At 57.3% G+C, this 56,417-nt stretch carries 55 protein-coding genes, 1 pseudogene and 1 riboswitch (2 of these 57 only partly in view); of the genes and pseudogenes, 22 read left to right on the forward strand and 34 right to left on the reverse strand.

What is annotated here, in order from left to right; translation table 11 throughout:
* The 7 genes from AC3CHX_RS21005 to kdpF form a co-directional block, all read right to left on the reverse strand.
* Nucleotides 1-463 carry the 5' portion of an alpha/beta hydrolase gene (locus AC3CHX_RS21005; protein WP_488629938.1) on the reverse strand. The gene continues 302 nt to the left of window position 1, outside the view, so the window shows 463 of its 765 coding nt (coding positions 1-463); its start codon is at nt 461-463; its stop codon lies off the left edge, out of view.
* Nucleotides 460-1,158 carry a two-component system response regulator KdpE gene (gene kdpE / locus AC3CHX_RS21010; RefSeq protein ID WP_488629939.1) on the reverse strand — a complete coding sequence of 233 codons (699 nt, stop codon included), beginning with the start codon at nt 1,156-1,158 and terminating at the stop codon, nt 460-462. The genes AC3CHX_RS21005 and kdpE overlap by 4 nt, the downstream gene beginning before the upstream one ends.
* Nucleotides 1,159-1,168: 10 nt before the next feature.
* Entirely contained in the window at nt 1,169-3,934 is a 2,766-nt protein-coding gene (kdpD, locus tag AC3CHX_RS21015; RefSeq protein WP_488629940.1) for a two-component system sensor histidine kinase KdpD, read from the reverse strand.
* Nucleotides 3,935-4,010: 76 nt separating this feature from the next.
* A complete protein-coding gene (gene kdpC, locus AC3CHX_RS21020) occupies nt 4,011-4,607 on the reverse strand; it encodes a potassium-transporting ATPase subunit KdpC (RefSeq protein ID WP_488629941.1) in 597 nt (198 codons plus the stop codon).
* A 10-nt stretch (nt 4,608-4,617) separates the two neighbouring features.
* Entirely contained in the window at nt 4,618-6,762 is a 2,145-nt protein-coding gene (gene kdpB, locus AC3CHX_RS21025; RefSeq protein WP_488629942.1) for a potassium-transporting ATPase subunit KdpB, read from the reverse strand.
* A 14-nt stretch (nt 6,763-6,776) separates the two neighbouring features.
* Nucleotides 6,777-8,597, reverse strand: a complete 1,821-nt coding sequence (kdpA, locus tag AC3CHX_RS21030) for a potassium-transporting ATPase subunit KdpA (protein ID WP_488629943.1) — start codon at nt 8,595-8,597, stop codon at nt 6,777-6,779.
* Nucleotides 8,597-8,686 carry a K(+)-transporting ATPase subunit F gene (gene kdpF / locus AC3CHX_RS21035; protein WP_488629944.1) on the reverse strand — a complete coding sequence of 30 codons (90 nt, stop codon included), beginning with the start codon at nt 8,684-8,686 and terminating at the stop codon, nt 8,597-8,599. The genes kdpA and kdpF overlap by 1 nt, the downstream gene beginning before the upstream one ends.
* 321 nt (nt 8,687-9,007) lie before the next feature.
* On the opposite strand from kdpF, the gene AC3CHX_RS21040 reads away from it, so the two are divergent.
* Nucleotides 9,008-11,176: an FUSC family membrane protein gene (locus AC3CHX_RS21040; protein ID WP_488629945.1), complete on the forward strand. Its 2,169-nt coding sequence runs from the start codon at nt 9,008-9,010 to the stop codon at nt 11,174-11,176.
* 30 nt (nt 11,177-11,206) lie between these two features.
* On the opposite strand, the gene AC3CHX_RS21045 is transcribed toward AC3CHX_RS21040, so the two are convergent.
* Nucleotides 11,207-12,160, reverse strand: a complete 954-nt coding sequence (locus AC3CHX_RS21045) for an SMP-30/gluconolactonase/LRE family protein (RefSeq protein WP_488629946.1) — start codon at nt 12,158-12,160, stop codon at nt 11,207-11,209.
* A gap of 233 nt (nt 12,161-12,393) precedes the next feature.
* Here AC3CHX_RS21045 and AC3CHX_RS21050 point away from each other — a divergent pair, with 233 nt between their 5' ends.
* Nucleotides 12,394-13,335, forward strand: a complete 942-nt coding sequence (locus tag AC3CHX_RS21050) for a LysR family transcriptional regulator (protein WP_488629947.1) — start codon at nt 12,394-12,396, stop codon at nt 13,333-13,335.
* Nucleotides 13,336-13,350: 15 nt separating this feature from the next.
* Here the strand turns inward: AC3CHX_RS21050 and AC3CHX_RS21055 are convergent, their stop codons facing one another.
* Nucleotides 13,351-14,274 carry a GlxA family transcriptional regulator gene (locus AC3CHX_RS21055; RefSeq protein WP_488629948.1) on the reverse strand — a complete coding sequence of 308 codons (924 nt, stop codon included), beginning with the start codon at nt 14,272-14,274 and terminating at the stop codon, nt 13,351-13,353.
* Nucleotides 14,275-14,414: 140 nt separating this feature from the next.
* Between AC3CHX_RS21055 and AC3CHX_RS21060 the strand changes: the two genes are divergently transcribed.
* The gene (locus AC3CHX_RS21060) at nt 14,415-15,197 is read left to right on the forward strand and encodes an MBL fold metallo-hydrolase (RefSeq protein WP_488629949.1); all 783 of its coding nucleotides are present in this window, start codon (nt 14,415-14,417) and stop codon (nt 15,195-15,197) included.
* A gap of 98 nt (nt 15,198-15,295) precedes the next feature.
* On the opposite strand, the gene AC3CHX_RS21065 is transcribed toward AC3CHX_RS21060, so the two are convergent.
* Nucleotides 15,296-16,213: a LysR family transcriptional regulator gene (locus AC3CHX_RS21065; RefSeq protein WP_488629950.1), complete on the reverse strand. Its 918-nt coding sequence runs from the start codon at nt 16,211-16,213 to the stop codon at nt 15,296-15,298.
* Nucleotides 16,214-16,387: 174 nt separating this feature from the next.
* On the opposite strand from AC3CHX_RS21065, the gene AC3CHX_RS21070 reads away from it, so the two are divergent.
* The 6 genes and pseudogenes from AC3CHX_RS21070 (at nt 16,388) to AC3CHX_RS21095 (ending at nt 19,550) form a co-directional block, all read left to right on the forward strand.
* Nucleotides 16,388-17,134, forward strand: coding sequence for an SDR family NAD(P)-dependent oxidoreductase (locus tag AC3CHX_RS21070; RefSeq protein WP_488629951.1), 747 nt, complete (start codon nt 16,388-16,390; stop codon nt 17,132-17,134).
* 164 nt (nt 17,135-17,298) lie between these two features.
* Nucleotides 17,299-17,631, forward strand: a pseudogene (locus AC3CHX_RS21075) (SDR family NAD(P)-dependent oxidoreductase); the annotation flags it as partial.
* Between the two features lie 8 nt (nt 17,632-17,639).
* On the forward strand, nt 17,640-18,023 hold the full coding sequence (locus tag AC3CHX_RS21080; protein ID WP_488629952.1) for a DUF427 domain-containing protein: 384 nt from the start codon (nt 17,640-17,642) through the stop codon (nt 18,021-18,023).
* A 398-nt stretch (nt 18,024-18,421) separates the two neighbouring features.
* The gene (locus tag AC3CHX_RS21085) at nt 18,422-18,622 is read left to right on the forward strand and encodes a hypothetical protein (protein ID WP_488629953.1); all 201 of its coding nucleotides are present in this window, start codon (nt 18,422-18,424) and stop codon (nt 18,620-18,622) included.
* A gap of 106 nt (nt 18,623-18,728) precedes the next feature.
* Nucleotides 18,729-18,899: a hypothetical protein gene (locus tag AC3CHX_RS21090; protein WP_488629954.1), complete on the forward strand. Its 171-nt coding sequence runs from the start codon at nt 18,729-18,731 to the stop codon at nt 18,897-18,899.
* 12 nt (nt 18,900-18,911) lie between these two features.
* Complete coding sequence (locus AC3CHX_RS21095; protein ID WP_488629955.1) at nt 18,912-19,550, forward strand: LysE family translocator; 639 nt, start codon at nt 18,912-18,914, stop codon at nt 19,548-19,550.
* A gap of 88 nt (nt 19,551-19,638) precedes the next feature.
* Here the strand turns inward: AC3CHX_RS21095 and AC3CHX_RS21100 are convergent, their stop codons facing one another.
* From AC3CHX_RS21100 to AC3CHX_RS21110, 3 genes are all read right to left on the reverse strand, one after another.
* A complete protein-coding gene (locus AC3CHX_RS21100) occupies nt 19,639-20,055 on the reverse strand; it encodes a hypothetical protein (RefSeq protein ID WP_488629956.1) in 417 nt (138 codons plus the stop codon).
* Nucleotides 20,056-20,334: 279 nt separating this feature from the next.
* A complete protein-coding gene (locus AC3CHX_RS21105) occupies nt 20,335-20,736 on the reverse strand; it encodes a DUF1801 domain-containing protein (protein WP_488629957.1) in 402 nt (133 codons plus the stop codon).
* A 135-nt stretch (nt 20,737-20,871) separates the two neighbouring features.
* Complete coding sequence (locus AC3CHX_RS21110; protein ID WP_488629958.1) at nt 20,872-21,333, reverse strand: cupin domain-containing protein; 462 nt, start codon at nt 21,331-21,333, stop codon at nt 20,872-20,874.
* Nucleotides 21,334-21,388: 55 nt separating this feature from the next.
* On the opposite strand from AC3CHX_RS21110, the gene AC3CHX_RS21115 reads away from it, so the two are divergent.
* Together AC3CHX_RS21115 and AC3CHX_RS21120 are read left to right on the forward strand one after the other, a co-directional pair.
* The gene (locus tag AC3CHX_RS21115) at nt 21,389-21,859 is read left to right on the forward strand and encodes a MarR family winged helix-turn-helix transcriptional regulator (RefSeq protein WP_488629959.1); all 471 of its coding nucleotides are present in this window, start codon (nt 21,389-21,391) and stop codon (nt 21,857-21,859) included.
* Between the two features lie 152 nt (nt 21,860-22,011).
* Nucleotides 22,012-22,821 carry a ParB N-terminal domain-containing protein gene (locus AC3CHX_RS21120; protein WP_488629960.1) on the forward strand — a complete coding sequence of 270 codons (810 nt, stop codon included), beginning with the start codon at nt 22,012-22,014 and terminating at the stop codon, nt 22,819-22,821.
* Between the two features lie 119 nt (nt 22,822-22,940).
* Here the strand turns inward: AC3CHX_RS21120 and AC3CHX_RS21125 are convergent, their stop codons facing one another.
* Entirely contained in the window at nt 22,941-23,357 is a 417-nt protein-coding gene (locus AC3CHX_RS21125; RefSeq protein WP_488629961.1) for a PaaI family thioesterase, read from the reverse strand.
* 328 nt (nt 23,358-23,685) lie between these two features.
* Between AC3CHX_RS21125 and panB the strand changes: the two genes are divergently transcribed.
* Nucleotides 23,686-24,516, forward strand: a complete 831-nt coding sequence (panB, locus tag AC3CHX_RS21130; RefSeq protein ID WP_488629962.1) for a 3-methyl-2-oxobutanoate hydroxymethyltransferase — start codon at nt 23,686-23,688, stop codon at nt 24,514-24,516.
* Nucleotides 24,517-24,887: 371 nt separating this feature from the next.
* Here panB and AC3CHX_RS21135 read toward each other — a convergent pair whose 3' ends face one another.
* The 3 genes from AC3CHX_RS21135 to AC3CHX_RS21145 all read right to left on the reverse strand — a co-directional run bounded on the left by AC3CHX_RS21135 (nt 24,888) and on the right by AC3CHX_RS21145 (nt 27,432).
* Nucleotides 24,888-25,319, reverse strand: a complete 432-nt coding sequence (locus AC3CHX_RS21135; protein WP_488629963.1) for an MAPEG family protein — start codon at nt 25,317-25,319, stop codon at nt 24,888-24,890.
* A 232-nt stretch (nt 25,320-25,551) separates the two neighbouring features.
* Entirely contained in the window at nt 25,552-26,382 is an 831-nt protein-coding gene (locus AC3CHX_RS21140; RefSeq protein WP_488629964.1) for a class I SAM-dependent methyltransferase, read from the reverse strand.
* A 90-nt stretch (nt 26,383-26,472) separates the two neighbouring features.
* Nucleotides 26,473-27,432: a hypothetical protein gene (locus AC3CHX_RS21145; RefSeq protein WP_488629965.1), complete on the reverse strand. Its 960-nt coding sequence runs from the start codon at nt 27,430-27,432 to the stop codon at nt 26,473-26,475.
* 133 nt (nt 27,433-27,565) lie between these two features.
* Between AC3CHX_RS21145 and AC3CHX_RS21150 the strand changes: the two genes are divergently transcribed.
* Nucleotides 27,566-28,534 carry an AraC family transcriptional regulator gene (locus AC3CHX_RS21150; RefSeq protein WP_488629966.1) on the forward strand — a complete coding sequence of 323 codons (969 nt, stop codon included), beginning with the start codon at nt 27,566-27,568 and terminating at the stop codon, nt 28,532-28,534.
* A gap of 12 nt (nt 28,535-28,546) precedes the next feature.
* Here AC3CHX_RS21150 and AC3CHX_RS21155 read toward each other — a convergent pair whose 3' ends face one another.
* The 11 genes from AC3CHX_RS21155 to AC3CHX_RS21205 all read right to left on the reverse strand — a co-directional run bounded on the left by AC3CHX_RS21155 (nt 28,547) and on the right by AC3CHX_RS21205 (nt 41,172).
* Nucleotides 28,547-28,705: a hypothetical protein gene (locus tag AC3CHX_RS21155; protein ID WP_488629967.1), complete on the reverse strand. Its 159-nt coding sequence runs from the start codon at nt 28,703-28,705 to the stop codon at nt 28,547-28,549.
* A 192-nt stretch (nt 28,706-28,897) separates the two neighbouring features.
* Nucleotides 28,898-30,496: a L,D-transpeptidase family protein gene (locus tag AC3CHX_RS21160; RefSeq protein WP_488629968.1), complete on the reverse strand. Its 1,599-nt coding sequence runs from the start codon at nt 30,494-30,496 to the stop codon at nt 28,898-28,900.
* A gap of 179 nt (nt 30,497-30,675) precedes the next feature.
* Entirely contained in the window at nt 30,676-31,263 is a 588-nt protein-coding gene (gene mepK / locus AC3CHX_RS21165; protein WP_488629969.1) for a peptidoglycan L,D-endopeptidase MepK, read from the reverse strand.
* A 142-nt stretch (nt 31,264-31,405) separates the two neighbouring features.
* A complete protein-coding gene (locus AC3CHX_RS21170) occupies nt 31,406-32,194 on the reverse strand; it encodes an SDR family NAD(P)-dependent oxidoreductase (protein ID WP_488629970.1) in 789 nt (262 codons plus the stop codon).
* 15 nt (nt 32,195-32,209) lie between these two features.
* On the reverse strand, nt 32,210-33,955 hold the full coding sequence (locus AC3CHX_RS21175) for an IlvD/Edd family dehydratase (RefSeq protein WP_488629971.1): 1,746 nt from the start codon (nt 33,953-33,955) through the stop codon (nt 32,210-32,212).
* 90 nt (nt 33,956-34,045) lie between these two features.
* Nucleotides 34,046-35,257 (reverse strand): multiple monosaccharide ABC transporter permease, encoded by a 1,212-nt coding sequence (gene mmsB, locus AC3CHX_RS21180; protein ID WP_488629972.1) that lies wholly within the window; start codon nt 35,255-35,257, stop codon nt 34,046-34,048.
* A 1-nt stretch (nt 35,258) separates the two neighbouring features.
* Entirely contained in the window at nt 35,259-36,797 is a 1,539-nt protein-coding gene (mmsA, locus tag AC3CHX_RS21185; RefSeq protein ID WP_488629973.1) for a multiple monosaccharide ABC transporter ATP-binding protein, read from the reverse strand.
* 109 nt (nt 36,798-36,906) lie between these two features.
* Nucleotides 36,907-37,968, reverse strand: coding sequence for a multiple monosaccharide ABC transporter substrate-binding protein (gene chvE, locus AC3CHX_RS21190; protein WP_488644892.1), 1,062 nt, complete (start codon nt 37,966-37,968; stop codon nt 36,907-36,909).
* 453 nt (nt 37,969-38,421) lie between these two features.
* Nucleotides 38,422-40,476, reverse strand: a complete 2,055-nt coding sequence (ppk1, locus tag AC3CHX_RS21195; protein ID WP_488629974.1) for a polyphosphate kinase 1 — start codon at nt 40,474-40,476, stop codon at nt 38,422-38,424.
* A gap of 149 nt (nt 40,477-40,625) precedes the next feature.
* Nucleotides 40,626-40,760, reverse strand: coding sequence for a hypothetical protein (locus tag AC3CHX_RS21200; RefSeq protein ID WP_488629975.1), 135 nt, complete (start codon nt 40,758-40,760; stop codon nt 40,626-40,628).
* A gap of 1 nt (nt 40,761) precedes the next feature.
* The gene (locus AC3CHX_RS21205; RefSeq protein WP_488629976.1) at nt 40,762-41,172 is read right to left on the reverse strand and encodes a VOC family protein; all 411 of its coding nucleotides are present in this window, start codon (nt 41,170-41,172) and stop codon (nt 40,762-40,764) included.
* Between the two features lie 301 nt (nt 41,173-41,473).
* Here AC3CHX_RS21205 and AC3CHX_RS21210 point away from each other — a divergent pair, with 301 nt between their 5' ends.
* The 3 genes from AC3CHX_RS21210 (at nt 41,474) to AC3CHX_RS21220 (ending at nt 45,327) form a co-directional block, all read left to right on the forward strand.
* Nucleotides 41,474-42,871, forward strand: a complete 1,398-nt coding sequence (locus AC3CHX_RS21210) for an MFS transporter (protein ID WP_488629977.1) — start codon at nt 41,474-41,476, stop codon at nt 42,869-42,871.
* A 70-nt stretch (nt 42,872-42,941) separates the two neighbouring features.
* Nucleotides 42,942-43,922: a LysR family transcriptional regulator gene (locus tag AC3CHX_RS21215; protein WP_488629978.1), complete on the forward strand. Its 981-nt coding sequence runs from the start codon at nt 42,942-42,944 to the stop codon at nt 43,920-43,922.
* The gene (locus AC3CHX_RS21220) at nt 43,915-45,327 is read left to right on the forward strand and encodes an aspartate ammonia-lyase (RefSeq protein WP_488629979.1); all 1,413 of its coding nucleotides are present in this window, start codon (nt 43,915-43,917) and stop codon (nt 45,325-45,327) included. The genes AC3CHX_RS21215 and AC3CHX_RS21220 overlap by 8 nt, the downstream gene beginning before the upstream one ends.
* Nucleotides 45,328-45,381: 54 nt before the next feature.
* Here the strand turns inward: AC3CHX_RS21220 and AC3CHX_RS21225 are convergent, their stop codons facing one another.
* Together AC3CHX_RS21225 and AC3CHX_RS21230 are read right to left on the reverse strand one after the other, a co-directional pair.
* A complete protein-coding gene (locus AC3CHX_RS21225) occupies nt 45,382-45,927 on the reverse strand; it encodes a GNAT family N-acetyltransferase (protein WP_488629980.1) in 546 nt (181 codons plus the stop codon).
* Nucleotides 45,928-46,071: 144 nt separating this feature from the next.
* Nucleotides 46,072-47,076 carry a sodium:calcium antiporter gene (locus AC3CHX_RS21230; RefSeq protein WP_488629981.1) on the reverse strand — a complete coding sequence of 335 codons (1,005 nt, stop codon included), beginning with the start codon at nt 47,074-47,076 and terminating at the stop codon, nt 46,072-46,074.
* A gap of 108 nt (nt 47,077-47,184) precedes the next feature.
* A riboswitch (yybP-ykoY riboswitch) is annotated at nt 47,185-47,357 on the reverse strand.
* A gap of 274 nt (nt 47,358-47,631) precedes the next feature.
* Here AC3CHX_RS21230 and lpxO point away from each other — a divergent pair.
* The gene (gene lpxO, locus AC3CHX_RS21235; protein ID WP_488629982.1) at nt 47,632-48,534 is read left to right on the forward strand and encodes a lipid A hydroxylase LpxO; all 903 of its coding nucleotides are present in this window, start codon (nt 47,632-47,634) and stop codon (nt 48,532-48,534) included.
* A gap of 48 nt (nt 48,535-48,582) precedes the next feature.
* On the opposite strand, the gene fahA is transcribed toward lpxO, so the two are convergent.
* Nucleotides 48,583-49,848 carry a fumarylacetoacetase gene (fahA, locus tag AC3CHX_RS21240; RefSeq protein WP_488629983.1) on the reverse strand — a complete coding sequence of 422 codons (1,266 nt, stop codon included), beginning with the start codon at nt 49,846-49,848 and terminating at the stop codon, nt 48,583-48,585.
* Nucleotides 49,849-49,906: 58 nt separating this feature from the next.
* Nucleotides 49,907-51,232 (reverse strand): homogentisate 1,2-dioxygenase, encoded by a 1,326-nt coding sequence (gene hmgA / locus AC3CHX_RS21245; protein ID WP_488629984.1) that lies wholly within the window; start codon nt 51,230-51,232, stop codon nt 49,907-49,909.
* Between the two features lie 185 nt (nt 51,233-51,417).
* On the opposite strand from hmgA, the gene AC3CHX_RS21250 reads away from it, so the two are divergent.
* Together AC3CHX_RS21250 and AC3CHX_RS21255 are read left to right on the forward strand one after the other, a co-directional pair.
* Nucleotides 51,418-52,320: a LysR family transcriptional regulator gene (locus AC3CHX_RS21250; RefSeq protein WP_488629985.1), complete on the forward strand. Its 903-nt coding sequence runs from the start codon at nt 51,418-51,420 to the stop codon at nt 52,318-52,320.
* A gap of 188 nt (nt 52,321-52,508) precedes the next feature.
* Nucleotides 52,509-52,838 carry a DMT family transporter gene (locus AC3CHX_RS21255; protein ID WP_488629986.1) on the forward strand — a complete coding sequence of 110 codons (330 nt, stop codon included), beginning with the start codon at nt 52,509-52,511 and terminating at the stop codon, nt 52,836-52,838.
* A 9-nt stretch (nt 52,839-52,847) separates the two neighbouring features.
* Here AC3CHX_RS21255 and AC3CHX_RS21260 read toward each other — a convergent pair whose 3' ends face one another.
* Complete coding sequence (locus AC3CHX_RS21260; protein ID WP_488629987.1) at nt 52,848-53,840, reverse strand: serine/threonine protein kinase; 993 nt, start codon at nt 53,838-53,840, stop codon at nt 52,848-52,850.
* A 132-nt stretch (nt 53,841-53,972) separates the two neighbouring features.
* On the opposite strand from AC3CHX_RS21260, the gene AC3CHX_RS21265 reads away from it, so the two are divergent.
* Nucleotides 53,973-54,359 carry a VOC family protein gene (locus tag AC3CHX_RS21265; RefSeq protein ID WP_488629988.1) on the forward strand — a complete coding sequence of 129 codons (387 nt, stop codon included), beginning with the start codon at nt 53,973-53,975 and terminating at the stop codon, nt 54,357-54,359.
* A 219-nt stretch (nt 54,360-54,578) separates the two neighbouring features.
* On the forward strand, nt 54,579-55,277 hold the full coding sequence (locus tag AC3CHX_RS21270; protein ID WP_488629989.1) for a UPF0149 family protein: 699 nt from the start codon (nt 54,579-54,581) through the stop codon (nt 55,275-55,277).
* A gap of 83 nt (nt 55,278-55,360) precedes the next feature.
* Here AC3CHX_RS21270 and orn read toward each other — a convergent pair whose 3' ends face one another.
* Complete coding sequence (orn, locus tag AC3CHX_RS21275) at nt 55,361-55,957, reverse strand: oligoribonuclease (RefSeq protein WP_488629990.1); 597 nt, start codon at nt 55,955-55,957, stop codon at nt 55,361-55,363.
* A 66-nt stretch (nt 55,958-56,023) separates the two neighbouring features.
* Between orn and AC3CHX_RS21280 the strand changes: the two genes are divergently transcribed.
* Nucleotides 56,024-56,417, forward strand: partial view of a M48 family metallopeptidase gene (locus AC3CHX_RS21280; protein WP_488629991.1) — the 5' end (the start) only. 893 nt of this gene lie beyond the right edge of the window; the window shows 394 of its 1,287 coding nt (coding positions 1-394); the start codon lies at nt 56,024-56,026; its stop codon lies off the right edge, out of view.

Below are 56,417 nucleotides of genomic sequence, written 5' to 3' on the forward strand. Positions count from 1 at the left end.
ACGGCAGTTCGAACGCATCGCGGTCATACACGGCGCCGACCAGCAAAACCAAATGATCAATCCCGCTGGCTGGATCAGCCGCAATCCTGATCGCAATTTCACCGCTCATGCTAATTCCAACCAGAATGCGCCGCTTGGCTTGCGCATGCAGCTCCGCAGCCGGCGACAGATAAACCAGCGCGCTGCGCGCCTGCTCGAAACGCTTGCGCAGGGAGCTCGCCGAATTCGCACTGCTGTCACCATGACCGGAAAAATCAAACGCAGCACTGCCGCAGCCGCTCAATGCCAGTTGCTCTCGCAATGCGCGCACCCGCAGACGTGTGCTCTGTCCCGCGCCATGCAGAAACAGGCAACTGACTTGACCGTCTCGGGTCAGCGTATCGCCACGCAGCAGCTCGTCGCCGACGGCCATTTCAAATGCGGTGTCGAGCAGGCCCGCGCTTGTATCGTTATCGCTGCTCATGGCGACAGCATGATCCGGTAGCCAACGGCGGTTTCCGTCAGCAAATACTTCGGCTGGGCCGGATCGTCCTCCAGTTTCTGGCGCAAGTGGCCCATATAAATCCGCAGATAGTGGCCGCTTTCGGAATGCGATGGCCCCCATACTTCGCGCAACAATTGCGGGTTGGTCACCACCCGTCCGGCATTCGCCACCAGCACCGTCAGCAAGCGATATTCGGTCGGCGTCAGATGCACCTGCTGCTGTGCCTTGGTGACTTGGCGGGCCTGCTGATCCAGCGTCACATCGCCAAAACGGATCAAGCCATCGGCATCGACCAGGGGCTGATGCTGACGGCGTAGCGTTGCCCTCACCCGCGCCAGCAATTCGCCAACGCCAAACGGCTTGCTCAGATAATCGTCGGCACCGGCATCCAGCGCCTTGATTTTGTCGGTTTCGCTGACACGTGCCGACAAGACGATAATCGGCACCTTCGACCACGTTCTGACATCGAGAATGAAATCGATACCGTCGCCGTCCGGCAAGCCCAGGTCAAGAATGATCAGATCCGGCTTGCGGGTGCCGGTGTCGATCAGCCCTCTATGCATACTGTCGGCTTCATGGATTTGCCAGCCCTCGTCTTCCAGCGCCGCGCGGACGAAGCGGCGGATTTGCGGCTCGTCTTCGACCAGAATCGCTACCGGTTGTGATTGGCTCATGATGGCTGCTTTATAAGGATGGCTCTTCTTCCGGCTCAGGCATGCTGGGCGGCACCCCCAGCGGAATGGTAAAGGTAAATTCGGCGCCGCCTTGTGCGCCGCATTTGGCACGGATGGTGCCGCCATGGGCTTCGACTATCGCCCGGCAAATCGCCAATCCCAGGCCGACACCCGGCTTGGCCGACTCGCGCTCGCCACGCGTAAACTTGTCGAATATCGCCTCTTCCATACCGGCCGGAAGTCCGGGGCCGTGATCCAGCACGGTGACCGACAAAAAGCACCCTGTGACGGCTGCCGACAACACGATATTCGATGCCGGCGGCGGCGCGTATTTGGCGGCATTCTCCAGCAAATTGCACAGCACGCGTTCAATCAGCGCCGCATCGAAACGTACCAGCGGCAGATCGTGGGCGACATGCGTTTCGACAGTATGCGCTCCCAGTTGCGAAGCGCTGGCGCGCAAGGCGCTGCCGACTACCTCTTCGAACGGCTGCCATTGCAGATTCAGTTTGACTTCACCGCTTTGGATCCGCGCCATGTCCAGCAGATTCGTCACCAATGCACTCATGCGCAAGGTCTCGTCATGCAACGCCGTGGCGAGCGCCTGCTGCGCGCTGTGCAACGGCGGCTTGGCCAGCACCAGCGACTCCGACAAACCGATCAGTGCCGTCAAAGGCGTACGTAAGTCGTGCGACAACGCCGACAATAATGAATTACGCAAGCGCTCGGACTCCATCTTGATCAGTGCATCCTGCGCCACCTCGACGTAATGCACGCGCTCCAGCGCAATCGCCGCCAGCGCGGCAAACGTGTACAGCTGCTGTTGCTGTTCCGGGATCAAAATCCAGCGCCGGCTATGCGGCAGGATCGCCAGCACGCCGCGCGTGCGCATCGGCGCCACCAACGGCAAATACAGATAATTGCTGGCCGGCAGCGTATCGGTGCCAATGCCCGCGCTCTTGGCATTATCAAAGGCCCATTGCGCGATCCCGATATCCAGCGACTGATGGCTGCTATCGGCAGCTTCCTGCAGTCCGGCCAGTTGCAGGCGCCCTTCCATGTCCGGCACCAGCAACAGCGTCTGCGCATTGAAAGTGCGTTGTAGAAATTTGCGGCTGGTGTCGAATACCTGCTCGGTCTGCAACGCGCCGGACAGTTCGCGGGCGAATTCAAACAGCGCCCGCGAGCGCGTTTCGCGATACGAGGCAACCCGCGCCTGATAGCGCAAGCCGCTGGTCAAATGGGTGATGATCAGACCGACCGCCAGCATCACGCTGAACGTCAATAAATACTGAAAATCGCTGACCGCAAACGAAAACCGCGGCGGCACAAAAAAGAAATCGAATGAAGCAATACTCAGGAACGCCACCAGTATCGCCGGCCCCCGGCCGAAGCGAATCGCGATCAACACTTCGGCCAGCAAATACAGCATGATGATATTCGCCAGATCAAAGTAGCGCGCTATCGGTGTCGCCAGCGCCGTCACCAGTATGCAGACTCCAATCGCCCAGCCGTAGCCCCACGGACTGGAACCGCCCAATCGCTTGAACGGCTTCGGTGAGGAGCGCGTGGTTGGCGATGCGTCCTTGTCGACCGCACGGATCGACGGCTGGCCGATCTCGATCAGGTCGATATCCTTGGCATGCGCGGCGAGTCTGACCGCAAGATTGCCCTGCGCCGGCCAGAATGCCTGCCAGCGCCATGCTGCATAACGCTGACTGCGGCCGACGATGATTTTGGAAATGTTGTGGTTACGCGCAAAATCCGTAATTACCTGGGCGACATCCGCGCCCGCCAGCACCGCTGTGGTTGCCCCCAGATTCTGGGCCAGCTTGAGCGTTTCCAGGATTGCTTCGCGCCGCGCCGACGGCAGACGCTGCAGGCGCGGCGTCTCGACATAGACCGCGCGCCACTCGGTATTCAATTGCGTCGCCAGGCGTGCCGTGCTGCGAATCACGTGCTCGGCATCCGCTGTCGGACCGACGCAGGCCAGCAATGCAGCGTCGGTCTGCCACACCGTGCCGATGGATTTTTCTATCCGATACGCCTGGACGTCGCCCTGCAGCCGATCGGCGGTACGGCGCAACGCCAATTCACGCAACGCAATCAGATTGCCTTTGCGGAAAAAATTGCGTGACGCCCGTTCGGCTTGCGGCAGCTGATAGACTTTGCCAAGGCGCAAGCGCGCCAGCAGCTCGTCGGCGGGCACATCGACCTGCACCACTTCGTCGGCCGCATCAAACACGGTGTCGGGCAAGGTTTCGGCGACCCGAATACCGGTGATGCCACCGACCACATCATTGAGGCTCTCCAGATGCTGGACATTCAGCGTCGTAAACACGTCTATGCCAGCGCTTAATAATTCTTCGACGTCCTGCCAGCGCTTCGGATGACGTGAACCGGGCGCATTCGAGTGCGCCAGTTCATCCACCAATATCAACGACGGCTTGCGCTCCAGCGCGGCGTCGAGATCGAATTCGGGGAGTTGCTTGTCCCGATAAGCCACCTGTTTCAGCGGCAACACGGTTAAGCCGGTCAACAGCGCCGCGGTCTCGGCCCGGCCATGACTTTCAATGACACCGGCCAATACGTCGTGCCCTTCGGCATGCAGCTTGCGGGCTGCAAGCAGCATCGCATAGGTCTTGCCGACCCCGGCCGAGGCGCCGAAGTAAATCCGCAGCTTCCCGCGCGCAGCCAGATTCTGCTCGGTCTGCATGCGCGCCAGCAGTACATCCGGATCAGGACGTTGATCGCTATTGGGATAGTTGGAGGACATTATTGGAGGAAATGGCTATTCCGGGATAAGAGTTATCAATTGTAGAGGCAATCTGCAACGCCATGCAGCTAGCAGATTAGCGCTTGCTATCCAGCGCCAGATTGAGTTCCAGCACGTTGACCCGCGGCTCGCCGAAGAAGCCCATGCTGCGCGTCAACTGCTGCGCGTCTATCATGCCGCGCACCGCCTCGACCCGCAGTTTGCGTTCACGCGCAACCCGCTCAGCCTGGTAATAGGCGGCGGCCAGACTGATCTCGGGATCGAGACCACTGCCGGAGGCCGTCACCAGATCGACCGGGATCGGCAACGGATTGGATGGATCGGCTGCTTTCAGGGCTGCGATACGGCCTTTGACCGCATCGATCAAGGCCGGATTGCTCGGTCCCAGATTGGAGCCGCCGGACGAGGTCGCGTTGTATGGCATCGGGCTGGTGGCAGACAAACGTCCCCAGAAATATTTAGGCGCCGAAAACTCCTGCCCGATCAGGCGCGAGCCAAGCACTTTGCCATCCTGAACGATTAAGCTGCCGGCTGTCTTGTCGGCAAAAGCCAGCTTGCCGATACCGGTGACCACGAGCGGATACAACATCCCGCAAACCAGGGTCAGGCAGGCAAACAGCACCAGCGCCGGACGCAACAGAGGGGTAGACACAGTTGTAGATGGTGATGTCATTTCAAATCTCCTAAACCAGGTTGACGGCCGACAACAGCATGTCGATCAGTTTGATACCGACGAACGGCACGAGAATCCCGCCCAGGCCATAGATCAACAAGTTGCGGCGTAACAATGCGGCCGCGCCGACGGCGCGATACCTGACACCTTTCAGCGCCAGCGGAATCAGCGCCACGATGATTAATGCGTTAAAGATCACCGCGGACATGATGGCCGACGACGGGCTGGCCAGATGCATCACGTTCAGCGCAGCCAGCTGCGGATAGGTGGTGATGAAGGCGGCCGGAATGATGGCGAAATACTTGGCAATATCGTTCGAAATCGAGAACGTGGACAATGCACCGCGTGTCATCAGCATCTGCTTGCCGATCTCCACGATCTCCAGCAGCTTGGTCGGATTCGAATCCAGATCGACCATGTTGCCGGCTTCCTTGGCGGCCTGGGTGCCGCTATTCATCGCCACCGCAACGTCGGCTTGTGCCAGCGCCGGTGCATCATTGGTGCCGTCACCGGTCATCGCCACCAGGCGGCCTTCGGACTGATACGAACGAATCAGTTTGAGTTTATCTTCCGGTGTCGCTTCGGCCAGGAAGTCGTCGACGCCGGCCTCAGCGGCAATGGCTGCCGCGGTCAGGCGATTGTCGCCGGTGATCATCACGGTCTTGATGCCCATCCGGCGCAACTCGGCAAAGCGCTCTTTGATGCCGCCTTTCACGATGTCCTTGAGTTCCACCACGCCCATCACCACGCCGCCATCCACCACCACCAGCGGCGTGCTGCCGCGCCGGGCGACGTCATCGACGCTGCGCGCGACTTCTGGAGGAAACGGCTGGCCGAGTAACTCGACATATTGCTTCAATGCCTCTGAAGAACCCTTGCGGATCGCGCGCTCGCCGATGTCCACGCCGCTCATCCGGGTTTGTGCCGTGAACGGTACGAACACGGGATGCAGCGTACTCATCACGCGTTCCCGGATGTTGAAGCGCTGCTTCGCCAACACCACGATGCTGCGGCCTTCCGGTGTTTCGTCCGCCAGCGATGCCAATTGGGCGACGTCGGCCAGATGCTGCTCGCTGACTCCGGGTGCCGGAATGAAGGTGGAAGCCTGGCGATTCCCCAGCGTGATGGTGCCAGTCTTGTCCAGCAACAGCACGTCGACGTCACCGGCGGCTTCTACCGCACGGCCCGATGTGGCAATCACATTGGCCTGCATCATGCGGCTCATGCCGGCGACACCGATGGCTGACAGCAAACCGCCGATCGTCGTCGGGATCAGACACACCAGCAATGCGACCAGTACCGTAATCGTGATCGGCGTGCCGACTTTAGCCGCAGACACACTGAACAACGAGAACGGCAACAGCGTCACGGTGACCAGCAGGAACACGATGGTCAGCGCCACCAGCAGAATCGTCAGCGCGATTTCGTTGGGTGTCTTTTGCCGTTTCGCGCTCTCGACCATGGCGATCATGCGATCCAGGAACGCTTCGCCCGGATTCACGGAAACACGTACCACCAGCCAGTCGGACAAGACCCGGGTACCGCCGGTGACGGCAGAAAAGTCACCGCCGGATTCACGAATCACCGGCGCAGACTCGCCGGTAATCGCGCTTTCATCGACCGATGCCACGCCTTCGATGACTTCGCCATCGACCGGCACCACATCGCCGGCTTCGATCAGCACGACGTCGCCCTTGCGCAAGTCACTGCCGGACACCGCTATCCACTTGCTGTCGGCGCCGTTTTTACTGGTCGCGCTATTCAGCTTTTTAGCCGTAACGGTTTGCTTCAGCGCCCGTAACGACTCGGCCTGCGCCTTGCTGCGGCCTTCTGCCAGGGCCTCGGCAAAATTGGCGAACAGGACGGTGAACCAGAGCCAGATCGAGATACCCAGAATGAAACCGGGACTGGCTTCACCCTTGCCGAACCAGGCTTGAAAAAACAGCAGCGTGGTCAGAATACTGCCGACATACACCACGAACATGACAGGGTTGCGCAACTGTGTGCGCGGCGTCAGTTTCTGGAACGATGCGACGATCGCCGGACCAAGCAGCGCCGAATCGAACAGCGTCAGTTTGCTACGAGCGCTGCTGGAAGACAGGGTGTTCCCCTCTTCAAGCAACGGCAATTTGGTGCTAGAACTGTTGGAAGACATGATGTTCCTTGTTATCAGTTTGCCAGCGCTGGTGCGGCAAGAATTTGCAGATGTTCGACCACCGGACCCAAGGCCAGCGACGGCACGTAGTTGAGGACCCCGACCAGTACAACGACACCGATCAGCAGCACGACAAACAAGGGACCGTGGGTCGGCATGGTGCCGGCATTCGGTTCCAGTCGTTTCTTGCCTGCCAGCGAACCGGCCATGGCGAGAATCGCGACGATGATCACATAGCGACCAAACCACATGGCAATGGCCAGCGCGACGTTGTAGAACGGTGTGTTGGCCGAGAGACCGGCGAACGCACTACCGTTATTGTTGGCGGCGGAGCTGAACGCGTACAGGATCTCGGAAAAGCCATGCGCGCCGGGGTTGGCAATCCCCGCGACACCGGCCGTGGCCATCACCGCGACGGCGGTCCCTCCGAGCACCAGCAATGGCACGGCAAGGATCGCAATCGCTGTCATCTTCATTTCAAACGACTGGATTTTCTTGCCCAGATATTCCGGTGTGCGGCCTATCATCAGACCGGCGATAAACACCGCCATGACGGCAAACACCAGCATGCCGTACAGGCCGGAGCCGACCCCGCCGAATACCACTTCGCCCATTTGGATCAAGGCCAGCGGCACCATGCCGCCAAGTGCGGTAAACGAATCGTGCATGGCATTCACCGCGCCGCACGAGGCCGCGGTCGTAATGGCGGCAAACAAGGCTGAAGCACTGATGCCGAAACGCGCTTCCTTGCCTTCCATATTCCCGCCGGGCTGCAACAGGCTGTGGGCCTGATCGATACCCAGCGCACTCATCCCGGGATGACCCTGCTGTTCGGCTACCATCACGACGACGGCCGCCACCACGAAGATAAGCGTCATCGCCGCCAGCACCGCCCAGCCCTGGCGGATGTCGCCGACCATGCGGCCGAATACGAAGCACAGTGCTGCCGGGATCAGGAAAATCGCCAGCATCTGCATGAAGTTCGACAACGGTGTCGGATTTTCGTACGGGTGGGCCGAGTTGGCATTGAAGAAGCCGCCGCCATTGGTACCGATCATCTTGATCGCCTCTTGCGACGCGACGGGTCCCATCGCCAGGGTTTGGGTCGGTGTAGTCAGTGTCTCCAGCACCGGCATGCCCTTGGCATCTTTGATCGGCTGACCATCGGCGCCGGCCTTCGGCTGCTGGTAGGTCAGGGATTGCAGCAGCGAGACGTCCTTGTAGGCGTCAAAATTCTGGATCACGCCCTGCCCCATCAACAGCACCGAAAACACCAGCGACAACGGCAGCAACAGATAGATGGTGGAGCGCGTCAGATCGCGCCAGAAGTTACCCAGCGATTGCGACGAGTGGCGCGAAAACCCGCGAATCAGTGCAAACGCCACGGCAATCGCGGTCGCCGCCGAAAAGAAGTTCTGCACCGCCAGCACCAGCATCTGGGTCAGATAGCTCATGCTGCTTTCGCCGGTGTAGCCCTGCCAGTTGGTATTGGTGATAAAACTGACAGCAGTATTGAAAGACGAATCTGTCGAGACATTCGGGAAATGCTGCGGATTCAGCGGCAGCCAGGCTTGCAGCCGCTGCAGCGCATACGTTGCGAGCCCACCGATCGTGTTAAAAACCAGCAAGGCCAGCGCATAACTCTTCCAGCCCATTTCGGCCTTGGGCGCGATGCCTGCCGAACGATACAGACCTTGCTCAAAGCGACCGAGCCAGCCCAGGCCGGGCACCGCATCGTCGCCGGCGACCCGGACAATAAATTTGGCGAGCGGATAACTCAGCGCCAGCAGGACGATCAAAAACGCCCCCAGCAGCAGCATCGATTGGGAAGTCATCAGAAATCCTCCGCGTTCAACAACGCCAATACCAGATACACCAGCAGCGCTATCGTGACGACCGCACCGAGTACATAAAACGGATTCATTGCCGTTCCTCCAGCTTTTTACAGCCCACCGCCAGGGCCCAGGTCACGGCAAAAAATGCCATGATCGCAGCGACAAACACACCGTCCATCAGCAAATCCATCATTACCCTCATGCAGGTTGTTTCGACAATGACAGGCTATCGGGAACATCCTAAAAATGGTGTAAAGACTATGGCGGCGGGTGTAAACAAAGTGTAAAAATGCTGTAAAAACATCGGGGAAATGCGCCTGCAGCATGGGTGTTTTGCCACAAGCCGAGTAACCGGCGCGATCAAACGCGGTACACTTTCAGCCTTGCCGTCATTGCCATAGAAACTACTCATGCACTACGCCCTGGATCTGCGCACGTTTATTTTCAGTCACTATTTCTATACGGGGTTGCGGATTGCTACCGGGGTCGTCGGACTGACCATGCTGGTGTTGCCGTTCACCGATCTGCCGACCGCGATGACGATTAGCATCGGCGCACTGTCGACCAGCCTGATGGACTTGCCGAGCCCATTGCGGCACAAGGTCAACGAGATGCTGTCGAGCGTCCTGCTGTGCTCGGCGGTGACGCTGATTATCAGCCTGTGCGCGCCATTTCAATGGCTGCTGAGCGGGATGCTGGTGCTGGTGACATTCCTGGCCTGCATGATGGTCGTGTACGGCAAGAAAGCCATGCCATTGCAGTTCGCCGCATTGTTCGCGATGACGCTGTCGATGGGCAACACGGCGTCCATCGCGGGAGCATTTCTGCACACCGGCGTGTTCCTGACCGGCGGCCTGGTGTACCTGGCCTACTCGATGGTGGTGTCGTGGTTCCTGCGGCACCGTATCAAACAGCAAATCCTGGCAGAGGCCTTGTTCGAACTGGCACGCTACCTCGACATCAAGGCCGATTTCTACGACATGCACGTCGACCTCGGGAACCAGTTCAATCGGCTGGTGCGACAGCAAATTGTGCTGGCCGACAAACAGCAGGCCTCGCGCGACCTGATTCTGCGCGGTCCGAAAAGCCAGCAGAATGCGATTCTGGTACAGGTCCATTTCGGCATGTTCGATCTGTACGAACACATCCTTTCCACGCACACCGACTACACCGAACTGCGCCACCATTTTGCCGATGCCGAGATCCTGACGTATTTGCGCGACCTGATCAACAAGGCCGCCAAGGATATCGAAACCATCGCCTATGCCATCACCCGCAAGCGCGCCTCTTTCCCGACCATCAGCTACAAGGCCGAATTGCGCGCGGTTGAAGTCGAATTGCAGCAGCTGCAGCAAGATAGCCTGGCTGGAAAAATGCCGGAACAAGCGATGGACCTGTTGCGCGCCACCTACAACAAGATCCGCGACACCGTCGACATGATAGGTGAATTGCACCGCGCCACGCAGAGCCCGAAAGGCGAACTGCCGGAAATGCTGGGAGCGGACATGACGCCGTTCCTGACGCAGCAGAAGTATCAGCTGGGCGTGCTGATCTCGAATTTGCGCTGGCAATCGCCGGTCTTTCGTTTTGCATTGCGGGTGGCGATGGCGATCGCAGTCGGTTTGCTGGTCGCAGAACATCTGCCGTATGCCTCGCATGGCTACTGGATCGTGCTGACGATTGCGATCATCCTGAAGCCCAGTTTCAGTCAGACCAAGCAACGCCGCGGCGACCGTCTGCTCGGCACCCTGATCGGTTGCGTAGCGACCGCGCTGATCCTGCACTTCATCCACGAACCGATTGCCCTGCTCGGCTTCCTGTTTCTGGCAACCGTGGCCGCACCCGCGTTCATTTACGTCAAATATCGCTATACCGCGATTGCCGCCAGCATGCAGATACTGCTGCAGATCAATCTGTTGATTCCCAGCAGCGGCCATGTGATTGGCGAACGCCTGATCGATACCATCATCGGCGCCACCATCGCTACCGCATTCAGCTTTGTGCTGCCGAGCTGGGAATATCGCGCGCTACCGCAACTGATCCGGCGCGTACTGCTTAGCAATCAGCGTTACCTGGAAGCGGCCAGCAATTTGCTGCAGGGAAAAACGCCCGACGATTTTATTTACCGGGTCTGCCGCAAGCGCTTTCTCGATAGCATTGCCGATCTGGTCTCGACCCTGGTCAGAATGCTGGATGAGCCCGCCAGCAAACACCGCGCGACCGAGGAGCTGAACCAATTCGTGGTGCAGAATTATCTGGTGATGGCGCATGTGGCGGCGCTGCGCCTGCTGCTGAGACGCCATCAGGAAGGCTTGCCGAGACCGGCGGTCAATGTGTTGTTGCAACAGGCAACCCGGCACGTCTGCGGATCGTTGACACACGCCGAACAGGTACTGAATCCGAAGGCCCCTCCGTCATCGGCGGCAAAGCAGTGCGGGCCAGCCGACGTCGGCGACGGGATTTCGGAGACTGGTTTATGGTCCGGCTGGTGGCCGCTGCAGCGGCGCATCGACATGCTGTATCAGGATGCCGACAAGATCTCGATACGCAGCGCCGACATCGGCCGCATTCTGAATTGACTTCCTATTGCATCATCGTTGTTACTGTTGTTAAGCGCCAAAACGGACTTCCGGCAAACCGCGCACATCCTCCAGCCGAACGCTGAAGACCGCACCGGCGTGCGGCTCTGCCTGCAATGCTTCGGCAGATAAATCTTCCCGCGCAGTGGTGACAAACAAGGTAGCAAATCCGGCGCCGCCGAACGCCACGCAACTCGGTTGAGATACCGGTAGCGCGACGATCCGGTCGATGCTGCCGTCAGGCGCAAAGCGGACTACCCGGGAGCCGCCCCACTGCGCATTCCACAAGCCGCCTGCGCTATCGATGGCGGAACCGTCGGGCGATCCCGGCTGATCGCGCAAGTCCGCGAACAGGCGGTCGCGACTGCAGGCGGGCACCGCAGCCGCACTATCCGATGACGCGTAGTCACAGCAGCGGATGGTGTTGCTGAGCGTATCGCAGTAATACATCGTCGCGCCGTCCGGGCTAAAACAGATGCTGTTGCTGATCGCCACCGACGCCAGCGGCAAGCGCTCCAGCGTCAAATCGGTATTCAGGCGATAGAAGCTGCAATGCGCAGCGCGCTCCGGCGCATCGGTTTTGGTACCGAATACGAACCGCCCCTGACGGTCGCAGCGCCCGTCATTGACGCGGGTGGCGGACAACCCGGCCTCGACCGCGACAATCGGCGTTAGCGCGCCGCTGGAAAAATCAAACCAGGCCAGTTGCGATGCCAGCCCCAACAGCAAGCGGTCATCGTCCACAGTGAGCGCAAAAGTTGCCAGCGGTTCCGGCATCGCCCAACTGTGCGTCTCACCGCTGGCTGGCGTATGACACCATAAGCGCGCTGCCAGGATATCGGTCCACAACAAGCGCCCGCTGCGCTCACACCACAGCACGCCTTCGCCGAGTAAATGCCGGCCGTCCACCAGCAATTTTGCCGTCGTCGGCTTGCTGACAGTCAGAGCGGGATCGCCGGCAGCAGTATTGGTCGGGCTGGTCATGCGGTTTTATCCTTTGAGGTAAATCGACGATGCAGGCACTGCTGCGCAAGAACTGACGGCAGACGCTGGATCGGATGCGCCGGTCGGCGCGAGGTGTGGCCGAGCATTACAGACACATGGTAGAGCGTCGTCCGATATCTTTCAAATGAATCTTTACGCCACTTCAATACCGGATTTGGTATCATTTTCCGGGACTTCGCACAACCACAATCAAACTACAACCCGGGACAAACATGTCAAACAGCGACAACAACTGGTTTCTCCGCGCGCGCCTCAAGACTCGCCAGCTCTTGCTACTGATTGCGCTGGACGAAGAGCGCAATATCCATCGGGCCGCCGAAGCATTGAACATGACGCAACCCGCCGCTTCCAAGCAATTGAAAGATCTGGAAGACATGCTCGACGTGCAGCTGTTCGAACGCCTGCCGCGCGGCATGCGCCCGACCATTTATGGCGACGCGATGATTCGCCATTCCCGCATGGCGCTCACCAGCCTGTCGCAAGCGCATGATGACATCAGCGCGCTCAAATCCGGCCTGTCCGGGCAAGTCGATGTCGGCGCCATCCTGTCGCCCGGGATGACCCTGGTGCCAACAGCGATTGCGCGCGTCAAGCAGCAGTCGCCGAGGTTGCGCATCGGCATCGAAATCGAGAGCAGCAATATCCTGCTGGAACGCATGCAGCGCGGCTCGCTGGATTTCATGGTGGCACGCATCCTGGACCAGGAAGACAACCGCAACCTGGAATATGAAGAACTGGCGGATGAGCCGGTATGCGCAGTGGGCCGCATCGACCACCCGCTGCGCAATGTCTCGAATCTGCAGCTGAAGGATATCGCCGATGCCGGCTGGATACTGTCGCCGCCGGGCAGCATCCTGCGCCATCGCAGCGACATGATGTTTCACAAAAACGGCCTGCCGCCGCCCTCCAACGTCATCGACACGACCGCCGCGCTGGCCATCATCAGCCTGCTACAACAAACCGACTTCATACATGTGATGCCGGTCGAGGTATCGCGCTTCTATGCGCAATTGAATGTGCTGGCAATTCTACCGATCGACTTGCCCTGCAAGATGGACGGCTTCGGGATCATCACGCGACGCAATCAAATCCTGTCGCCGGGAGCGAAGATTTTGCAGCAGGCAATTCGTGAGGCGGCCAAGACTATTTATTAGCATGCAAAATTGTCCTCAGCTGCGCCCAAACGCTTGCCGGTACTCCGCTGGAGTAAGTGCGGTAAGCGCTTTGAACATGCGGCGCATGCTCGAGTCACTGCTAAAACCCAGCTCGGCACTGATCGTGCTGGCGGGCTCGGAAGTGAGAATAAGACGCTCGCTTGCCTGGTTGAGCTTGATCCGTCGCACATAGCTTGCAACCGACAACCCGGTCGCCGCAATGATTTTCCGTGCCAGGGTCCGTTCCGACGTATTCAGCTCTTGCGCCAGTCGTTGCACAGTCACTTCGGTCGCCGGAATTTGTTCCGCGACCGCATACAGCTTACGCAGCAGTCGATCCGGTTGTTCGATCAGGTTCATCGCCTGGAAGGCGTGGTGAGTGCGCTCGGGACGCGGCAATACCATTAGCTTGGTCAGATCGCGATAGGCTTCGGTACTCAGATACTTCTCTATCAACGCCTGGGCGATCGGCAAATAGCCGTTGACGCCGGATGCGGTAGCGCTACGCAGGTTGACAATACTCGTGCGCTCGCTTTGCCAGAGAACTTTTGGATGGCGCTGCCGCATGGTATCGGCCAGCCACCACGTGACCGTCGCTTTCTGTCCATTCAGCCTCCCGCTGGAAGCGAGTAAACAGACGCCGGTGCAGTAGCTCCACAGCATGACGCGGTTCTGCAATCCGGCCAGCACGGCGATTAAATTCGCATTGACCGAAAGCGCATTGGATACCTGTTGCGGCGATTCCGCCCAAAATCCGGGCACCAGTATGGCATCAAGATTGCTGCCCTGAATCGATCCGCCGGCTGCCAGCGATTGGCCGTGCGCACATTCAACGACGCCTGCTTGCGCCGCCACGAACAATGTCTCGAAGAGAGCCGCCCCCGTACGCCGATTCGCCGCATGCACAAGATCCGCAAGCGCGAACAGTCCTGCCGGCATGCAGCCTGGATACAGAAGTAAACCGATACGCAGAGCGGGCGGACGAGGCATGGCAGAAAATGATCGGTTTATGTCAATTTTTGCTATGTTACGCCCGCTAAAGAAGACGCACAATGCGCCATCCCTGGAACCAAGGAATCATGATGAAAATAACGCAGCTCCGCAATGCGACGGTCGTGCTTGAAATCGGCGCCTACCGGATTCTGGTTGATCCGATGCTGGCGCCAAAAGATGCATTGCCACCGTTAAGATTTCTGGGCCAACGGCAGCGCAATCCCATCGTTGGCTTACCCGTAGTGGCCGACGCCATGCTTGAATCGGTGACGCATTGTTTGATTACACATTGCCAGAAGGGGCACTTCGACCATCTCGACCGCGCGGGAAAGCAATGGCTGCGCACCAGACAGATTCCGGTTATCTGTACGCCGCATGATGCAGATCATCTGCGCCGACGCGGCCTGAACGTATGCCCGCTGCAGCAGGGCCACCAGCAGCCGCAAGCTTTCCTGGGCGGCCAGATCAGAACCGTCGCCTGTACGCATGGCAGGGGGTTGGTCGGGTTACTGATGGAACACGGCGTTGGCTACTTTATCGAAATACCGGGAGAACCAAGCCTGTACCTGTCCGGCGACACCATTCTGACGCCGGCCGTGCGTGATTTTGTCGCGCGCCATCAGCCGCAGATTTCCGTGGTCCCGGCCGGCGGGGCCAGATTTGACGTCGGGCATGAAATTATCATGGGCACCGGCGGAGTCATAGAGTTCACGCTGGCGTCCAGAGGCACGGTTATCGCCAACCACCTGGAGGCGCTCAGCCATTGCCCGGTGAAACGAACCGAACTGTCCGCCGCCGCCATTCATGCGGGCGTGCGAGACCGGCTATGGATACCCGAGGACGGAGAAACACTGGAATTGACTGCCTGATCTCGACACCGCGAAGCACCGCCTCCGGCCGGGCTACGTCATTTGCGAAAGGCTGGACTCGACCCGAAGCTGACAACCCAGCGGCCCTTGCTTGTTTCTTAGCTGGGTTCATCCTTTTTCCTTGTGATCAACGCGGCGCGCTCAGTCAATTCGTCTAGCCGAGATAGGAATAGCTTCAGGACGGGTGAGTTGTTCGTCTTGCTATAACCGACGGCTAGGTCGATCGTCGGCGCCTCGCCTTCCAGCGGACGGCTGACCACGGACCAGGGCAGCAGGTTCTTGGCATAGGCGGGCATCAGCGCCAGCCCGCGCGTGGAGGCGACCAGGGATATGGCCATCGCCATGTTGTCCACGCCGTGGTCGAACTTGATGTCCACTCCCGAGCGCCGCAGGTAATCCTCGGTGACGGCGCGCAACACCGCGGCCTTGTTGGAGCCGCCGATGAAGATCTCGCCGACGAGCTCACGCGGATGAATTGCTTGCTTGGCGGTGAGGCGATGGTCGCTCGGGATCAGGACGATGAGCTGCTCCCGGTCCACCACGTGGTACTCGAGGTCGTAGCCCGGCTCCACGCGCAGGAAAGCCAGGTCCAGCCGGCCGCGGGCGAGCGCTTCGGCGAGATCCGGCGAATAGTCACTGGAGACCCTGACCTCGATGTTCTTCAGTTCGTCGCGCAGCACATGCATCGCCTGCGGCAGCCAGTTCATCTCGTGCCCGGTTTGGAAGCCGATGGCGAACGTCTTCCTTGCCGGTTGCGCCGCCCTACGTGCCGCTTCGACCGCGGCATCGACCTGCATCAGCGCCAGGCGGGCGTGGTCGAGAAAGGCCTTGCCCGCAGCGGTCAGCTCGACGCCACGCGCGCCACGACGCAATAATTCGACCCCGACCTGATCTTCCAGGTCGCGGATCTGCCGGCTTAGGGACGGCTGTGAAGTGTGTAGCCGTCGCTCGGCTGCCTCCGTCAGGCTGCCCGCATCAGCAACGGCAATGAAATACCTTAGATGTCGCAACTCCATCGCAACCCCCATGCCTGGCAGGCATGCCATCCTGCTTATAAAGTCTTTTTCAAGCTTACCACAGGCTCCTAGACTTCTTCTGTGGCGCCATAATCGGGAGCGCCCCTAGCGTTCAAGCCGGTGTTGCCGGTCAGCTACGCATACATTTCAGTGATACCTCACAGGAGTTTAATCATGAACAAGCCCGTCGTCCTCATCACTGGTGCCCTGACCGGCATCGGTCGCGCCACCGCCTTTGCATTTGCCAAGAATGGCGCTCGTCTGGTTGTTTCCGGTCGCCATCCGGCTGAGGGTAAGGACCTCGAAGTCGAACTGCAGCGGCTCGGCGCGGAAGCCGTCTTCATCCAGAGTGATGTTCGCCGCGACGATGAAGTCAGCAACCTGGTCGAGAAGACCGTCGCACGGTTTGGCCGTCTCGATGTCGCGGTGAACAATGCCGGCACCGAAGGCCAGGTCGGGCCGATCACGGACCAGACTGCGGAAAGCTATGCGGCGACGTTCGACACGAATGTTCTCGGCGTGATCCTGAGCATGAAGCACGAAGTGCGCGTCATGCAAGGACACGGCAGCGGTAGCATTATCAACATCTCCTCGACCTACGGACACGAGGGTGCGGCGGGGGCCTCTGTCTATGTCGGCAGCAAGCACGCCGTCGAAGGCATCACCAAGTCGGTGGCGCTCGAGAACGCCAAGTCGGGAATCCGTGTGAACGGCGTGGCGCCTGGTCCTACGGACACTGGCATGTTGACCCGTTTTACGGGCTCGGCGGAGAACAAGGCGGCTCTGGTGACGGGTGTTCCGATGGGTCGCCTCGGCCTCTCGGAGGAGCTCGCCAACGCGATCGTCTTCCTCGCGTCGGACGAAGCTTCATTCATCACCGGCCATATCCTCAACGTCGACGGCGGTCACAGTGCGAACTGACCCTATTCGGGCGACCGGGATTGCGCGAGGGAGCCGGCTATTACGACCCACGCCCGAGCATCTCTGGCTCGCGGTCCTCTTCAGTCCGTCCGAGCCGGGCCAGGCGGCGTGAAAGGAGTTCCTGAAGCGGAAGAATCTTCGTCAGGAGATACGATCATGAATGCACTATCGAGGAAACCAGCGTCGAGGATTTCGACGCTCTCTTCGCAGTGAGCGTGCGCGCCCCGTACTTCCTCGTACAGCAACTGCTGCCAATCATGGGCAACGGCAGCAGTGTCGTACTGCTTTCGTCGCTCGCTGCGCACACCTCGGTTGGCATGCTGTCCGCCTACGCAGCTACCAAGGGCGCCATCGATACCCTGGTAAAGCATTTCGCCTCAGCCCTTGGGGAGCGCGGCATCCGAGTCAATGATGTTGCGCCGGGCGTGGTTCCGACCGATATGTCAAACTTCGCCAAGACGGAAGCGGGACAAGATTTCACATTGGGTATCAGGAGTAGAAGATCATGAACAGCAAGCCAATCAAGATTCCGGGGCCGGATCATCCGATCACCATCACGCAGACGAAAGGTAGGGTCACGGTCACCGTAAACGGCAAACGCCTCGCCGATACCCGCGAGGCCCTGACACTGAAGGAAGCGGCCTATCCCCCGGTGCAATACATCCCGCGCAAGGACGTCGATATGACGCAACTGCAACGGACCGCACACCAGACGTATTGTCCCTACAAGGGCGAGTGCGCCTATTACAGCATTCCTGCCGGCCGAGAACGCTCGGTCAACGCGGTCTGGAGCTACGAAGCTCCTTACGTCGCCGTATCGGCAATCCAGGAATACCTGGCGTTTTACCCGGACCGGGTCGACGCCATCGAGGTCGACAGCAAAGGCTGAACAGCCGTAACACAAACACATCAGATTGGCGATTCCCGGTCCGCTGTTACGCAATGACATTTGAACTCAGGGTGTCCGAATGTGGCCGGTTTGCGACGATAAGCACAAATACTAAAAAACAGCGCCGAACATACTTAACAGCACTCCCTTACCCCACGCGCACTTGATTTACTTCTTTCGGGCCACAGCCACCTGCAACTTGTGGCCGAAGCTGTCCTCATCTAATTGGTGCGCCAGCGCACAGACTGTGCCCGCCTTGGTATGTATTCTGTACAAACTAACAAGAAGTAATAGCAGCGATTCCGAACCGCCTGCAGCGGAGGAGGCCAAGTTTGCAAAGCGACGTCCTAAGACATTCATTGCAGTTTTAAGGATTTGATCACTTCAGGAGGATTATTATGAAATGGGCAGGTATGTATCTCGCAGGTTTTCTTGTCCTGATTTGCGGTCTTCTGGCGGCGCTCTGGAAATTGGGTATTCTGGCCAGCATCGGCACAACGTGGACAGTGATCGGCGTCGTGATCGCGATCGGCATTGGCGTCATGCTTGCAGTGTCCAATAGCGGCAGCAAAGAAAACATCCAGATCGACCGCAAATGAGCGGCTCGTGCATGGTGCCTGGTTGAATTGCGACCATTAGCCAACGAACGGACAGCAGAAGCTTCACGACCCAACGCGGCACTGGGTTAGCCTCCGAGCCAATCCCGTGGCGCATCGCTATGCCAGCGCCGCGCTCGATACCGCCGATCGGCAGGAAACTGCGGTAGCGCGAGCGAAGAACGTGCGGCTTGAAGAGAAGACACAAGGGATAGGAATTGAAAAAGATGGTGCATGCTATGCTTCTGATTCCGAAATTTTTGTTATTTTCTCGCGATAAAGGTAAACGCAAATGACCCCATCGACCGCAATTGCAGGAATCCTCGGCACACTGTTGGTTGGCGCGATAAGCCCAGGGCCCAGCTTCGTCGTTGTCGCCCGAAGCGCCATCGGCCTATCACGTCGCGACGGCTTGGCAACCGCTGTCGGCATGGGTCTGGGAGGCGTTTTCTTCAGTGGTATTGCATTGGCCGGACTGTATACTTTGTTGGCGGCTGTCGGATGGCTTTACATTAGTCTCAAAGTGGCAGGTGGCTTGTACCTGATTTACCTTGCGTCAAGAATTTGGCGGGGCGCGTCCACCCCGCTTACAGTTGACAACGTCCAGTCGGAAGGAGAGCAGAATTTGTGGAAATCCTTCTGGGTTGGGCTTAGCACGCAGCTGAGCAATCCGAAGACAGCGATTTTCTACAGTAGTATCTTTGCGGCAATGCTTCCGCAGCATACGCCTTTGTGGTTCTATGTCGCTCTCCCCCCGTTAGTTTTTATGGTTGAAGCCGGGTGGTATACAAGTGTCGCGTTGTGCTTCTCCAGTAGGCGTCCGCGTGAGCTTTATTTGAAAGCAAAGGCATGCGTCGACCGCGTCGCTGCCGGTGCAATCGCGGCTCTTGGACTCAGGTTGATATTTACGGCTCACAAAGCTGGAATGTGACCCCGGTGCAATAGAAAACATCCATCCGAAAAGAAAAATGGCGCGACGCCGATACGGTCATCCCGCCATCATTTTTTCACCACTGTTGTTATCGGCAGTACAGCGTGACGGTTCCACCTTCGCGGGTCCGTACGCGCAATGTCGGTCCATCACCACAACGATAGGCTACATCGAGTTGCTTCACACGACCTGGAGCAGGATCGCCGCACAGATCATTGTTCGCTGCGATCGAAACGTTGCGGCGCCGGCCGATGGCATTCTGCATTGCATCCCGTGCATCGCATGTTGCTCCGCGCAAACCGTAATCGGCTCTCTCAACGAGAATTCGTCCCGCCGGTCCGCCTTGTTGTTCCTGGCTACTTTGCGCCTCGGACCCATCGCGATAACCCTGATCATAACCGCGCTGATATTCACGGCTCTGAGCGAAGGCCGTTACCGACATGGCGGAAAGGGTGAGAAAGCCAAGGGCGCACAGAACGCCTTTGCTTGCGAATTTAATGTCCATTTCTTTCTCCTTCAGTTGGCGAATGAATACTGTACATAATAATCCGCAGGACTTCTGTGCGGTAGCACTCCAATGGCTCGGGTTGATTATCATAGCAACGCTCACAGATGCATAGCTTGTCAGCGCGTAAAGGAAATGATGCTTTCTCGAATGATCGCTGATTGTTGAACTCAGTTCTTCGCGAATGGCGCAATTTGCGCCGATAGGAGACGCTATTCCGTAAACCTAATCTCAGGGATGGCCTTAGCAGCACACTTACCTATACTCCGTCCCCGGCCGCTAAGTGGCTGAAGACGTGTTCAGTGCCACGGCGGCGCGTATGAGCGCCTTCAAGTCCTTTTCATCAATCTTGTCGCCCTCATGGAAATCGATGGCACGCCTGGTGTTGCCTTCGAGGCTGGCGTTGAAGAGGCCTGAAGGGTCGTCCAACGAGGCACCCTTGGCGAAGGTCAACTTCACGACCTTGTTGTAAGTCTCACCGGTACAGATAATTCCGGCGTGCGACCACACTGGAACCCCTCTCCACTTCCACTCTTCGACCACTTCGGGGTCGGCCTTCTTGATGAGAACCCGGACACGAGCGAGCGTCTCGCCCCGCCAATCACCCAGCTCTTTGATTCTCGCATCTATCAGTTGAGTGGGAGAGTCCCCACCTTTTTCGTCCTTCGTGCCGTTCTTCATGGTTGTTCAGTGTTTGGTATGTAATTGGGGAAGCGCGCATTGGCTCTGTGTCTGCAATTGGCCGGTTCGCGACCGTCACAGATCGACCCTGAGCTGACATCCAACGTATGAGATCGGTCGTTCGGCATCTGGTAGTCAGTGCTGTGGCGCTCCCGGGGGCACTACTGGCACCAGCCCGAATTTCTGCATCGTTGCCATGAGCCTGACCGGGTCAGGCGGTCCACCGGCATTAATAATCGTTCCCACTTCGCGGAAATACTGCGACCCGATATCTGGTGTGTTGATCACAAGCGCCCGCGCCACGACGGCGTGCGGGTTGCTAAAGCCGTGCACCACGCCGCGCGGCGTATCCATAGAGTCGCCTGGCTGCAGGTCGCGCGTCTCCCTACCCACGGTATAGCGCAGTGTCCCTTCGAGCACATACACCAGTTCTTCATTGGCGACGTGGCTGTGCGGCGGCGGCACATTGGAGCCCGGCGGCACGCGTAGCTCGAAGCTGCCCATTTGGCAGCCATTGCCAGCCTCCTGCAAGTACCGGATTTCCAGTTGCCCGACGCGGATGACGTCCTGAGCGGCTGGCGAATGGGCTTCATTCATGGCAAACTCCTTTTGTAAAAAATCTTTACTTTCAATATACGAAATCCTTACAGTAATGTCAAAAGCCAAAACAAGTCCCGCGGGGAAACTGAAGCAGCAGGCGGTTACACCCCTGATCGGCGCGCTGCTGCGCCTGCCTCATGAGGTCGTCGTGGCCCGAATGCTCGCGGCGCTCAACGCCAATGGCTTTGAAATCACCCTCACCGAACTGGGCGTGTTTCTGTACCCGGGCCCCGACGGACGCCGCCCGATTGATCTGGCCCGGCAGTGCAACATGACCCGCCAAGCCATGAACTACGTGCTGGTGGGCTTGGAGCAGCGCGGCTACATCGAGCGCCGTGCCGGGCCTAATGCTGCGGCGCGAGTGGTGCGCACGACAGACAGGGGCTGGGAAATGGTTGCGCAGATCCAAATTTGCGTGGCCGGGATCGAGCAGGAATGGGCTGCGCATATCGGCGCGCAGCGGTTCAATGCCTTGCGCGAGACGCTACATGACTTGTCGCTGTGGCTCGGAAAGCTCGTTTGAGGATGTGCACGCTCCGAATCCAGAAGGTTCACATATCGCCGCCTGGCTTGTCGTCGATCTGCGCCAATTCTTAAAAATGCAGGATTGCCGTGTGGCGTAAAACGGCGGCGCTGCGTACACTACCCGCGCTATCATTTTATTTCTTCTGAACCATGACCATCACTATCAACGAAGACCTCCGTGCCTATATCGATCCGTTGACCGAAGACGAATTCGCTGCGCTGGAACGCAGCCTGCTGTCCGAAGGATGCCGCGACGCGCTGGTGTTGTGGGGCGATCTTCTGGTGGACGGACACAACCGCTACGGTATCTGCCAGAAGCACGAAATCCCTTTTAATACCATGCAGAACGACACGTTCCAATCCATGGACGATGTGCACCTGTGGATGATAGACAATCACCTTGGGCGGCGCAGCGTATCGGATTTTCAACGCGGCGTGCTCGCACTACGCAAGAAAGAGATCGTGTCGGCGCGCGTGGCGCAGACGCAAGCCCAGCGGCCGGCCGCAGAACTGGCGGGGGCCGATGTCTCCGTCCAGTCCGGGGGCGAGCCAGCGTGGACGCGGGAGGCTGTTGCGCGTGCCGCGCGGGTGAGCAGCGCGACCTTGGGGCAAATCGAGAAAATCCAGAAGACAGCTGCGCCCGAGCTGGTCGGCGCCGTAAAGTCGGGTGTAATTTCCATCAATGCTGCGGCCGCCGTAGCTACCTTGCCTAGCGAGCAGCAGATCGCGGCTGTCGCCGGCGGCAAGAAGGAACTGCGCCAGGCGGCAAGGCAGGTGCGTGAGGCCCGGCTGCCGCCCAAGCCCGAACCGGAGGCCCCGCCGAGCGACGCCACGCCCGATCAAATGGAAATTTACCGTTTGACGCTATTGGTCGCTGAACTCACCGACGAGCGCGATCAATTGAAAAAGAAGGTGCAGCACTTGACCATTGCGCTTACGGAGGCGCGCAGCCAACAATAGTGCGCTGCGCGTATCTTCGTGAATGGCAGAGCCAAACCGGCCGGTCAATGCAGCGGAAAGCAGACGTTCAACTTTGAGCAAGCGAGGGGAACGGCTTGCCAAATTTGTGAAGATACGCGTCAGGCACGGACATTGACGATCGTTGCCTGCATGATGGCAACCACTTTCCAGGCGGTTCCCGATAAGGCTCGGACTTCTCCTGTGCAGACAGTAAGCAGCTTACCCGAAGTCTGTACCTTTCCGATTGCCAGGAATCGTTCGCCAATCGCAGGTCGCACGAAGTTGATCTTGAACTCGGCTGTAACAACCTCGCACTCGAACGGTGCCTTGGTCAACGCCGCGTACCCACATGCACTGTCAACAATACTTGTTATTGCGCCAGCGTGAACATAGCCGTGCTGCTGGGAAAGCTGCGTGGAAAATGGCAATTCTATTTGCACCTCGCCATCTACGACTGAGACAAGCTGCGCGCCGAGGGTCGCCATAAGGCCTTGCGATTTGAAGCTGACTGCGATCCGTTCTTGAATGTCATTCATGGGAAAGTGGCCTCTTGATGGGATCCTGCATGACGCCTAACGGTTATTAGACGGACCGAATATTCATGCAGACATTATGCATAAGGAAACCCATCTCCAGCAAGGAAGCGGACTTGGCTTAGCCGGCGTAATAACCCAAAGCGCCGCGCTGCCTTGGACCCACGAAGATTCCGGCCTTTTCGGTTATCATCACTCCCCATTCCGATCTTGAGCATCGGGCAAGACGGATAGCTTGAACCCGATTGAGCATGGTCAGGACTTCGACCTGCCGCTCGGGCGCATCGGCAACACGCGGCAAGTGTGAATTTTTCAACATTAAGGAACGACGATGTCTGGATATCTGCAGGAACGCGAAGGCACTGTGCGGAGCAAAGTGGTCACCGCGCCATCGCTACTAGCCATGCGCGGTGCTGGCGAAAAGATTGCGACGCTGACCTGCTACGACGCCAGCTTTGCGGCACTTATGGACCGCTGTGGCGTTGATTTGTTGCTCGTGGGAGACTCACTCGGCAATGTCTTGCAGGGACACAGTACGACATTGCCGGTGACGATTGCGGATATTGCTTATCACACGGCATGTGCCGCGCGCGGAAACCAGACTGCGCTGCTGGCCGCAGACATGCCATTTGGCAGCTATGCCACACCGCAGTCGGCATTCGACAATGCAGTGAAACTGATGCAGGCAGGTGCGCAGATGGTCAAGCTTGAAGGAGGCGCCTGGCTGGTCGATACCGTAAAATTCCTCACCGAGCGTGGCGTACCGGTATTCGCCCATCTCGGCCTGACGCCGCAGGCCGTGCATCAACTGGGCGGATTCAAGGTGCAGGGAAAAACAGCGGAAAGCGCAGAGCGACTGAAAGCCGATGCAATGGCGCTCCAGGCAGCCGGCGCAACGCTGCTCCTCCTTGAAGCCATTCCGACCGCGTTGGGCAAGGAAGTGACGGAGATGCTGACCATTCCGACCATCGGCATTGGCGCCGGCCCGGATTGCTCGGGACAAGTGCTTGTGATGCACGACATGCTGGACGTATTCCCCGGCAAGAAGGCGCGCTTCGTGCGTAACTTCATGGAAGGACAGTCGAGCATTGAAGGCGCGATCCGCGCCTATATCAAGGCAGTCAAGGACAAGTCCTTCCCTGCCCCGGAACACTGCTTTTAGACGGCCGCCAAGGCGACCGGCTGGAAACGTCCCAAACGGCCAATCAAAGCAGAAACGGTCAGTCGTATCCAGTTGGTGAATTGCCTCTGATGGCTAGTTGCCGTCTTTGAGATGCGTCTCCACATGCCGTCAGTCGCAGCACCAAATCAAAAACAAAACATCGCAGGGGAAACGAGTGAGCGGAATGCATCCCGGATAGATGTAGACGTTGTCGCATAAAATAATACCGGATCAAACCTGCGCCATTTTTTTGCCGGAAATCGGGCTGGGAAGGGGTTTTTCTACAGCATCAACGTTCCGGTTCAGCGGCCGCGCGCTGCTACATTTACCTCGGCACCTTATCCATAGCGGTCCGCTGCAACCAGTTGTTATTATGCAATTCCAGTGTGCGTGACGACGATGATTCCAACCAACCACAGATAGCAGACAAACTGCACGAAAAAAAACGCAAAGCGCACTGCTGCTACGGTGTTAGTGTGGACGAGGCATACGTGCACTAGCGATTGAAAAATCCGGGCGACCAGGACCGTCGTTGCCAGGGCGTCGACCAGCGGGCTCGCCACGTTACCAACGTAGAGTCCAAAGACAATCGCGCCGAACACCGGAAGATTTTCGATGCAGTTCGCGTGAGCCCGCGTCGCGCGCCGATACCATTCCTCCCCCCCAGTGGCGTCAGCCGGGAAATTCCGGATGGCCGCCCGTCCGCTAAGAATGCGACTCCAGCGATAAATCCCAATCGTGAAAAGCAGCAAGAGCGCCGTCCACGTTGCGAATCCCAGCATCATCCATACCGGCACAGTCATAGATAACCCTCCTGATACGGATTTGACGCATAACGTTGTGTTGAGCCGCGCGCGGCTTCTTGCGCGTCCGCTCCCGCTAAAGTCAGGAGTTCTGTCGGAATTGCCGTATTGAAGTCTGAACGCACTCTGCGCGTCAGAAGGCAATCGCTCCAGATAAGTAAGACAGTCGTCCCGTGTGCCGAAGCCACATTGCGTGGAGCGCGAGTAGTCACGATCGATGATCTCGACAAGTTCAAAAGCCGTTGCCTTTGCCGACGGCAACCGTCACGCGTAAATAAGTCGCCGGAATAGACGTTGTGTCCTTTTTAGAGCTTTTGTTTTGGCTGTTGAACAGATATTCCAGCTCTCGTTGCAAATCGTCGGACCGGCCGTTTTTTTCTGCTGCTTCAAAAGCATTCATTGTCGGCCCATAGAACTTCCTGAATGCATCTACAAACTTTGATGGCATGTCGGGAAATTCAAAGGTATAGGCATCTCTTGCGAAGGAAATATTCTCCCTTGGTATTCCCGCGCCTGAAAATCGTTCAATCACGTTGTATTCGACCCCCCAAGTCATGGGGCTTATGAAGCCTACCGGCGGCGGTGGCGAGTAATTGGCGCTGATCTTCAGGATTTGGGCCACCAATGTCGGGTCATTGGGAATCCAGTTCCCCATCTCGATCCTGCCGCCCGGTCGACAGACACGCACCATCTCCTTGGCCACATCAAACGGCTGGGGCGCAAACATGGCGCCAAAGATGCTAACGACCAAGTCAAAAGAATCATCTCTCAGTTCGTGAAGGTTGGACGCATCGCCCTCTTGAAACCTACAATTCTTCAAGCCCTCTTCATTTGCGCGTCTGTTCCCGGCCGCGACCAGATTGCCGGCAATATCTACACCCAGAACGTCCGCTCCGAGCCTGGCTTCCGGCAGTGCAGTCGTACCGTCGCCGCATCCCAGGTCCAGCACCTTTAAACCTTTGGTGATTCCAAGTGCTTTAACGAGTGACTCCCCACTCTTCCTCATGCTTTGCGCGATGCGCGTAAAGTCGCCTTTTTCCCAAAGTGCCTTGTTTGCATTCATTGCCGTACTCCTGTTCTTGGGTTGCCTTGATTCGCTCATGCAACGGGTAATGTTGCCGGCGCAGCGAGTGCCTGCGCCGGCTTCGACACTTCAGTGCGCCGTGACGTGCCGCAGAATCGGTGTGAGAGCTACAGCAATGCGTTCGCTCTGGGCTCGGTTAATGAGGCTGCCGAGCGTCTTGGCGAAGTGCGGCTCCTGAACGCCCGAAACGATGTACTGCCATCGGTAGGCCTTGAACAGGGCGTCCTTCACCCGCACCAGTTCGGCGTCGGAGAGCGTCTGGCCACAAATGGCGGCGAAGTACGCTGCGTCGGCATCCGATTGCGCCTGCAATATTCCGTCTACCGCGCCAACCAGTTCGATCAGGTCAGTCACCCCCTGGTCGCGAGCTTCCGGTGCGAGCTTCGCATCCTCGCGGATCCATTCAAGCTCGTCCAGGATCGCGTGCTGCGACTCCTCTTTCCAGTGGAAGAGGAAAACGTCCTTCCAAAGCTCCGAGAGGTTCTCGTCCGTGCCGATGCTTTCCCGGTAGTGTTTCTGGGTGAAAAGCTCGATGTGGCAGGTGAGCGCGAGCACCGCCCACGTCGACTTTCCAAGGACAAAGCCTGCAATGCCGTCCGGCTCAGGCACAAACGTGTAACCGGACGGCATGCCCGCGGCCATCATCTGCTCGAGGCACCGAAACAGTTTCTGATGCTTAAGTTCCTCGTCGCTGAAGCGGACGAGTGCCTCAAGCGCGACTTGATCGCCAAGCCAGTGGTCGCGGCCGATCTCAAGTACTTTCGCATTGATGAACCGCTCGACGAGCCCGAATATGTTCGCGTAAGAACGCCCCTGGATCTGGCTCAACAGGCGCTTTTCGGTTTCCGAAAGAAAGTCGAGCTGGCTCACCCGCGAAAGGCCGTCGGGCAGAAATTTCTTCGAGAAGTCGAAGTTACGCCCCCGGATCACGTCCTTGTCGATGTCCCAGCGGATGCGCTTGGACGCCTCGATGGCCTTGGCGTACCGCGATGGTTGCGTCGTTTGAACAGCCTGTTTTGCGTCATTCATTTTGCTTACTCCTTTAACAAAGTTGGGCGACAATTCGCTGTAAGTGCAATGATGCTCAGGAAGGAAGATAAAATCCTGTCCAACCGTCCGAGGTTCTTGACCAAATCTCTTTTTCCGCCTCAAGGGAATCCCCATGGACGTACTTTCTGATGTGCTGCGCACGATTCGTATGCAAGGCGCGATATTTCTCAATGCCGAGTGCCATGAGCCATGGTGCGTGGACGTTCCGCAGGCTTCCGAATTGGCCCGTGTGCTCAAGCCGGGAGCGCGCAGCCTCGCTATTTGTCACGCCGTTCTGGAAGGCAGGTGCTGGGTGCAATTGCCCGACGGTGAGGCTGTCGCCTTGCATGCAGGAGATGTGGCGACGATACCTCACGGTGACTCTCACATCATCGGCAGCGGCCTGCACCATGCGCCCGTCAGCATTGACCATGTTGTGCAAATCAAAGGGCCTCAACTGAGTCCCATTCGATACGGAGGCGAAGGGAACCGCACGGTCTTGATGTGCGGGTGGTTCGCGTATGAACAGGACATACCAAACCCGCTGGTGGAAACCTTACCTAGGCTTTTCCGATCGGCTATCGGACAGAGACCTTCCGGTCCGTGGATCGAGCAGTCGCTGAGATACGCCGTGGGAGAGGCTGCAGCCGGCCAACCCGGGTCCGGTGCTGTGGCGACAAAAGTGGCCGAATCCTTGTTTGTCGAGACCCTCCGCGACTATATCGAATCCCTGCCCCCGAGACATCTGGGCTGGCTTGCCGGCCTTCGCGATCCGCAGATTGGCAAATGTCTCAGCCTGATGCACGACCATCCGGCCAAAGACTGGTCCGTTGAAACCCTTGCCGGGGAAGTACACGTTTCACGCAGCGTCCTGGCTCAACGATTCAACGAACTTGTAGGGATGCCGCCAATTCAATACCTCATACGCTGGCGACTCGCCATGGCTGCGCGACTCCTGCGCAGTGAGCCCATCAGCCTGAGTCGCGTTACCGAAGCAATTGGATATGAATCTGAAGCTTCGTTCAGCCGGGCATTCAAAAAGGAGTTTGGCGTTGCTCCCGGGCAATGGCGCAACGGGAAGGAGGCAACGCGTTCCGATTAGGGCGACGATCCGTCAACTCGGCGGCTTGGGTGCCGATGCTGCGTCCATTGCAGACGTCTCCGTAAACCGTGGCACCGTGCCGATATTAGTGCGCTGCAACCGTCCGCTTTCCCAATCGCTGACCGACCGGAACGGATCGCCTGAGCCTTCGTCCAGAGTGGAAGCTGACATTGAGGTGATCCAAGTAGCGGAATAATCGCGAACGGCCGCAGTGGCCGATTATGGAATGGACCGGTCATCGGGTATGCAAATATCAGCAGGCAGCTCCCAGTCTTGAACCGCCATTCGCGCCGAAATCCCCAGCGGCCGTTCATGGCCGTTTTGCACCGGTCACGACCGGCTGAGCTCCACCCACGCGGTCACTCACATTTGATGCTGAACACCTTCCGGCGCATTGCGCGTAAGGCTGCTTTTCTTGCTCAATGCAGCATCAAGCAATTTATCGTGGCCGTAAATGTCTTGAAAGAAATAGACTTTCCCATCGTTTTTGACAATCGCCGTGCCATAGGCAATCACCACCGGCAATGGCTGCTTCAGGCGAATCGTCTTCGAGGTCCCGCTTGTCATGGCATCGCGGATGCGCTGCTCAGTCCATTCCGGCTGATCTTGCAGGACAAACCTGGCCAGCGACACCGGATCTTCCACTCTGATGCAGCCATGACTGAAATCTCGCCGGTCACGCCTGAAGAGTTGTGGCGCGGGTGTGTGGTGAAGGTAAATATTCTCGTTGTTAGGAAAAATGAATTTGATGTCGCCCAATGCATTTTTTGGCCCCGGGCGCTGGCGAATACGCAGTTTTCCGCTTAGCACCGCGCCCAGATTCGCCTCGGACAATGTCGAAATAACCCGGCCGCCGCCATCGACGAACTCCAGGCCCTCGCTATTGAAATAAGCAGGGTTATGACGTAGCTTCGGCACGGTTTCGGCTTTGGCAATCGAGGGCGGAATGTTCCAGTAAGGACTGAATTCTATGAAGCGCATCTCCTCAAAAAAAACCGGAGTGCGCGTATCCAGCGCCTTGCCGACGATGACATTCATCCGCACCTTCATATCGATCTGGCCGTCGTTAATCTCGTAAGCACGCAGGACGAACTCCGGCACATTCACCACAATCATCCGGTGCCCCAACAGCAAGGGCGTCCAGCGCAGGCGTTCCAGCGTCAGCCCGATCTGGCGCACGCGCGCAGCCATCGGGGTATTGATCTGTTCAAAGGTGCCGCTGCCAATGACCCCATCCGCCGTCAGCCCGTGACGGCTCTGAAACGCCTTGACGCCATCGACCAGGGCGGCCTCGTAGCGTGCCGGAATCTTTGCCTCTGCCGGCATATCCCCGAGCGCCATCAGTTTCTGCGCCAACTCTGAAGTGCCGACGTAGGCCTGGCCAGGTGCAATTTTATTTCCTGGCATAGTGGGAAGCCGATGCTGGAAAGCCGGGTCGCTTTCAAGCGCGCGGTACTTCGCCAGCGCTTGCTGCAGGGCAACGTAGAGTGGCAACTTTGGTGCTGCAGCGCGGGTGGCAGTCGTGAGCGTATGGCTGGCAACGGCTTCTCTTACATAGATGGCAGGATTGAGTTGCTTCGATGGCGCTGTAAACGACGCATGAACATCACGCGGATCCACCCGGCCATAGTGAATATCTGAAATAAAATGTTCTACGGCCTGTGTCAGCACGCCCGAGAGCGTTGCTTGCCCGGAAGCCGGGATGGGTGCTTCAGAAGCCTTGTTCACGGCTTGCGCAAGGGAGTCCGCTGAATAGTCATTTGGATTCAGGCCGTCCGCATCAGCCATCTTCAGGATTTGCACGGCCTCAAGGGCATCGGCAGTAGGACGTCCATCGGCGAACCAGGCGGGAAGATTGTTCGCGAACGCTGTACTGGCATTTCCCAGCACGAAGCCAAGCAACACAAACAGCAAGCATTGGCGAGTCCAGTTGTGAAGAACTGCCGTGTTGACTGGTTTCATGAATAGTTCGTACTTTACGGTTGGAGGCTTTGATTCGATGCCAGCTTTTTGGCGAATGCCATATTCTGGAGCGCGGTTGATGATGAAAAGGGGGAAATGCGCTTGAGGAATTACTATTGGTTTTGCCGGCTCCCTTGAACCGGACATTCCGGATGACCGTCATCCTTCGATCTGAAACGTCACCAGGTGCGCACGCGGCCAACATCCACATGCACAAAATCGGAGGCAGGGTAATAGCCCACGCCGCCGCCATTCAGCGCGATGGCAGCCCGGCGCACATCAGCCAGATTGCGCCCCGGCACACGAATATCTATGGCAAGCCCGTCCATATGCAGGCTGTGTTGCGCCACGCCGCTGCTTTTTTTCGACAGCATGGCGTTGGTAGCGGGTGAGCGGTAGCCGGAAATGACATGAAAGCGCTCGTTCGTGACCAGCGCAGCCGACAGCAGGCACAGCAAATCCAGTAATCGGGCATCGATGGGACTGACGTCGCCTGAACGGTGGTCGCGGAGGATGCGATAGATGTCCCTTAGCCCTTCGGGCTGGTACGCACCATCCGCCCAATACACGGTGTTTATTTGCTCGTCCGTATGGGTATTGTAAAAACCCAGTTTGCGCTCTGGCGCGGAAACCGCCGACAACGACGCGAAGCTCCTTCCGGGCAGGCTGGCTGCGGCAAGCACCAGCGCGCCGGCCTGCAGGATGCCGCGTCGGCTGAGTACGGTCTTGCCGATCGGCATAGCGGCATCTCGGCTGAATGGTTGCATGGCAGTCCCTTGGCGGCTAGAGCGGCTTCTCCAGCAACTTCTCGCAGTATTCTATGCGTATTCACGCCTGTTTAGTAAATCCTTTGACCGTGATGAATATCGCTACTCTGCGCATCACGGCTGAAGTGATTTCAGAAAAACATCAACTCCACCCGGCATCCACCACAAACTCCTGCGCCGTACACATCACACTATCGTCCGCGGCCAGAAACAACACCATCCGTGCCAGATGCCAAGGCAACAATTTACCCGGCAAACACTGGTTGCGTTGAATGTCCTCCTCACCTTTTTCATCCAGCCACAAAGCGCTTTGACGTTCGGTAATCACCCAACCCGGCGTCACCGTATTGACCCGAATATTATGCGGCCCCAGATCGCGCGCCAAACCGCGCGTCAAACCGATCACGGCAGCTTTGGCGCTAACGTAGGCTGGATAACCGCCATTCGAAATATGCCAGCTGATCGAACTGAAATTGATGATGGAGCCGCCCCCTTTTTTCTTCATGCCGGGCAATACCGACTGGCAAGTGAAAAACAGCGGCCGCTGGTTGATCGCGATACTGTTATCCCAGTACTCGACGCTCACGTCTTCAAACCGATGCCGCGCATCGTTGGCGGCATTGTTCACCAGCACATCGAAATCACCGAGCTCCTGCGCGAGTGATTGAATGGTCGCTTGCAACAAGGGGATATCGCGAATATCGCAATGACGAAACAGCGGCGCCCGCAGGCCGGCAGCGGCCAGCCGCGCGCATAGCACCTCGCTGGCCTCGGTGGCGATATCGACGAAAGCGACCAGCGCGCCCTGCTCGGCAAACGCGCTGACCAGCGCCTCGCCGATGCCGCTGCCGCCACCTGTAATGAATACGCGCTTGCCCTTCAGACTCGGGTATTGCGCCAGATCCTTGCATGCTTTTTTTAGTGCTGACATAGTTGCTCCAAATTTTCAATGCGAGTGTTTCGGCACCGCTGAACCGCGACAGCCGACCAGGAAGTCGAAGTCGCAGCCTTCATCGGCTTGCAACACACGGTCGATGTAGAGCTGTTGATAACCGCCTTTGCCGGATGCGATGCCGGTGTCGGCGGCGGCCCGTGCGATCTGGCGCTCTGCCATTTCTGCAGCGCTGATATCCAGATGCAAACGGCCTGCGTGGCAATCCAGCTCGATCCAGTCGCCGTCCTGCACGATGCCCAGCGGACCGCCGGCGGCGGCTTCCGGTGCGACATGCAATACCACGGTGCCGTAGGCGGTGCCGCTCATTCTGGCGTCGGAAATCCGCACCATGTCCTTGACGCCTTGGGCCAACAGTTTTGGCGGCAGTCCCATATTTCCGACTTCGGCCATGCCGGGATAGCCTTTCGGACCGCAGTTTTTCATGACCAGGACCGAGCTCGCATCGACGTCCAGTTCAGGGTCGTTGATACGCGTTTTATAGTGGCTGAAATCTTCAAAAACGACTGCGCGGCCGCGATGTTTCATCAATTCCGGCGAGGCTGCGGACGGTTTCAACACCGCGCCGCGCGGCGCCAGATTGCCGCGCAGGATGCAGATGCCGCCATCGGCAATCAGCGGCTTGTCCAGCGTCCGGATCACTTCGTCGTTATGCACCGGCGCGCTCTGCGTATTTTCCCAGATGGTCTTGCCGTTGACGGTCAATGCATCTTTGTGCGGCAGCAGATTGCCGTCCCCAAGGCGACGCAATACCGCAGGCAAGCCGCCGGCGTAATAGAACTCCTCCATCAGGAACCGGCCCGAAGGCTGCAGATCGACGATGGTCGGAGTGCCGCGGCCGATGCTGGTCCAGTCTTCCAGTTCCAGTTGCACGCCGATGCGGCCGGCAATCGCTTTCAGATGGATCACGGCATTGGTCGAGCCGCCGATGGCGGCGTTGACGCGAATCGCGTTTTCGAATGCCTCACGCGTCAGAATTTTGGAAAGGCGCAGGTCTTCCCACACCATCTCGACAATCCGCATGCCGGACATATGCGCCAGCACATAACGGCGCGCGTCGACTGCCGGAATCGCTGCATTGTGCGGCAGCGAAGTGCCCAGCGCTTCGGCCATGCACGCCATGGTGGAAGCCGTTCCCATCGTGTTGCAGGTGCCAGCCGAACGCGACATGCCCGCTTCGGCCGACATGAAGTCATGCATCGAAATCTGGCCGGCCTTGACCGCTTCGCTGAGTTGCCATACCGCCGTGCCGGAGCCGATATCCTTGCCCTGGTGTTTGCCGTTCAACATCGGGCCGCCGGTCACGACGATGGCCGGGATGTCGCAACTGGCGGCCCCCATCAGCAAGGCCGGCGTGGTTTTGTCGCAACCGACCAGCAGCACCACCGCATCCATCGGATTGCCGCGGATGGATTCCTCGACGTCGATACTCGCCAGATTACGGGTCAGCATCGCGGTCGGGCGCAGATTCGATTCACCATTGGAGAACACCGGGAATTCGACCGGGAAGCCCCCTGCCTCGAGAATGCCGTGCTTGACGTGTTCAGCGATCTTGCGGAAATGGGCATTGCACGGCGTCAGTTCGGACCAGGTATTGCAGATGCCGATAATCGGTTTCCCCTGAAACTCATGATCGGGAATGCCCTGATTCTTCATCCAGCTGCGATACATGAAACCGTTCTTGTCAGCGCCGCCAAACCATTCAGCAGAACGTAATGGGCGTTTTTTGTCGATCGTCATCGTTGGCTTTCTTTTGAATTTGCACAGCATCCTCCGGCTCACCCGGAATGTAAGGCTACGCATTGGCAAATGCAGGAATTGCGGGAAGTGTTATTTATTCTTGTTGTAGACATCGACACAAACGGCAGCCAGCAGGACCAGGCCCTTGATCACTTGCTGATAGTCGATGCCGATCCCCATGATCGACATGCCGTTGTTCATCACGCCCATGACAAATGCGCCAATCACCGCGCCCATGACCTTGCCGACGCCGCCGGATGCCGATGCCCCGCCGATGAAACATGCCGCAATCACGTCCAGTTCAAATCCGGTACCCGCTTTCGGCGTGGCAGTGTTCAGACGTGCCGCGAAAATCAGTCCGGCCAGTGCCGCCAACAGGCCCATGTTGACGAAGGTATAAAACGACACTCTGGTAGTCTTGATCCCGGACAGCTTGGCCGCCTTCTCGTTACCGCCCACTGCATAGACCCGGCGGCCGAGCGTGGTGCGATTGGCGATGAAGGTGTACGCCACCATCAGCATAAACATGATGATCAGGACGTTGGGCATGCCTTTGTAAGACGCCAGCAGATAACTGAAAAATATGATGATGGCGGCAAACACGACATTTTTTAATACAAAGAATGCCGTCGGTTCGTCCTCCATGCCATGTTTGATTTGACTGACCCGGCTCCGGATTTTGACGACAATCAATGCCACCGCAACCAGCACCCCGACCAGCAGCGAGCTGATCCGCACATCGGCGCCGTTCAGCGGATCGGGGATAAAACCCGAACTCAGCCGCTGGAAGGCTTCCGGAAACGGTCCGACCGACTGGCCATCCAGCAGCGCCAGCGTCAGCCCCTTGAATACCAGCATGCCCGCCAATGTCACGATGAACGACGGTATCCTGAAAAATGCCACGAAATAACCGTGCGCCGCCCCGATCACTGCACCGGCAAGCAGGCAGATGATCATCGTGAGGATAAAGTTCAGGTGAAAATTCACCATCAACACGGCCGCCAGTGCACCGATAAAACCGACCACTGAGCCAACCGATAAATCGATATGTCCGGCGACAATTACCATCAGCATGCCAAGCGCCATGATGACGATATAGCTGTTCTGAAGGACCAGGTTGGTCAGATTCAGCGGCCGCATCAAGGTGCCGTCGGTCATGTATTGAAAGAAACCCATGATCGCGATCAATGACAGCAACATGCCATATTCGCGCATATTATTTTTCAGAAAACCTGCATAGTCCTTGTTGCCGGTCACCTGTGCCTGCAGCTGCATCGCGTCCGCAGCAATTTTCTGGTTCATATCAGTTATCTCCGATCTTCGCGTTCTTGACTATCGCCCGCATGATTTTTTCTTGCGACGCTTCCGCCGCCGAAAATTCGCCAACGAAATTTCCTTCATTCATGACATAGGTGCGGTCGCACATCCCCAGCAGTTCCGGCATTTCCGATGAAATCATGATGATGCATTTCCCCTCGGCCGCCAGCTGGCTGATGATGCTGTAAATCTCATACTTGGCGCCGACATCGATGCCACGGGTCGGTTCATCCAGAATCAATACATCCGGGTTGGAAAACAGCCACTTGGCGAGCACCACTTTTTGCTGGTTGCCGCCCGACAAGTTCAGCACTTTCTGAAACACATTGGCGCTGCGTATCCGCAGCTTGCTACGATAATCCGCCCCCACCGAAAATTCCCGCCCTTCATCGATGACCAGCATGTTGGAGATGCCGTCGAGATTGGCCAGCGTGATATTTTTTTTGATATCTTCATCCAGGATCAGGCCGTAGCCTTTTCTGTCTTCGGTGACGTAAGCGATGCCGTTATCGATGGCCTTTTGCACCGTGCTGACGTCAATTTCCTTGCCGCGCAAAAAAACCTGCCCGCTGATGCGCTTGCCGTAGGTGCGCCCGAAAATACTCATCGCCAGTTCGGTGCGGCCGGCCCCCATCAGGCCGGCGATGCCGACGATCTCGCCTTTTTTCACATGGAAATCGACGCCCTTGATCACCTGCCGCTCCGGGTGGAGCGCGTGGTGCACCCGCCACTGCTTCACTTCGAAGATGGTGTCGCCGATAGCGGGGGTGCGTTTCGGATAGCGATCGGCCATTTCGCGGCCGACCATGTTCTGGATGATGCGGTCTTCGCTGATGACTTCTTTGTGACAATCCAGCGTGTCCACCGTACTGCCGTCACGCAAAATCGTGATCGCATCGGCGACCTTGGAAATTTCGTTGAGCTTGTGCGAAATCAGGATGGAAGAAATCCCCTGCGCCTTGAGTTCGAGCAGCAGTTCAAGCAATGCGTCGCTATCGCTTTCATTCAAACTGGCGGTAGGTTCATCCAGGATCAGCAACTTGACTTCCTTGGAGAGCGCTTTGGCAATTTCAATCAACTGTTGCTTGCCCACCCCCAGGTTCGTGATCAACGTACCGGGCGATTCCTTGAGTCCGACTTTTTCGAGCAACTCCTTGGCCTTTCGGTATGACAAAGCCGCGTCGATAATGCCGTTTTTGGCTTGCTCATTACCGAGGAAAATATTTTCCGTAATCGATAACAAGGGCACCAATGCCAGCTCTTGATGAATGATGATAATGCCGATTTTTTCACTATCGGCGATGCCTTTGAATTGACGTTCCTGACCTTGAAAATGGATTTCGCCTGAGAAAGAACCATGCGGAAACACACCACTCAGCACTTTCATCAAGGTGGATTTTCCCGCGCCGTTTTCGCCAACCAAAGCGTGAATTTCGCCACTGCGCACCACCAGATTGACATTGTCCAACGCCTTGACGCCCGGGAATGTTTTCCGGATTCCCCGCATCTCCAGGATTGTTTCCATCGTATAGCCTCTTATCGCCGCCAGCGCGCCGGACCACATCTCTGCGCCTGGTCGGCGACCAAAATTCAACCTGAATAAATCGAGAACGGAAGTTCAGTCCTCACGTTGATTATTTGATCTGGCTTTCGGTGTAATAAGCGCTGCCGGTCACCAGCACTTGCTTCCAGTTGGCCGCATCGACGATGACCGGCTTCAGCAGATAGGCGGGCACCACCTTGACGCCGTTGTTATAGGTCTTGGTATCGTTGATTTCCGGCGTCTTGCCGCTCAACACGGCATCCACCATGCCGGCAGTCACCTTGGCAAGCTCGCGTGTGTCCTTGAAGACGGTCGATCGCTGTTCGCCGCGCAATATCGATTTCACCGATGGAATCTCGGCATCCTGTCCGGTCACGACCGGCATCGGCAGTTTGGGCGTACCGTAGCCGACGCCTTTCAGCGACGAAATAATCCCGATACTCAAGCCGTCATAAGGGGACAGAACAGCGTCCACATGCGCATTCGTGTAATACGCACTCAGCAAGTTGTCCATACGGGACTGCGCCACCGCTCCGTCCCAACGCAACGTCGACACCTTGTCCATGCCCATCTGCTTGCTGCGCACCACGAGCTTGCCTTTGTCGATATACGGCTTCAGGACCGACATCGCGCCGTTGTAGAAAAAGAAGGCGTTGTTATCATCTGCCGAACCGCCGAACAGTTCGATGTTGAACGGGCCTTTGCCGCTCTTCAGATCAAGCGCTTTTTCGATATAAGCGGCCTGCAGCACGCCGACCTGGAAATTGTCGAAGGTGGCGTAGTAATTCACGTTCTTGGAGTTACGGATCAAGCGATCATACGCAATCACCTTGACGCCCTTGTCCGCCGCTTTTTGCAACACATCGGACAGCGTGGTGCCGTCAATCGATGCGATCACCAGGACTTTGACGCCTTTGGTCATCATATTTTCGATCTGCGCCAACTGATTCGGGATGTCATCTTCCGCATATTGCAGATCGGTCTTGTAACCTTTTTCCTTGAAGACCTTGACCATATTGTCGCCGTCGGCAATCCAGCGTGCGGAGGATTTGGTCGGCATCGAGATACCGACCAGCCCCTTGTCCTGCGCGCCGGCCTGGGATGCAACACCAGTCAGGCCTATCATCAACCCTAGAATCGTGGATTTAATCATCTTCACAACTTGTCTCCTTTAGTTATTGTGGTGCTGCGGTGTGTTGCGGTGAACATGCTGCCGAACGCTTTTTTTTGAGCAACTTTCACGGCCATCTTACGAATTTTACCGATATCAAACAAATGAAATTTTTCACAATTCACATACTCATTCCGATATCGTCGACAAACTCGAAAAATGTAGTTGGACCGTTCTCCAATTGTTATATTTAAAAGACCGCTTGAATGCCGCCCTAGTGTAAAAATAGTTGCGTGCGCTTACCAATCACTTTTTCATCGTAAGTGATATCGTTTTTGGTATTGCTGGGGTGAAAATGTGAGATGCGACGAAGGAGCGGACCGATTAGCCGCAGGGAATTTTGCAATCGGGTGAGGGTATTTATGTTTCTACCGGCGTTCCGGACCGGGCGCGGAAACTTTCATGCCAATGGCCGAAAAGAGCGTCAGGCGCCGCTCAAAACCGCGACAACAAATCAATCTGACTCACAAGCGCTGCCGCATTACCGGGCGTCACCTTTTCATAAGTCCCGTCGCCGGTCATATCCCACGCCGAGGCATTGTCATGCAAATGCACCAGCAGGCTTTCCTCGATCACGCGACGCTTCAATTTATTGTCCAGGATCGGGAATGCGGTTTCCACGCGGCGGAACAGGTTCCGGTCCATCCAGTCGGCGCTCGACAGGGTCACGTTTTCTTCACCGTCGGCGTAAAAATAGAAGACCCGATGATGCTCCAGAAAGCGGCCGATGACAGACCGCACCTTGATGTTTTCCGACAATCCCGGCACACCTGCCTGCAGCGCGCACACGCCACGTATGATCAGCTGAATTTTGACCCCGGCTTGCGACGCCTCGTAGAGCGCGGCGATGACCGTCGGCTCCAGCAATGCATTCATCTTGGCGATGATGTAGCCCTGCCGCCCGGCTTTGGCCGCAGCGACTTCCGCCTGTATCGCTTTGAGCACATTCGCATGCAAGGTAAATGGCGATTGCCATAAGCGCTTGAGCGGCACTTGCTTGCCGAATCCGGTCAGTTGCTGAAACACGTTGTGGACGTCTTCACAAATTTTGTCGTCGCTGGTCATCAGGCCAAAGTCGGTGTACAGACGTGCGGTGCGCGAGTGATAGTTGCCAGTGCCTAGATGGACGTAGCGCTTCAGCCTGGTGTGCTTGGCATGCCGTTTGCGCCGCACGATCAACAGCATCTTGGCATGGGTCTTAAAACCGAATACGCCGTACACCACATGCGCACCAACCGCTTCCAGCTTGGCTGCCCAGCCGATATTGGTTTCTTCGTCAAAGCGCGCCATCAGCTCCAGCACGACCGTGACTTCCTTGCCATTCTTGGCGGCCTGCATCAATGCATTCATCAGCGCCGATTCACTGCCGGTGCGATAAATGGTTTGCTTGATCGCCAGGACATCGGGATCGATCGCGGCCTGCTGCAACAGCTCCAGAACGGGTTGAAAACTTTCATACGGATGATGCAGCAGCACGTCGTCCTGATCGATCACATCGAACACCGAAGAGCCGGTAAAGAACGACTTTGGCAGGACCGGCGTGTGCGGCACAAACTTCAGATCCGGTCTGTCGACCAGATCCGGCAAGGGCATCAGACGCACCAGATTGACGGAGCCGTTGACGCGATAACAGTCGCCCGGCTGCAAACCGTTTTGCTTGAGCAAGCGCAATACCAGCGACGCCGGGGTGTCATCCGCAACTTCCAGTCGCACCGCATTCCCCAGTTGCCGGGTCGGCAGTTCGCCCTGCAACGCCAGCCGCAAATCCGTGACTTCATCTTCATCCACAAACAGATCGCTGTTGCGGGTGACACGGAACTGATAGCAACCGCCGATAGACAATCCCGGGAATAACTCGCCGACAAAGCGCTGCATGAAACTGCTCAACAGCACGAAGCCGTAGGGATGACGCGACAATCCTTCCGGCATCCGCACCAGTCGCGGCAATGCGCGCGGAGCCTGCACGATGGCCAGTTCCGGCTCGCGGCCAAAGGCATCCCGGCCACTCAACCTGACGGCAAAATTCAAACTCTTATTCAGTACTTTCGGGAACGGATGGGCCGGATCGAGACCGATCGGCGTCAGCACCGGCAGCAGTTCCGACTTGAAAAATTCGTGCGCCCAGGCGCTCTGTTGCTCGTCCCAATCGGACTCTGTATAGAAAACGATACCTTCGGCGTTCAGTGCCGGTAACAGCACTTCGTTAAACAGTGCATATTGTCGTGCGACCAGGCGCTGGGCGCGCTCGCTGATGACGGTGTAAGCATGTTGCAGCGACATCCCATCCGGCGTGACGCCATCGATCGCGTCGCGCATCTGCTGCTGCAAGCCGGACATGCGGATCTCGGAAAACTCATCCAGATTACTGCTGGTGATACACACAAAGCGCAAGCGCTCCAGCAAAGGCACGCACGGATCTTCCGCCTGGGCCAGCACCCGTTCGTTGAAGGCGAGCACACCGAGTTCGCGATTGAGCAATGGAAAAGTCATATTTTTCGAGGAGTCGTCTGCGGGAATTTAGCTGCGATGCTGCGCCGGCCGCCACGTTGAGCACTGCTCAAGATGATCGGGCCGATTGTAGTGAGCCATTATGACGAACCAATGACATGCAAAAAAAATATTAGCGTAATCTCAACTGATCACACGCATTGTTGCTGGTCTTGTCGGGAAAGCAAAGTGAAAGCCGTGCCGGAAAAGCGCGGCGGCATCAATTCACTGGCGGAAGACAACTTGAGGCCAATGGCCGGCTGCAGCCGCTTCTTGCCGATCGCCACTTCACGCCGCCGACAATCCGGGCAGGGCATCGTGGCAGCACACGCAAATTTTATTTCCCTCGACATCGCGGAAATAGGCGCCGTAATAATCTGGATGATATTGCGGTCGCAAACCGGGTCGTCCTTCGCACAGGCCGCCATTTTTCAGGGCAACAGCATAAGCGCGCTCGACAGCTGCGCGCGTAGGTGCGAGTAGCGCAATCATCTGCCCGTTTCCGGGAGTGGCAATTTCGCCGTTGTAGGGTGATCCGATGATAAAAAGGGGCCGCGTCTTTTCTGTTGGCATCCAACCAGCCCACGACTTGTCCGTATCGCAGAATTTCAACCGCAATCCCAACTCCTCCATGACGGATGAATAAAACCGGAAAGCGCGCCCAAAGTCCGTAATGCCAACAAATACATGTGAAATCACAATATTTCCCCTCTCAATAACTGCTATCTATCGTGCTGTTTCCAACCGGAGCCCGCCGTCGAGCTCTTTTGCAATCATGGTGATTTTACTCAACCTGCACGGTCCGCTATGTGCTGCATCCGATCTCGGAATGGATAGAGCGCCATGACAGCCCCATCGCAACTTCAGCCAACACGCGGCATAGTATTAAGATGGCTAATACTAGAGCCAGACATGCTGCTTTCTTGAATTTAACTCCCTATACTGGTTTCCGAGGCAGCAAAAAGCGCCCGACATAAAACTGGAGTTATAGGAGACGAAAGTGAGCAAACAGATATTGTTGGAGGATCTTCCTCTGCGCCGATTCCATTTGCGAGTGGCGTTCAGCGGAACGGGAGGCCAGTTCAGCGACGGCTTCGTGCTGGGGATCATCGGCATCGCGATGAGCATGGCATCCGGGTCACTTCATTTGACTCCGCTCTGGATGGGGCTGCTTGGCGCTTCATCCCTGGCGGGCCTGTTTCTCGGGAGCATGTTCGCCGGTCCGATCGCGGACAAATACGGCAGACGCACGATCTTCGCCTTCGATATGCTGCTGTTCGCGGTGATCTCGGCGGCGCAATTTTTCGTGACTTCGCCAGCACAACTGTTGGTCCTTCGCCTGCTGCTGGGACTGATTCTGGGCGCTGACTACGTAGTCAGCAAGTCACTCGTGACGGAGTTCTCGCCGCGCCGTTACCGTGGTCGTCTGCTCAGCGTGCTTGCCGCTGCGTGGGCTGCCGGTTACGTCGGTGCCTATCTCGCTGGCTTTTTCATGCGTGACATCGGTCCCGACGCTTGGCGGATCATGCTTGCCGCGAGCGGGATCCCGGCACTGCTCATCCTTCCGTTCCGCATGGGCGTGCCTGAGTCGCCAATGTGGTTGATGAAACGCGGGCGGGGCGACGAGGCGCTAGCGATCATTCGTCACAAATTTGGTCCCGAGGTCACTCTGTCTGCCCCGACGACAGTGACCCAGCAACGTCGTGGTGCATGGTCGGAACTGTTCTCGAAGCGCTGGCGCAAAAATACACTGGTTGGTTGCGTGTTCTACACCTGTCAGGTCATCCCGTATTTCGCGTTGGGCACGTTTTCCCCGAAGGTGCTTCAGGCCTTGCAGGTCAAGGACAACTTCGTAGGCGGCCTTGTTTATAACCTTTTGCTCTTCGTCGGAGCGATCGTTGGTCTTTTGATCGTCGACAGGCTGTCGCGCCGCGCATTCCTGATTGGAACTTTCTACCTTGCAGCGGTGGGCCTGGCGGTACTTGCTTACGCGGGATTCGGGCCTATAGGAACCATGGTTACGTTCGGTGTCTTCGCCTGCATTCTCTCGGCGGCCGCCAATCTCGAGTTTGTCTATCCGCCCGAGCTCTTTCCGACTCACCTGCGTGCATCCGGTGTTGGACTGGCGGTCGCCTCCAGCCGGTTTGGTTCGGCGATCAGCACATTCCTTCTTCCGTTGGCGGTGCAACACGCTGGCATTCACTCGGCACTCGGTGTGTGCATCAGTGTGTTGGTGTTCGGTGGCGTCTTCTGCCACGTGTTTGCGCCGGAAACGGGCAGTGAAAACCTTTCGGATGTGAAGTCCGATCAACGCGGAGACGACGAACCTGCAACCAAAGGTGGACATACGGCTACATTCGCCGCTCCTCCACACGGTCAACGGAATGCGAACCTCTGACGCTCCGATACGACGCACGGGGTGACGTAAGCCGGGGCGTTGGCGAGGGCAATGATTACTAGGGCTCATCATGTCAAACAAACCTATTGATATGCACGCGGTACAGGTCTTCGTTGCTGTGGCGGAAGAAGGCAGCATGTCGGGGGCCGCGACGCGGATGGGCATTTCGCAGTCTGGCGTCTCGCAGATCATCCGCCAGCTTGAGGACGACCTGGGTGTCGTGCTTGTCAATCGCACAACCCGCCCGCTGGCGCTGACACCGTACGGCATCGCGTTAAGGAATCGTGGTGCAATACTGAGCGAAGAAATCGCGAATCTGAAGGCCCAGGTAGTCGAAGCTGGCCGTGGCATCAAGCCGGACCTCCGCGTCGGACTGGTCGACTCATTTGCCGCCACCTGCGGATCCGTCTTTACAAAACGACTCTTGGGAAAAGTCTCACAACTGTCGATACGTACAGGATTGAGTCCTCAGCAGGGCGAGGCGTTACTACGTCGCGATTTGGATCTCATCGTCACGAGCGACCCTCTAATGGACGCCAACGACGTGGTGCGATATCGGCTCTTTTCTGAGAGATACCTTGTCATCACGCCAAAGGACCAGCAAAAGCCTGTTCGGACCATCGAAGACCTTCGCGCCTTGGCTAATGCTCTGCCGATCGTACGGTTTAACCGGAATTCACAGGTTGGCATGCAGATCGAGCGCTACCTGCGGCGAATCGAAGTGCGTGTGCCGAACCGGTTGGAACTCGACAACGCCGATGCATTGACTTCAATGGTCGCCGAGGGCATCGGATGGGCAGTGACTTCGCCGATGTGTCTGCTCCAGGGGGCTGCTTATGCAAACCGCGTTGCGACGCATGTTGTTGACAAGCTGGGACTTGAACGATCGCTGTATCTTGTGGCGCGCCGCGACGAGTACAGCACATTCTTCGAAGATGCATGCGAGACAGCACGCGAGGTTATTGAAACGTCTTTCCTGCCCAGGCTGAAAGCATTAGGGCGGGACATTGAACAATTAATCATTATTAGTGATAGGAATTCACATGAATAAGCATGCTCACGCCGAAACACGGACTGAAAGCGACTACGTTGGCGAAGTCGCTATCCCCGCCGACAAGCTTTATGGCGTTAATACGGTAAGGGGCGTCGACAACCTGACAGTCTCATCACTCAACATTGCTCACTATGCGGATTTTCGGGCGGCCTTTGCGCAATGCAAATGGGCTGCCGCCTTGGCGAATCGCGACAACGACGCAGTGAGTCCGCCGCAGTGTGATGCGATCGTCCGCGCGTGTCAGGAAGTCATCGGTGGGCAGTTCGACGACTCGCTGATCGTGGACCTGCTTGAGGGGTCAGGCGGGACGTCGACGAACATGAACTTCAATGAGGTCATCGCGAATCGCGCGCAACAGCACCTGGGTCATGCTCCCGGTTCATACGACGTGGTTCACCCCAACGACCACGTGAACCGCTCTCAGTCCACGAATGACGTCTATCCGGCAGCACTGAAGATCGCAACCCACGCAATGCTGGGACCGCTAATTGCGGAAGTAGAAAAGCTTGCCGCGCAATTCGATAGTAAAGCGACGGAGTTCGCCGACATCCTGCACCTTGGTCGCACGTGTCTGCAGGATGCACAGCCGATGCGTCTTGGACAGCTTTTTGGCGGCTACGCATCGCTGACCCACCGTCTGGCAGAAGAGCTTGTCGCCGTGCGCGACAAGCTGCGGACTCTTCCGCTGGGTGGTACCGCCATCGGCACCGGCTTCGGCGCACCCGCAGGATATCGATCGGCCGTGTACCGGCATTTGTCCCGTATTACCGGCGTGGAATATATGGCGCCGTCGAATCCGTTCGACGCAATGCAGAATATGGATGTTTTCTCGCGCGTTTCGGGTGAACTGCGTACCTGCGCAGCGTCGCTAGCCAAGATCGCGTCGGATCTGACGCTCCTGTCGTCGGGTCCGGTGGGCGGACTGGGGGAACTGCGTCTTCCGGAAGCGCAAGCGGGCTCGTCGATTATGCCGGGCAAGGTTAATCCCGTCCTTCCGATGGCGATGATCCAGCTGAGCTTTGCTGTGATCGGCAACGACGTGGCGGTAGCACAGGCCGTCCAGTATGGCGAACTTGAAATCAACCACTTCGAGCCCGTGGTGGCGTCACGTGTGTTCGACAGTATCACTCTCCTCACCAACGGCATTCAGCGGTTCGCGCAGAAGTGCGTCGCCGGTATTGCGGCCGACGATGTACGCAATGAACAACACCTGATGGATTCGATGGCCGTGGCGACCGCGCTCGTGCCGAAACTTGGCTATGCTCGCGTGAGCAAGCTGGCACGCCAGTCGGTTTCGGAAGGTCGACCGCTGCTGACCATCCTCGATGAGTCCGGCCTGCTTGCCCGCGACGACACGCTAGCCGCAATACAGGAGGCGTCACATCCTGTATTCGAAGCTTGATGACGCCCAGTTGATGGCTCCGGCCGAGCGACGCCTGTTCGGTCGGCCGCAATATTAGGCAGGATGCTCAAGAACGATGACATAACGTTGTACGATTTCGCTTCGATCCGGCAGGAACTCTTCAGATTCGAGCACACCTCCACAGCGCAGAATAGTGTGAACGGAGCCAATGTTAGTCTTGGCGCAGGTAAGCAGCACTTCCGAAAGGCCGATTTCCCGTGCTCGCTTGAGGGTACACAGCAAAAGCGCTGAGGCATAACCTCGCAAACGCGCGCTCGGTCGCACACCATACCCGATGGCACCGCCGTCCCGACGCAGCATGTCGGTTAGTGCGTGCCTCAAGTTCGACACACCGACAACTTCGAGGTTATTCCGGACAAGCCAGAACGTGGAGTGAGGAACAAAGCCAACCGGAAGCTCCTCCCCTCTCGCGCATGCGGACAGTTTCTCCAAGAACGCCTGGAAATCGTGATTAGGAAAGGCAAGCGTGAACGGAATAAGGCGGTCCTCGCGGTCGACAAACTCCCGTACCAGACTCCGATAGGAATCCAGCCATTTTATCTGAGGCTCCTCGAGTCGGAGGCTGTCACGATCAGTCATGAGAACGACCCTTATGGTTGAAGTAAATCCCATCGCGTAACATACCAGAGCAATTTCGATCAGTCATCGCTAAGGCTGTTACTAAACACAATACTAAAACCACGTCACCAAGTTACCCACTCAACGTCCCGGCAACAGATCGGCTTACCGCACCCCAATCAGCGCCAACCCCGCCGCAAATACCAGATACAGCACGCCGAACAGCGCCAGGCGGCCGCCAGTCAAGCTCTGCCTGCGCAGCAACACATACAAGCCGGCGATCGAGGCCATTGTGATCGCCCCCGCCCAGATCAATGCGGCATCCAGCATCCACGGCGTGAAGATCAGCACCAATGCGGTTGGTATCGTCGCCTGTATCATCATCGCGCCGCTGATGTTGCTGAGGGCCAGCGTTTGCTTGCCTTGACGGACCCAGATCACTGCATTCAGGATTTCCGGCAGCTCAGTTGCAATCGGACTCAGCAGCAACGCGGTCAAATGCGGTGAAATACCCAGCCACGGCGCCATCGCTTCGAGCTGCGCCACGAATAACTGCGAGCTTAAAAAAATGACGATCAGCGCCACCAGCGTCTGGAATACGGCCCAGCCGATACCCGGCTGCGGATCGTGGGGACGGAATTTGAGTGGATCGAGATCATGCACCTCGACATCGGCACCGTCTTCTTTGCGGATCTCGCCCCAGATATAGGCGCCATATGCCAGCAGGAACAACAGGCCCAGCCAGGGCTTGATTGCAAAAGCCACCAGACCGAGGCTGATCTTGAGGACAAAAATCCCCATGAACCAGGCTTGATCGCGACTCAGCCGTGCGCCATCTTCACGCGACAAGAGGATACTGCCGAGCTGTTTCCGGTTCAGAATGAACATCAGGCCAACCACCGCGTAGGCAATCGTGCTAAGCGCCAGCGGCCCGCCGAGCGCCGCACCGACGCCGATGTCTCGATGTGCGGCATCGCGGCCGAACACCACCGCGACGAAAGTCACGACGGTTTCCGGCAGCGCGGTACCGAAGGCAGCCAGCACCGTGCCGACGACGCTCTGGGCGACGCCGAGCCGACGCCCTACCCACTCGATGCTGTTGACGAAAAACTCACAGGATAGATAGATGACAATCGCCGATCCCAGCAACAATGCAATTGTCAGTATCATGCGGCCGCTCCTTGCCGGCCCGGAGCCTGGTCAAGCGGGAATAGCGGTAATGCCGGATGGGAAGGTGCAACAGGCAAGCAACGGGGCTTAAGCATAAAGGGATATCCTGAGGGCCGGGCGCTGACGAATGGCACAAGGTCTTCGCCCGGCCGGGTAAAGACATTGCACCAAAGGTCTTGCCAAACCTGACGGTCGCGCATGCCATGACGAAAAGCGTCAAGTATGTTGACATACGCTCGTTGCAAATGGCGAGCCACTGCAAGAAGGCTACTCCCCTAAGGAAGCCGCGATATTAGCACTGAAATCCCCGGTTCGGCAATCGCCAGAGCTGCCTTGGAAATATTCGTCAGCGCAACCTGATCGGCCCACTCTTTAGCGCCGGATCGTCAAAATCGGGGAAAAATATGCAAAGCGGCTAAAATGGCGGCTAATTGCATTTCAGACTGATTTTTTATTGTTTTTTTGCACATCGGCATTTAACGTAAGCCTGCCTTCCTGGGCGTCGCCAACGTTAGATGATCCTGATGCAACTATTGTGGATTGGAGCGCATTGTCATGAAATGGGCAGTGATTAGTATTTTTCTTTTATCCGTGATCTACGTGCACTTCCGCGGCAAGGTACGGATGCCGTTTTTCCGCCAGTTGTTCGACCACTCGTCGATCATGGCGCCGCTCAACATCCTGATGTACCTGTTCTCCAAGGTGCCGACCAATACCGCGTATTTGCCGACCAGCACCTTTGGCGACTTGAAAATACTGGAAGACAACTGGGAGACCATCCGCGACGAGGCGCAGGCCCTGACCGGCATGGAAAAAATCCGCGCAGCGGAAAAAAACGACGACGCCGGGTTTAACTCGTTCTTCAAGGCCGGCTGGAAACGTTTCTACCTGAAATGGTATGACGCCAGCCATCCGTCGGCCGAGCAGTTTTGTCCGAAAACGGTCGCATTATTGCGCCGCACGCCTAGCGTCAAAGCGGCGATGTTTGCCGAACTGGCGCCTGGCGGAAAACTGAATTTGCATCGCGATCCGTTTGCCGGATCGATGCGTTACCACCTTGGCCTGATCACGCCGAACGACGACCGCTGCTTCATCGAAGTCAATGGCGAACGCTATAGCTGGCGCGATGGCAAGGGCGTGGTGTTCGACGAAACGTATATGCACTGGGCGCACAACGGTACCGACGTCAATCGCATCATCATCTTCTGCGACATCGAACGCCCCATGCGCTATCGCTGGGCGCAGGCGGTCAATCGCTGGCTTGGCCGTCACATGATGAGTGCGGCGGCATCACCGAACGAGACGGGCGACGAAACCGGCGGCATCAACAAACTGTTCCGCTTCGTCTGGGCCGCCGGCCAATACCGCAGGGCCTTGAAGAAATTCAGCAAGCCGCTGTACTACGTGATCAAGTTCGGTCTGATTATCGGGGTGGTGGCAGCGATTATCTGGCTGTGATCGACAAGCTTGTTGCAGGGCGGAAGAGCTGCCTTGCGCCCTGCTCCGTCATCGTGCCGGCAAGATCTTGCCGGTGACGCTACCAAAACCAACCCGATAGCCGTCGCCCTGACACCATCCGGTCATGCCGATTTCATCCCCATCCTGAATAAAACTACGCTGGCTGCCATCCGCCAGCGTCAGCGGCTTCTGCCCATTCCAGGACAATTCGAGCAAGCTGCCAAACGCATCCGGCGTGCTTCCGCTGATCGTGCCGGATCCCATCAAATCGCCGACTTTGGTATTGCAACCGGAAACGGTGTGATGCGCCAGCTGTTGTGCCATGGTCCAGTACATGGCCTTGAAATTGGTCTTGCAGATAGTCTGTGCAGCGCGCGACTCGGCCGTCTTCAGCGTTACTTCGAGCGTGATGTCATAAGCGTTGTCGGTGTGCTGCCGCAGGTACGGCAGCGGTACCGGTTGCTGTTCCGGGCTGGCCACGCGGAACGGTTCCAGCGCTTCCATCGTCACCACCCATGGTGAAATCGAGGTGCCGAACGACTTGCTGTTGAAGGGTCCGAGCGGCACATATTCCCACTGCTGCAAATCGCGCGCGCTCCAGTCGTTGAGCAGCACCATGCCGAAAATATGCTGATCTGCGACCTCGATATCGATCGGCTCGCCCAGCGCATTCGGCTGGCCGATCAGGAACCCGGTTTCCAGCTCAAAGTCGAGTTTCCGGCAGGGGCCGAAGACCGGGGCGTCGGCACCCGGCAATTTCAACTGCCCGCTCGGACGATGCAAGGCGGTGCCGCTGACCACCACGGAACTGGCGCGGCCGTTATAACCGATCGGGATGTGCAGCCAGTTTGGCAGCAAGGCGTTGTCCGGATCGCGGAACATCGTACCGACATTGGTGGCATGTTCTTTGGACGAATAGAAATCGGTATAGCCGGCGATTGCCATCGGCAGGTGCAGCGTGACCTGATCTTGCGGCTGCAGCGCAATGGCACGCAATGCCTGGTGATCGCGCAGCAGCGGATTGTCGTGACGCAGTAACTGGCTGATCGTGTCGCGCGTCGCGCGCCAGGTGGCGTGACCCAATGCAACGAATTGATTCAAGCTGCCGCTGCGAAAGATCTCCGACGGCTCGGGCAGCAGGTCGGCATCCGCCAGCACGGCCAGATCCAGCACCTGGTCGCCGATCGCCACGCCTGCCCTCGGGGTCGGATCTTCCACGGTGCTGAAGATGCCGAATGGCAAGTTTTGAATGGGGAAATGGGATTCGGGGCTGGTCGCTATAAAAGACTTCAGCGTCGGGTCATTGGTATGCATCGTGGGACTCCCGTTGTTGGGTGAGTGGTGTTTCATGGAAAGATGGCGTCATTGAAGATCACAGCCGTCCGGTAAAATTCTTTTTCAGTCCATGCCAGCAAGCCAGATAATCCTTTTGCAATAGCGGCGTATCGAGCGCAAAGCGGGTCGGGTGAATCAGGTAGCGGCTCTCAAACATGAAGGCCAGCGTATTGTCGATGCGCTGCGGTGCCAGGGTCGCGCTACTGGCTTTCTCGAAAGTCGCGGCATCGGGACCGTGGCCGCTCATGCAGTTGTGCAGACTGCCGCCGCCCGGAGCGAAGCCTTCGGCCTTGGCATCATAGGTGCCGTGCACCAGGCCCATGTATTCGCTCATCACATTCCGATGAAACCACGGCGGCCGGAACGTGTTTTCGGCGACCATCCAGCGCGGCGGGAAGATCACGAAATCGACATTCGCGGTGCCGGCGGTGTCCGACGGTGAAGTCAGCACGGTAAAAATCGACGGATCGGGATGGTCGAAACTGACAGTGTTGATCGTGTTGAAGCGGCTCAGATCATACTTGTAAGGCGTGTAATTGCCATGCCACGCCACCACGTCGAGCGGCGAATGCGCTATCGCGGCAGACCATAGCCGACCGCCGAATTTTGCCACCAGCTGGAAGTTTCCTTCGCGCTCTTCGTAGGCCGCCACCGGTGCCAGAAAATCACGGGCGTTGGCCAGGCCGTTGGAACCGATCGGCCCCAGTTCGGGCAATTGAAATTGCGCGCCGTAATTTTCGCAGACGTAACCGCGGGCTTCGCCATCGGGCAGCACCATACGAAAGCGCACGCCACGCGGGATCACCAGAATTTCTCCCGGCTTGACATCGAGTATCCCGAATTCAGTATGGACCAGCAGACGTCCCTGCTGCGGCACGATCAACAATTCACCGTCGGCGTCATACAAGAAGCGCTCATGCATGGAACGATTGGCGGCATACAAATGGATGCCCATTCCCACCTGCGTCGCCGCGTCGCCATTCCCCGCGACGGTCACCAAACCATCGACAAAATCGGTGCCTTGCTCTGGCGCAGGCAGCGGTAACGGATCCCAGCGCAACTGATTGGGCGAGGCCGCGACCTGGTTGAATGGTCCGCTGCGCAACAACGCGTGGTCCAGCGCCTGAAAAGCGTGATGCATCGCGCCCGGACGAATCCGATACAGCCATGAGCGCCGATTCTGCGCGCGTGGTGCGGTGAAGGCTGTGCCGGACAATTGCTCCGCATACAAACCGTACGACACTTTTTGGGGTGAATTCTGGGTTGCCGGCAGCGCCCCGGGCAAAGCCTCGGTGGCGAAGTCATTGCAAAAACCGGATTGATACTGATAACCGTCAGCGTCGCTGTGCAGTAACTGGGGCATTCGTGATCTCCTTATGGATTGCTGGCCGTGGTAACGGTTATGCGTGCGGTCTTGTAGTCAAGCTTATATGCGCCGGATCATTAGCGCCCAACTTTCCAAGCATTATGCGCATTTTTCATTTACAGAAAAATAGGCAATAATTAAAATCATTTTTTAACTTTGATAAATAATCATGGAGCGCCGCGATGGACCGCCTTGAATCCCTGCGTGTGTTTTGCCAGGTCGTCGAGCTCAACAGTTTCAGTCGTGCCGCCGAGCAACTGGAGCTGTCAAACGCGTCGATTACCAACCATATCTCCAGTCTGGAACGGCATTTTGGCGTACGCCTGCTGAATCGGACCACGCGCAAACTGTCACTGACCGACGACGGCCATAGTTGTTACCAGCGGGCGCAGCGGCTGCTGGGCGACATGACGGAACTGGAAGACGCCCTCCAGGGTGGCCGGGCGACACCGCAGGGGGTATTGCGGGTTGACGTGCCGACAGTCGTCAGCCGCATTTATCTGGCGCCGGCGCTGGCGCGCTTTACCGAGCAGTACCCTGACCTGACGGTGCGCATGAACGTCAGCGACCGCATGGTGGATGTGGTGGAAGGACGTGGCGATGTCTGGATTCGTATCGGTGAACTGAAAGACTCCAGCATGGTGGCGCGACGGATTTATCAGACCACCAATCTGTGCTGCGCGTCGCCGGACTACCTGGCGCGTCACGGCACGCCACAGATGCCGCAGGACTTGGCGCGCTTCCGCTGCCTGTCGTTTATCCATCCGAACACCGGCCAGGACGTGCCGTGGACCTTCAGCAAAGGCAAGCAGCAGATCGATTGGAACCCGCAAACCCGGATTTCCATCAATCACGCCGAATCGCTGATTCATGCGGCCACCAGCGGCGCCGGCATTATCCAGTTGCTGTCGCTGTCGCTCAATCCGCACATACGCACCGGCCAGTTGACACCGCTGCTGGCCGACTGGAGTACGCCAGGGCCACCGGTATCGGTGGTGTATCACCGCAGCCATCAGTTGTCCGCCAAGGTGCGGGCATTTGTCGATTTCGTGACAGCGTTGTTCGCGGAAATCGACTTGCCCTGAGTTGTTATCGGTCATGCGACAACGCCGCATTCGCTCAAAAATCGGTCGTTAATACATTAGCGCAAATGCGTTTTATCTCTATCATGTGGGGGACTCGGGATGGTTCGATAGCGGCGCCCTGCAGTTTTGGACGTTTTTATACGCACTTCATACAACCCGCGCCGGCACCGGCGCACAAGGAAAAATACATGCATTGGCTCTATCTGGGTATCGCCATCATCGCAGAAGTTATCGCCACCAGCGCCTTGAAGGCCAGCAGCGAATTCACCCGCCTGATGCCCTCGATCGTGGTCGTCACCGGCTATCTGATCGCGTTCTATTTCCTGTCGCTGACACTGCGCTCACTGCCGGTCTCTATCGTCTATGCGATGTGGTCGGGAATCGGCATTGCACTGATTGCGATGATCGGCTGGCTGGTGTTCAAGCAAACGCTGGATACGGCGGCGCTGATCGGTATCGGCCTGATCGTGGCCGGCGTGGTGGTACTGAATGTGTTTTCCACATCGGTGGCGCACTGATGCCGCCCATCAAGCCGGCCACAACGGCGGCTCATCCATCAACGCAATCTGCTCGCGCAATTCCAGCACCCTGTCCTGCCAATACCGCTGCGTATTGAACCAGGGAAACGCCACCGCAAACGCCGGATCATCCCAACGGCGCGCAATCCATGCCGAATAGTGGATCAGGCGCAAGGTCCGCAACGCCTCGATCAGATGCAGTTCACGCGGATCGAAATCGCAAAAATCCTCATAGCCGGCCAATAGATCGGACAACTGCCGCGTCATATCCTGACGCTCCCCCGACAACAGCATCCATAAGTCCTGCACCGCAGGCCCCATGCGGCTATCGTCGAAATCGACAAAGTGCGGCCCGGCGTCGGTCCACAACACGTTACTGCCATGACAATCGCCGTGCAAGCGTAGCGCGCCAATCTCGCCGGCACGTTCAAAACAGCGGCGCACACCGTCCAGCGCCTGCGTTACGGTGCTGCGATATGCCGCCAGCAGATCCTCCGGCACAAAACCGCTGTCCAGCAAATAACTGCTTGGCTCAATCCCGAAGGTGCTGATATCCAGCGTTGGCCGATGCTGAAAAGTCGCCAGCCGCCCCACGGCATGAATCCGTCCCAAAAATCGCCCCAGCCATTCCAGCGTCGCGCTATCCTCCAGCTCCGGCGAACGACCGCCATGCCGTGGAAAAACAGCGAATCTGAAGCCATTGAACTGATGCAAGGTGCTGCCATCCGCACTCGCCGAAGCCGGCACTACCGGAATTTCCCGTTCGACCAGTTCCTGCACAAACGCATGTTCTTCCAGAATCGCCGCATCGCTCCAGCGCTGCGGTCGATAAAACTTGGCCACGACCGGCGGCCCATCTTCCATACCGATCTGATACACACGGTTTTCATAACTGTTGAGTGCCAGTAACCGGCCATCGCCATAGAAGCCTATGCTGTCAAGCGCGTCCAGTACGGTATCGGGGGTCAGGGTCGAAAATGATGCGGGAGTGAGTGTATTCATGTCGGCTATTGTAAGCCGCTATACCGTCGCGGCCGCCTTAACTTCTGCGACATGCAGAGTTACCTGAACCGATTACACTACGCTGCAAGCTCCACCGTTATCCTTAACACCACACCGACAGGAATCTTTCCAATGCCAGCGTTTGCCCTGAATCATTTCAATCTGCGTGCTCCACGTGACCTGATGGCGCAACTCAGGGAATTTTATTGCGACGTCGTCGGCCTCGAACAAGGCGAGCGCCCGCCCTTCACCAGTTTTGGTTATTGGCTATACGCCGGTGGCCGCGATATTCTGCATTTGACCGAAGCATTAGCCGGCGACGTCCAGGGTAGCAGTCCCACTACTTTCGATCACATCGCCTTCAGCTGTGTCGAGCAGGAAGAAATGGCAGCGCGACTGGAAGCGCATCGGGTACCGTTTAAAGTGGCTTACGTTCCGTTGACCGGACAAACGCAAATCTTCTTTAAAGATCCCGCCGGTAACGGAGTTGAGCTGAATTTCGAGGCAGAGAAATTGTAATGTGCAGCTTGGGTTGCGCTTGCGAAGCCCAATGAATCGCACAATTCAAGTCGGTGGTAGAGTGACTGACATCGGAAGCGGCAGCATCGAGATCTGATATCGCGTCATGGATCCGGTGAATGCAGATGTTTTTGACGCTATTTTGCAGCGTCGCTGCATTTCAATCGTAAAATCCGCCTCCCCCACTACTTATCACTCACTATTTAAATAGGCATCACGATGGAACTTGACGAACCGCTATCAGATAAAGAATTTGACGAATTAGACGACTTTTTGCTGTCCGACCGCTGCGGCGAAGAGAGCATGACGATGGACACCTTGCACGGTTATCTGACGGCACTGGTAGTCGGCCCGGAGCAAGTCTTGCTGGGCGAATGGTTGCCGCACGTGTGGGGGCCATCGCTGAAAGATGCGCCGAAGTTCAAATCGGACAAGGAATTCGAACGCACCGTCGGCCTGATCGCTCGCTACATGAACGAAATCGCGGTGACGCTGGAGGTTGCGCCCAAGGAATACGAACCGCTATTTTGCGAATTCGAGCACGAAGGCAAGCCGCTGCTGGATGGCGAAGCATGGACCTGGGGCTTCTGGGAAGGCATCAACCTGCGCGCCAAAGCCTGGGAACCGATCTGGACGTCGAATCTGGCTACCGTGGTGCGGCCGATTTATCTGCTCGGCGCCGAAGAGCTGGAAGAAGAGGAAATGAAGCTGCGCGAAGATCCGATACAGCGCCACAAATTGACGGTTGAAGTCGAAGCAGCGATCCCCGAAATTTATCGTTACTGGCTGCCCAACCGTAAATCGGCCGTCAAAACCATCCAGCGCGAAACGCCGAAAGTCGGACGCAATGATTTGTGCGGCTGCGGCAGCGGCAAGAAATTCAAGAAGTGCTGCGGCGCCGGTTTAGCCGAAGAGTGACGTTGCAATAGCGCACCACTCAACGCAGGATGATGGGTAGCCCTGCGCGCCACTCATCCTGCCGGTTCAATCAATCACAGGATTTACCCTTTGATGAAATGTTCGCGGTAGTATTTCAGCTCTTCGATCGACTCCAGAATATCCGCCAGCGCAGTATGCTTCTGGTGCTTCTTGAAACCGCTAGCCAGTTCCGGCTTCCAGCGGCGGCACAACTCCTTCAGCGTCGACACGTCCAGATTGCGATAGTGGAAGAATGCTTCCAGCTTCGGCATGGTCCGCACCATGAAGCGGCGGTCCTGGCAAATGGTATTGCCGCACATCGGTGATTTACCGTTCGGCACGTATTTGCGCAGGAAGGCTAGCAGCTCGGCTTCGGCATCGGCTTCGGTCACGGTAGAGGCTTTCACGCGCTCGATCAAACCGGAACGGCCATGCGTACCTTTGTTCCAGGCATCCATGCCATTCAGCAATTCATCCGGCTGATGGATGGCGAACACAGGGCCTTCGGCCAGAATGTTCAGCTGCGGATCGGTGACCACCACAGCCACTTCGATGATACGTTCAGCCTCCGGGTCGAGACCGGTCATTTCCATATCAACCCAGATCAAGTTGAATTCGTTAGGACGCACCGGTGTCACAACAGTAGCAGATGCAGTAGATGAGTCGATAGCTTGTGACATAATTGTTCTCTTTACTATTTATTGGGAAACGCGCGTAAGCCGCGTATTTTCTCACATCGGGGCAACATGTCTTCACTTGCATTTTCGGTATTATTTGTAGTTTTCCTGGCAATCAGCCTATCGGTACGCTTCTGGCTCGGTTCACGCCAGATTCGTCATGTGCTGCATCATCGTAGCGCGGTACCGGCTGAATTCGCTGAAAAAATCCCGCTGGCAGCGCATCAAAAAGCTGCAGACTACACCATCGCCAAGACTAAATTCGGCCTGTTTGGACTCTTGGTCAATGCTACGGTATTGATCGGCTTCACGCTGCTGGGCGGCTTGCAATGGCTGTCCGGCGCGCTGTTTGGCTGGGCCGGTCCCGGCATGACCTATCAAATTGGCTTATTGGTAGCCTTTGCGCTGATTTCCGGCGTGATCGACTTGCCGATCGAATACTACAAACAGTTTGTGCTGGAAG

The sequence above is a fragment of the Glaciimonas sp. OK215 genome, assembly GCF_057787885.1.

Excerpts from the sequence above, each read along its gene's own strand:
- mepK (WP_488629969.1), bottom strand. The coding sequence starts at position 31,263 with ATGCAACCATTCAGCCGAGATGCCGCTATGCCGATCGGCAAGACCGTA.
- panB (WP_488629962.1), top strand. The coding sequence starts at position 23,686 with ATGTCTGGATATCTGCAGGAACGCGAAGGCACTGTGCGGAGCAAAGTG.
- AC3CHX_RS21065 (WP_488629950.1), bottom strand. The coding sequence starts at position 16,213 with ATGGAGTTGCGACATCTAAGGTATTTCATTGCCGTTGCTGATGCGGGC.
- AC3CHX_RS21105 (WP_488629957.1), bottom strand. The coding sequence starts at position 20,736 with ATGAAGAACGGCACGAAGGACGAAAAAGGTGGGGACTCTCCCACTCAA.
- kdpD (WP_488629940.1), bottom strand. The coding sequence starts at position 3,934 with ATGTCCTCCAACTATCCCAATAGCGATCAACGTCCTGATCCGGATGTA.
- AC3CHX_RS21220 (WP_488629979.1), top strand. The coding sequence starts at position 43,915 with ATGAATAAGCATGCTCACGCCGAAACACGGACTGAAAGCGACTACGTT.
- kdpA (WP_488629943.1), bottom strand. The coding sequence starts at position 8,597 with ATGACTTCCCAATCGATGCTGCTGCTGGGGGCGTTTTTGATCGTCCTG.
- AC3CHX_RS21135 (WP_488629963.1), bottom strand. The coding sequence starts at position 25,319 with ATGACTGTGCCGGTATGGATGATGCTGGGATTCGCAACGTGGACGGCG.
- mmsB (WP_488629972.1), bottom strand. The coding sequence starts at position 35,257 with ATGAACCAGAAAATTGCTGCGGACGCGATGCAGCTGCAGGCACAGGTG.
- AC3CHX_RS21125 (WP_488629961.1), bottom strand. The coding sequence starts at position 23,357 with ATGAATGACATTCAAGAACGGATCGCAGTCAGCTTCAAATCGCAAGGC.
- kdpE (WP_488629939.1), bottom strand. The coding sequence starts at position 1,158 with ATGAGCCAATCACAACCGGTAGCGATTCTGGTCGAAGACGAGCCGCAA.
- AC3CHX_RS21140 (WP_488629964.1), bottom strand. The coding sequence starts at position 26,382 with ATGAATGCAAACAAGGCACTTTGGGAAAAAGGCGACTTTACGCGCATC.
- AC3CHX_RS21120 (WP_488629960.1), top strand. The coding sequence starts at position 22,012 with ATGACCATCACTATCAACGAAGACCTCCGTGCCTATATCGATCCGTTG.
- AC3CHX_RS21115 (WP_488629959.1), top strand. The coding sequence starts at position 21,389 with ATGTCAAAAGCCAAAACAAGTCCCGCGGGGAAACTGAAGCAGCAGGCG.
- AC3CHX_RS21050 (WP_488629947.1), top strand. The coding sequence starts at position 12,394 with ATGTCAAACAGCGACAACAACTGGTTTCTCCGCGCGCGCCTCAAGACT.
- AC3CHX_RS21070 (WP_488629951.1), top strand. The coding sequence starts at position 16,388 with ATGAACAAGCCCGTCGTCCTCATCACTGGTGCCCTGACCGGCATCGGT.
- AC3CHX_RS21175 (WP_488629971.1), bottom strand. The coding sequence starts at position 33,955 with ATGACGATCGACAAAAAACGCCCATTACGTTCTGCTGAATGGTTTGGC.
- lpxO (WP_488629982.1), top strand. The coding sequence starts at position 47,632 with ATGAAATGGGCAGTGATTAGTATTTTTCTTTTATCCGTGATCTACGTG.
- AC3CHX_RS21060 (WP_488629949.1), top strand. The coding sequence starts at position 14,415 with ATGATGAAAATAACGCAGCTCCGCAATGCGACGGTCGTGCTTGAAATC.
- AC3CHX_RS21250 (WP_488629985.1), top strand. The coding sequence starts at position 51,418 with ATGGACCGCCTTGAATCCCTGCGTGTGTTTTGCCAGGTCGTCGAGCTC.
- fahA (WP_488629983.1), bottom strand. The coding sequence starts at position 49,848 with ATGCATACCAATGACCCGACGCTGAAGTCTTTTATAGCGACCAGCCCC.
- ppk1 (WP_488629974.1), bottom strand. The coding sequence starts at position 40,476 with ATGACTTTTCCATTGCTCAATCGCGAACTCGGTGTGCTCGCCTTCAAC.
- AC3CHX_RS21100 (WP_488629956.1), bottom strand. The coding sequence starts at position 20,055 with ATGGACATTAAATTCGCAAGCAAAGGCGTTCTGTGCGCCCTTGGCTTT.
- orn (WP_488629990.1), bottom strand. The coding sequence starts at position 55,957 with ATGTCACAAGCTATCGACTCATCTACTGCATCTGCTACTGTTGTGACA.
- AC3CHX_RS21260 (WP_488629987.1), bottom strand. The coding sequence starts at position 53,840 with ATGAATACACTCACTCCCGCATCATTTTCGACCCTGACCCCCGATACC.
- AC3CHX_RS21265 (WP_488629988.1), top strand. The coding sequence starts at position 53,973 with ATGCCAGCGTTTGCCCTGAATCATTTCAATCTGCGTGCTCCACGTGAC.
- AC3CHX_RS21155 (WP_488629967.1), bottom strand. The coding sequence starts at position 28,705 with ATGTCAGCTTCCACTCTGGACGAAGGCTCAGGCGATCCGTTCCGGTCG.
- chvE (WP_488644892.1), bottom strand. The coding sequence starts at position 37,968 with ATGATTAAATCCACGATTCTAGGGTTGATGATAGGCCTGACTGGTGTT.
- AC3CHX_RS21255 (WP_488629986.1), top strand. The coding sequence starts at position 52,509 with ATGCATTGGCTCTATCTGGGTATCGCCATCATCGCAGAAGTTATCGCC.
- AC3CHX_RS21230 (WP_488629981.1), bottom strand. The coding sequence starts at position 47,076 with ATGATACTGACAATTGCATTGTTGCTGGGATCGGCGATTGTCATCTAT.
- AC3CHX_RS21040 (WP_488629945.1), top strand. The coding sequence starts at position 9,008 with ATGCACTACGCCCTGGATCTGCGCACGTTTATTTTCAGTCACTATTTC.
- AC3CHX_RS21080 (WP_488629952.1), top strand. The coding sequence starts at position 17,640 with ATGAACAGCAAGCCAATCAAGATTCCGGGGCCGGATCATCCGATCACC.
- AC3CHX_RS21170 (WP_488629970.1), bottom strand. The coding sequence starts at position 32,194 with ATGTCAGCACTAAAAAAAGCATGCAAGGATCTGGCGCAATACCCGAGT.
- AC3CHX_RS21150 (WP_488629966.1), top strand. The coding sequence starts at position 27,566 with ATGGACGTACTTTCTGATGTGCTGCGCACGATTCGTATGCAAGGCGCG.
- AC3CHX_RS21055 (WP_488629948.1), bottom strand. The coding sequence starts at position 14,274 with ATGCCGGCAGGACTGTTCGCGCTTGCGGATCTTGTGCATGCGGCGAAT.
- AC3CHX_RS21145 (WP_488629965.1), bottom strand. The coding sequence starts at position 27,432 with ATGAATGACGCAAAACAGGCTGTTCAAACGACGCAACCATCGCGGTAC.
- AC3CHX_RS21085 (WP_488629953.1), top strand. The coding sequence starts at position 18,422 with ATGAAATGGGCAGGTATGTATCTCGCAGGTTTTCTTGTCCTGATTTGC.
- kdpF (WP_488629944.1), bottom strand. The coding sequence starts at position 8,686 with ATGAATCCGTTTTATGTACTCGGTGCGGTCGTCACGATAGCGCTGCTG.
- hmgA (WP_488629984.1), bottom strand. The coding sequence starts at position 51,232 with ATGCCCCAGTTACTGCACAGCGACGCTGACGGTTATCAGTATCAATCC.
- AC3CHX_RS21095 (WP_488629955.1), top strand. The coding sequence starts at position 18,912 with ATGACCCCATCGACCGCAATTGCAGGAATCCTCGGCACACTGTTGGTT.
- mmsA (WP_488629973.1), bottom strand. The coding sequence starts at position 36,797 with ATGGAAACAATCCTGGAGATGCGGGGAATCCGGAAAACATTCCCGGGC.
- AC3CHX_RS21110 (WP_488629958.1), bottom strand. The coding sequence starts at position 21,333 with ATGAATGAAGCCCATTCGCCAGCCGCTCAGGACGTCATCCGCGTCGGG.
- AC3CHX_RS21225 (WP_488629980.1), bottom strand. The coding sequence starts at position 45,927 with ATGACTGATCGTGACAGCCTCCGACTCGAGGAGCCTCAGATAAAATGG.
- AC3CHX_RS21270 (WP_488629989.1), top strand. The coding sequence starts at position 54,579 with ATGGAACTTGACGAACCGCTATCAGATAAAGAATTTGACGAATTAGAC.
- kdpC (WP_488629941.1), bottom strand. The coding sequence starts at position 4,607 with ATGACATCACCATCTACAACTGTGTCTACCCCTCTGTTGCGTCCGGCG.
- AC3CHX_RS21045 (WP_488629946.1), bottom strand. The coding sequence starts at position 12,160 with ATGACCAGCCCGACCAATACTGCTGCCGGCGATCCCGCTCTGACTGTC.
- AC3CHX_RS21160 (WP_488629968.1), bottom strand. The coding sequence starts at position 30,496 with ATGAAACCAGTCAACACGGCAGTTCTTCACAACTGGACTCGCCAATGC.
- AC3CHX_RS21215 (WP_488629978.1), top strand. The coding sequence starts at position 42,942 with ATGTCAAACAAACCTATTGATATGCACGCGGTACAGGTCTTCGTTGCT.
- kdpB (WP_488629942.1), bottom strand. The coding sequence starts at position 6,762 with ATGTCTTCCAACAGTTCTAGCACCAAATTGCCGTTGCTTGAAGAGGGG.